The sequence below is a fragment of the Microbacterium sp. MYb72 genome (assembly GCF_002979415.1).
Taxonomy (GTDB): domain Bacteria; phylum Actinomycetota; class Actinomycetes; order Actinomycetales; family Microbacteriaceae; genus Microbacterium; species Microbacterium natoriense.
Map to the genome: position 1 here is coordinate 1 of NZ_PCOT01000006.1, position 57,671 is coordinate 57,671.

Below are 57,671 nucleotides of genomic sequence, written 5' to 3' on the forward strand. Positions count from 1 at the left end.
CGACCCACATACCCCCGAGAAGGACCGCGCATGAAGATCCTCCGCACGATCCCCGAGGTCCGCGAGGCGGTCGGCGAAGCCAGGGCCAAACAAAGAACCGTCGGCCTCGTCCCCACGATGGGCGCGTTCCACGAGGGACACCTCTCCCTCATGCGCCGCGCTCGCCAAGAGAACGACCTCGTCGTCGTCTCCCTCTTCGTCAACCCGACGCAGTTCGCCCCGAACGAAGACCTCAGCACCTACCCGCGCGACGAAGCGCGTGATGCCGCGCAGGCTGAGGCGGAGGGCGTCGACATCCTCTTCGCCCCCGCGCCCGACGAGGTCTATCCGCACGGCTTCGCCACCAGCATCCACGTCGCCGGCATCACCGACGTCCTCGACGGTGCGAGCCGTGGCGCGCACCACTTCGACGGCGTCGCCACCGTCGTCACCAAGCTGTTCGGCATCGTCCGCCCCGACGTCGCCTACTTCGGACAGAAGGATGCTCAGCAGGTCCTGGTCGTGCGGCGCGTGGTGCGCGACCTCGACCTCGACGTCCGCATCGAGGCGTGCCCCATCGTCCGCGAAGTCGACGGGCTCGCCATGAGCTCGCGCAACGTCTACCTCGACCCCGCCGCCCGGCAGCAGGCCACAGCGCTCAATCGCGCCCTCGACGCCGCCCAGGCTCTGCACGATGGAGGAGAGCGGGATGCCGGCAGCATCCGCATCGCCGCGCTGAAAGTGTTCAAGGATGCCGGCATCCACCCCGAGTACCTCGAGCTCCGCGACGCCGAGACCCTCGAGCCCGTCGCTGACACCACGAGAGACACCCTGATCGCCGTCGCCGCCCGTGTCGGCGCCGCTCGACTGATCGACAATCACCTCCTGAAGGGCGACGCCTGATGCTCCGCACCATGCTGAAGTCGAAGATCCACCGCGCCACCGTCACCGGCAGCGACCTCCACTACGTCGGCTCCATCACGATCGACCCCATCCTGCTCGAGGCCTCCGACATCCGCCCGCACGAGCAGGTGCACGTCGTCGACGTCGACAACGGCGCGCGCTTCGTGACCTACGCCCTCGAAGGAGAGCGTGGAACCGGCGTCGTCCAGGTCAACGGCGCCGCCGCGCGCCTTGTGCACACGGGCGACACGATCATCGTCATCTCCTACGCCGACTACTCCCGAGATGACCTTGAAGACTACGAGCCGACCGTCGTGCACGTCGACCGGAGCAACACGATCATCAGGGTCGACGACGCCGTCGGAGAGCTGGTGACAGCGTGAGCGCCCACGCCGCCCCCACGAAGCGCCTCACCCTCGGCGACCTCGCCGCCAAGAAGGCCGCGGGTGAGCGCCTCGTCATGGTCACGGCCTACGACTTCCCGAGCGCGCAGATCGTCGAGGATGCCGGGGTCGACCTCGTTCTCGTCGGCGACTCCGCCGCGATGACAGTGCTCGGCTACGACAGCACCGTGCCCGTCACGGTCGACGAGATGCTCATGCTCACGAAGGCGGTCCGCCGCGGACTCGACCGCCCGCTCCTCGTCGGTGACCTGCCGTTCGGCTCATACGAGGCCTCAGACGCCGAGGCGATCGAGACGGCCCGGCGCTTCGTCAAGGAGGCGGGCGTCGACCTCGTCAAGATCGAGCGCGGCGGCACGACCGTCGACCGCGCCCGCGCGCTCGTGAGCGCCGGCATCCCCGTCGTCGGCCACGTCGGACTCACCCCGCAGACCGCGACCGCCCTCGGCGGCTACCGCGCCCAGGGCCGCACTGCCGAGGCCGCCCTCGCCGTGATCGACGACGCGCTCGCCCTGCAGGCGGCCGGCGTCTCGCTGCTCGTCGTCGAAGCCGTGCCGTCGGAGGTCACCGCGGCGCTCATGCCGCTGCTCGACATCCCCGTGATCGGCATCGGCGCCGGAGCGGATGCCGACGGGCAGGTCCTCGTCTTCCACGACCTCCTCGGCCTCTATCCGGGCAGCGCCGCCAAGTTCGTCAAGCGCTACGCCGACCTCCGCTCTGCCGCCGTAGCGGGCGTCGAAGCCTACGCCGACGAGGTGCGCGAGGGCGTGTACCCGGCGCCGGAGCACGGATACGGGATGCCGGAGGCCGAGGCCCGGCGGCTCGGGGAGCTGCTCGCTGAGCGGTGGGACATCGACAGTCGGAAGTAGGGGTTTTCCCGGTATCTGTTCTTTTCGGCCCCGTTTCGTCCGCGCCCCTTTCTAGGGTGACGGTCATGCAGCTCGGATCCTTCGCAGACATCGTGACCGCTCTGACCGCCGTCGGCGCCCTCATCGCCGCGATACTCGGAGCGAGGCATGCTGCGCGGCTCCTCGACATGGAGGGCAAACGTGATGCGGCGGCAGCCGCGAGGGAGATGCAGAGTCAGGCGAGCACGGTGTTCGCGTGGGTCGCCTCGCGGATCGGTGACGACGCCACGACCTTCGGAGCAGTGGTGGCGAACTCGTCCGAACAGGCGATCTACGACGTCGAAGTGCGGGTGACGGACGCGTATGGCAAGGAGCGCCGGCCGATCGTGCTCACGGTCCTGCCCCCTGGTGCTTACTACCTCGGAGAGAGCAACGAGGCGTACGGGTGGGAGTTCGCGTCTCGGCTGCGCTCGTTCGACGATGAGATCCGTCCTGTCACGAAGTCGAAGAAGCGACGCATCGTCGGTATGACGTTCCGCGACAGCTCCAACCTCCTCTGGGCTCGCGAAGCCGATGGCCTCCTTACGCAGCGCAGTTGACGCATGCCGGTGTTCTGGAATCCATTAGAACATAACTACGAAACTCGCCCTCATCTCTCCTAAAATGGAGGCATGTCGAAGCTGGTCGGTCTGCAGGAGGCGATGTCCCGCCTCGATGAGGCGTGGGCGGATGCCGGCGACTCGACCGACCTGAGTCGAGAGCAGCTTCTCGCCGTGAACGAGGCCCTCGGCGTGGTGCGCAGGCGACTGGATGCCGTGCACGTCGACGTGGCGGCCTCCATCTCGCGGGAGTCGCGCCCTGAACTGGGGGCCGAGGGGCTGGCGAAGCAACAGGGCTTCCGGTCGCCGGCGAAGCTGATCGCCGCAACGGTCGGCGTCTCGACCGGCGACGCGTCGCGGCTGGTCTCGGTGGGTGAGGCGACCGCGCCCCGCACTGACCTGCTGGGGGCTCGTCTCCCCGCGCGCTATCCGCTCGTCCGTGCCGCGCTCGCCGCGGGGGAGATCGGGGCGCAGGCGGCGTCGCTGATCATCGGCCTGCTCGAACGCTGCCGCGTCGCGGCCGGTGCGGAGCGAGTGGCGGAGGGTGAGCGCGTGCTGACCGCGGCGGCCGCAGGGCTCGCGCTCGACGAGGTCCGCACACTCGTCGTGCGCGCCGAAGCGTGGCTCGATCCCGACGGTGTCGAGCCGCGGTCGGACGAGCAGCGCTCACGCCGGTCGCTCACCATGTTCGAGCGCGACGGAATGCTGCATCTCTCCGCGCAACTGGATGCTGAGACCGCGGCGCCGCTCGTCACCGCCATCCGCGGGTACGTCACCGCGGCGTTCGCGGCGCGCAAGGATGCGCCCGACGTCGATGCGCCCGATGTTGACCGGCGGACGATCCCTATGCTTCAGGCTGACGCGCTGTCGGCCGTGTGCGCGCACGTCCTCGGGTGTGAGAACCGACGGCTCCCGCTGGCCGGTGCGACCGTCATCGTGCGGATGACCCTCGACGACCTCGAGTCCGGGACCGGTTCGGCGACGATCGACGGCATCGATCAGCCGATCAGCGTCGGAGCGGCCCGCAGGATGGCCGCTGGTGGCGGAGTCATCCCCTGTGTTCTCGGCGGCGACAGCGAGATCCTCGACTGGGGGCGGGAGAAGCGGCTCTTCACGCGGGCGCAGCGCCTCGCCCTCGTCGAACGCGATGGCGGATGCGCGATGTGCGGCCTCCCGCCGGGAATGACGAAGGCTCATCACATCCGCTGGTGGCGGAGGGACCGAGGTCCGACAGACCTGTCGAACGGTGTGCTGCTCTGCGAGAGCTGTCATCACCGCATCCACGACAACGGGTGGGAGATCCGCATCGACGGTGCGGGGGTCTCGGCGCGGGTGTGGTTCATTCCGCCCGCATACGTCGACGCGTCCCGCACGCCGAGACTGGGCGGGCGCGCGCGGTTCGACATCGCGGCGTGAGGCGGCGCGGGCTCCCCTCGCGCGAACGATCATCACGTGAGCTCTACTTACGCGAACAAACCGCCCGCAGGCTTGCACGGGTGACCGTCACGCGACCGGCACCCGAGCCCCCCAGGGCATCCGTCACACTGGCCGCGCCGGCATCCCACTACTCCCCGCGCCGCACCCGCAGCACGAGCGCCACCACCGCCAGGGCGATCACGACGAGTCCGTAGCCGACGCACACCGGACCGAGCCCGACCACGCCGACCAGGGCGCCGGCGACCACCGCCGGAACGCCGAACGCGAGATAGGCGAGCAGGAAGATCACGGCGAACGTGTCCGCCCGCTCCGTCGCCGGGATGCGCGGAGCCAGCGAAGCGACGACCCCCGAGAACGCGGTGCCGAAGCCCATGCCCGTGATCGCCGTGGCCACGAGATAGAACGGCAGCGACCCCGCCCCGAGCGCCAGGAGAGACAGCGCCGTGCCGGACGCGAGAGCGGCCGTGCCGAAGATCACCGTCGTACGGGGGCGACGCCGCCGCATCGCGAACGCGGTGAGCGCTCCGACCCCGGCGAGCATCGCCACCGAGAGCCCCTGCCAGGTGTGCGCCTCCCCGCCCAGCTCAGTGCGCACGATCGTCGCGCCGAGCGACAGGAACAGTCCGCCGGTCGCCCAGCCGGCGATCACCGCGGGCGCCGCACGCCAGAAATCCGCGCGGATGCCGGCGGGGATCGAGAGCCGGAAGCTCAGAGACGCCCATGCCCCCGGTCGCCGCGGCGCGGTCTCCGGCGCCAGCAGGAACAGCGCCGCCAGCACGACGTACACGACGGTGAGCGGGGCGAACACGTCGAGCAGCGGCTGACCGGTGAGGTCCAGGGCGACTCCAGAGACGAGCGCCCCCAGCGCGAGGCCGATGCCGGGGCTGAGCGCGTTCCACAGTGCGGCGGTGGCCGTCCGTCCACGCGGCGCGAGGTCGAGCACGGCGGCCGACAGTGCGGAGATCAGAATGCCGCTCGCGACGCCCTGCAGCACGCGGGCGAGCACGAGCGCCGTGACGGAGTCGGCATGCCAGAACAGCGCCATACTCGCGGCGAGCAGCAGGAACCCGGCGATCGCTACCGGCCGACGCCCGACATGATCGGAGAGGGACCCCGCGGTGAGCAGCGCGAGCAGCAGGGCGATCGCGTACACGGCGAACACCGCACTGATCACGATCGCGTCGAACCCGATGTCCTGCGCGAGCACCGGGTAGAAGGGCGACGGAGCGCTCGCGCCGATCATCATCGCGATCTGCGCCGCGATCGCGAGCCCGAAACCGAACCGTGCGCGCCGCGGCCCGGCGGGCGAGCGGGTCGCCCCCGGAGTGACGATCGGCTGGGTGATGGTCATGACCTCTCCTGTCGGTTCGAGAATCATCGAACTATCGGAGCGTACTCGCCATCCGTCGATTGTTCAACTATTCTCGAACCATGCCTGGCGACCTCCCGCACCCGGATCGATCCGACATCCGGCTCACCGACGTGCTCTTCGCGCTCAGCGACCCCGAGCGCCTGGCGATCACGCGACAGCTCGCCGACGGCCCTCTCGACATGGCCGCCTGCCACTCCACCGACCCGAACCTGCCGAAGTCGACCAAGTCGCACTTCATGAAGGTGCTCCGTGAAGCGGGTGTCATCCGCAACGAGCCCAACGGGCGCCGGCGCACGCTGACGCTGCGCCGCGACGACCTCGACGAGCTGTTCCCCGGCCTGCTCGACTCCGTGCTGCGCGACTGAGACCTCGGAAGCTAACTGAGCCCTCCGAAAGCCGACGGGCCCCCGGAAGCCCGCGTCCGCGACGGCGCGCCCTAGAGTGACCACATGCCCGTCGAACCCCCGGAATGGACCGAGGTCGAGCTGACCAGCCTCCGCGGCGCGGTCGGTCAGCGCATCATCGCGGCCATGCTCGTCGTGGTCGGTCTCGTCGGCGTGGTCCTGAGCATCCTCGCCGTGCCCGACTGGTGGGTCGTCGTGTCGGTGTTCCTCGTCAGCGTGTTCCTCGGGGTCGTCGGCCTGAGCCTCTGGTTCCACGTGGGTATGAGCGCGGCAGCCACGGTCGAGCTGGTCAGGGTCGGCGCCCCGACCGCCCTCCGCGTGCTGCGATCGGAGGAGATCGCCGACGAGAGCATCGTCTTCCGGCTCTTCCTCCGCCTGCCAGAGGAGGAGCTCGTGGTCGTGCAGCATCAGTGCAGCGAGGGGCAGTGCGTGGAGGCGGGTCGAGCGGCTCCGCACTCCGAGGTTCCCGCGATCCTCGACCCGGTCACGAAGTCGTGGGGCGTCGTGCATGGCCGTCTCGACGTCTGAGATTCCCACCCCACTCCCAGCCTCAACGACATATCGTTGAGTATCGCTACCGATATCGGGAGGTCACCATGAACAACTCATTCCCCTCGAACCCGTTCGCGGGTGCGGGCGCCGGACCGGCATCCGCCCTCTTCGAGGCCATGGAGCAGCTGCGCATCTCGTTCGCGCCCCGACCCAGCGGCGGCTCGCGCATGGCGCGAGGCGACGTCCGCACGGCCGTGCTCTCGCTTCTCGCCGAGAAACCCATGCACGGCTACCAGATCATCAACGAGATCGCCGAGCGCAGCGGCGGCAGCTGGAAGCCCAGCGCCGGCTCGGTCTACCCGACCCTGCAGCTGCTCGCCGACGAGGGCCTCATCACCGCCGAGGAGCAGAACGGCCGCAAGACCTACTCGCTCACGGATGCCGGAGCAGAGGTCGCCGCCGAGGCCACCGAGACCCCCGCGCCGTGGGAGGCCTCAGGACCCCGCGACCACACCCGCTTCAGCGCGCTGCCCAAGGCCGGCGTCGACCTCGCCGCGGCTGCCGCCCAGGTGGGGCGCACGGGGTCGCCCGAGCAGGTCCAGCAGGCCATCGAGGTGCTCGACGAGGCCCGTCGTAGGCTGTACTCGATCCTCGCCCAGGACTGACCGCGTGGCAGTGCGGCCTCCGCTGAGGAGCAGCGAGAGGACGGCGCGATGACGGATGCTGCGGCGCAGGGCGCCCACCGCGCCCGCTACCGCCGCATCCTGTCGTTCGCGGCGCGCGAGTTCCTCGCCATCTGGTGGTTCGAGCTCGTCCTGCCCCGCATCGGGCTGAGCCGGGTGTCCGAGCGCACGCGCGCCGGTCGGATGCAGCGCTTCGCCCGGCGCTTCCACGCCCTCGCGATCGCTCTGGGCGGGCTCATGATCAAGGTCGGGCAGTTCATGTCGTCCCGCCTCGACGTGCTCCCGCCGGAGATCACGAAGGAGCTGGAAGGGCTGCAGGACGAGGTGCCCGCCGTGCCGTTCGCCGACATCCGCGTCGTCGCCGAGGACGAGCTGGGGGTTCCGCTGGAGCGCGCCTACGCGTGGTTCGACGAGAACCCCGTGGCCGCGGCATCCCTCGGCCAGGCGCACCGCGCCCGACTCTCCGACCTCGACGCCGCCGACACCGGCCTCGAGAACGTCGTCGTCAAGGTGCAGCGACCGGGCATCGACGCGATCGTCGCGACCGACCTCGCCGCCCTCCGCCGGGTCGCGCGCTGGCTCACCCGCGTGCGGATCGTCGCCGACCGCGTCGACGCCCCCGGTCTCGTCGAGGAGTTCGCGCAGACGAGCCTCGAGGAGATCGACTACCTGCACGAGGCCGCGAGCGCCGAGAGGTTCCGCGAGAACTTCGCCGAGGACCCCCGCGTCGACACCCCCGAGATCGTCTGGGAGCGCTCCACGCGCCGCGTCCTGACCCTGTCGGACGTCACCGCGATCAAGATCAACGACACCGACGCCCTGCGGACGGCGGGCATCGACCCCTCCGAGGTCGCCGACGTGTTCGCCGAGGTCATGTTCGACCAGGTCTTCACCCACAGCTTCGTGCACGCCGACCCGCACCCCGGCAACATCTTCGTGACCCCGGTGCCGGCATCCGCCGCCGGGGAACGCGGCTTCCGGCTCACCTTCATCGACTTCGGGATGATGGCCGAGGTGCCCGACAGCCTCCGCGACGGGCTGCGCACCCTCCTCATCGCGATCGCCGGGCGCGACAGCCGTGGCCTCGTGAAGGCCGCGCAGGAGATCGGCGTGCTGCTGCCCTCGGCCGACACGGCCGAGCTCGAACGCGCGCTGACCGCCCTGTTCGCGCGTTTCGGCGGCATGGGCTTCGCCGAACTCAGCACGGTCGACCCGCGGGAGTTCCGCGACTTCGCCGACGAGTTCGGCGACATGGTGCGGTCGCTGCCCCTCCAGCTCCCCGAGAACATGCTGCTCCTGATCCGTGCCGTCTCGTTGACGTCGGGCATGTGCAGCAGCCTCGACCCGTCGTTCAACGTGTGGGATGCCGCGGAGCCCTACGCCGGGCGCCTGCTGCGCGACGAGTCCGGGAACCTGATTCAGGACCTCGCGAAGCAGGCCATGCAGAACGCCGCCGTGACCTGGCGGCTGCCGAAGCGGATCGACGACATCATCACGCGCGTCGACGAGGGCAGCGTGACCTTCGACACGTCGCGCCTCGAACGACGGCTCGATCGTCTGGAGGGCATCGCGAGGCGCATCGCCTCCGGCGTGCTGTTCGCGGCGCTGCTCATCGGCGGCGCCCTGCTCGTCCCGTCCGCTCCGCCGCTGGGGATCACTCTCGTCTGCGTGTCGGTGCTCCCGCTGCTGCACTCGCTGTTCGCGGGCGTGGGTCGGCGCGGGCCGCGCTAGTCCGTCCTGGGCGTCGCGCGACGGTCAGGTGTGCGAGGGGGCGGCGTCGTCCGCGATGTCCGCGACCGGAGTCATCGGCTCTCTGGGCATCTCGGCCGCCGCGGTGATCCGCGCCGCCATGCCCGCGAAGATGAAGCCGTGGAACGGCAGCACGGCCAGCCAGTACAGCCGCCCGCCCAGTCCGCGGGGGAAGAAAACGGCCCGCTGCTCGTACCTCGCCCGATCCCCCTCCGGCACCGCCCGCAGCTCCAGCCAGGCGTCGCCGGGCACCTTCATCTCGGCGCGCAGGCGCAGGAGGCTCCCGGCATCCGCATGCTCGACGGCCTCGACGCGCCAGAAGTCGATCGCGTCGCCGACCCTCGCGGCGCTGCGGCTGCGGCGTCCTCGTTGAAGCCCGACTCCGCCCACGAGCCGGTCCATCCACCCGCGCACGGCCCAGAGCAGCGGCGACGAGTACCACCCGTTCTCCCCGCCGATGCCGACGATGACGCGCCACAGGTCGGCGGCCGAGGCGTCGGTCTCGACGGTGCGCGCGTCGGTGAACACCGTGCGGCCGGCCCAGTCGGGGTCGCTCGGCAGCGGGTCGCTCGGGGCGCCGGACACCTCCGCATCCTGCCAGCTGGTCTCCACGCTGTCGGCGTCGAGCCGGCCCAGCGCGAGCGAGACGGCCTGGCGGTAGGGCGTGAGCCCGCCCGACGGGAGCGGGATGATCTCGTCCACCGCCCTGTCCTTCACGACGCACTCGTTCTGCAGCGATGCGACGAGCGGCCGCGCGATCGCGCGGGGCACCGGGGTGACGAGGTTCACCCAGTGCGAGGCGAGCCCCGGCGTGAGCACGGGCAGCGCGGCGATCGCCCGCTGCGAGAGTCCGGCCTCGACGGCATAGCCGTTCATCATCTGTCCGTAACGCAGCACGTCGGGTCCGCCGATGTCGACGGCGCGATTGACGTCGGCATCCACGCGGGCCGCCCCGAGGAGGTAGTGCAGCACGTCGCGCACCGCGATCGGCTGGATGCGGTTGCGCACCCACTTCGGCGCCGGCATGTACGGCAGCACCTCGGTCAGGTGCCGGATCATCTCGAAGGATGCCGAGCCGGAGCCGATCACCACGCCCGCCTGCAGCACGAGCGTCGGCACGCCGGACGCCAGGAGGATCTCTCCGACGCGCACGCGGGAGCGCAGGTGCGGGGAGAGCGCGACGTCGGCGGGATGCAGCCCGCCCAGGTACACGATGCGGTGCACGCCTGCGGCCGCCGCGGCCTCGGCGACGGTCTCCGCCGCCCTCTCGTCCGCCTCCTCGAAGCCCTTGCCCGCGCTCATCGAGTGGATCAGGTAGTAGACGACGTCGACATCGCGCACGGCGTCGGCGACGGCATCCGCGTCGTCGGCTGAGCCCTCGACGATCTCGCAGTCGGCTCCCCAGGGGAAGGATGCCGCCCGCGCTGCGTCGCGCGCGAGGATGCGCACGCGGTATCCGGCGTTCAGGAGTCGCGGGGTGAGGCGTCCGCCGATGTAGCCGGTCGCGCCGAGCACCAGCGCGCGCGGCGGGGTGCCGTCGTCGCGCGGGAGGGCGCGCAGTGCGTCTTCGTGTCCGGTGGGCTGGGTGAGCTCGGCCATGCTCCGAGCGTAGGCGCGTGGTGCTCGAGGTCACAGCGGGTTGCGCGAACGCTCCGGACGTGAGACGGGGCCGTCGAACAAGTGCAACTCCAGGGTTGCGTTAGTGGGGAGTATGTGCAACTCTTGAGTTGCAGGTGAACGGCGATCCGGCCGCACCCCCGGGAAAGGAACCATGATGGTCAACATGACTGAGAACCCCGCATCCGTCGTCGACGAGGAGACGTTCTCGGTGCGGCGCACGATCCGCATCGCGGCATCCGTCGACAAGGTCTGGCGCGCCGTGACCGAACCGGAGCACATCTCGCGCTGGTTCGGCCGCACGGTGCTCGACGGCGCCGGCGTCGGAGCGACCGGCACGATGACGTTCCCCGACTACGGGGCGATCCCGCTGCGCGTCGAGGCCTGCGACGAGCCGAACCTCATCGCCTACCGCTGGGGCAACGACGACGCGCAGGATGCACGACCTGAGGTGCTCGACCCCGAGACCTCGACGGTCTTCACGTTCACGCTGGAGCCGATCGACGGCGGCACGCAGCTCACCGTCGTCGAGAGCGGCTTCGAGCGCACGTCGGCCCCGCTCGAGAACCTCGAGAGCCACCGCACCGGCTGGGACTCCGAGCTGGACAAGCTCGTCGCCCTGGTCGAAGGTGAAGTGTGACCGCGGACACTCTGATCCCCATGTTCGCCGCTCTCGCAGACGAGACGCGGTGGAGCATCCTGACGGCTCTCGGCGAGGGGGATGCCTCGGCATCCGCCCTCGCCGGGCGCCTGCCGGTGAGCCGTCAGGCCATCGCGAAGCACCTGGTGGTCCTGCAGGAGGTCGGCCTCGTCGAGCCGATCCCGGTCGGGCGCGAGGTGCGCTTCCGGGTGATCGGCGCCGAGCTCGCCGTGACCGCCGCGAAGCTCGACGCCATCGGCCGGGACTGGGACCGCCGCCTCGCCGCGATCAAGGAGATCGCCGAAGGGCTGTGAGCCGTCTGGTTCGGGTCGGCGCGTTCCGGCCTGCGTCGAGAATCGGTGGGGCTGCGCGCCGGATAGCCGTCGCGCCCGCATTCGCTTTCGCAGAACTTCTTGACACGGCATCCGTCGTCGCATAACGTACAACCAAATGGTTGTACAAAGAGAACTCAGCGAAGCGGAGGTCGACCGTGTGTTCCACGCACTGGCGACGGCGACCCGGCGCGACATCCTGCGCCGGACGATCGAGCGGGAGCAGTCCGTCTCGACCCTCGCCTCCGAATACGAGATGTCCTTCGCCGCGGTGCAGAAGCACGTGTCCGTGCTCGAAGCGGCGAACCTCATCGTCAAGCGCGCCGATGGGCGCGAGCGGCTCGTCCGCGCGAACCCCGAGATGATCGCCCGCGCCAGGGCGCTCCTCGCCCGATACGAAGAGCTGTGGCGGTCGCGCATCGCCCGGCTCGACGACCTGCTGGCCGAAGCGCCTGCGGGTCGAGCAGACAACGCCACCGACAACGAACGAAGAGAAGAAGGAGAGTGACATGCCTGTCACCGACGTCATCACCGATGCCGAGAACCTGACGATGACCGTCGTCGCCGATTTCGCGGCGCCGATCGAGCGGGTCTGGGCCGCGTACAGCGAGCCGCGCCAGCTCGAGCGCTTCTGGGGTCCTCCCGGATGGCCGGCGACCTTCACCGCCTGGGACCACACGGTCGGAGGCAAGGCCAACTACACGATGAACGGCCCCCGCGGCGAGAAGGCCTCTGGTACGTGGGAGTTCCTGCGCATCGACGCCCCGCACGGCTTCGAGGTGCTCGATGCCTTCGCCGACGAGGAGGGCACGCCCGACTCCGACCTGCCCTCGATGCGGATGGTCTTCACGTTCGAGCCCTCCGAGGTGGGGACGCGCATGGTCACCACCAGCCACTTCGCGTCTGCCGATGCGCTGGAGCAGGTCGTGTCGATGGGCGCGGTCGAGGGCACGAAGATGGCGATGGCCCAGCTCGACGCCGTGCTGCAGGACCTCCGCGACTACGCGCAGGGCAAGGGCACCCGCACCGAGCTCATCGACGACACGCACGTGCGCATCACCCGGCTCGTCGAGGGTCCGCGCGAGCTGGTCTGGCGCGCACACCACGAGGCCGAACTCATGAAGCAGTGGCTGCTCGGACCCGACGGGTGGGAGATGACCGAGTGCGTGGTCGCGACCGCGCCCGGGGACACGTACCGCACCTCGTGGGCGCCGGTGGGTGACACCGAAGGCCAGCCCTTCGGATTCGAGGGGGAGGCGCTGCTCGTCGACGCCCCTCGCCGCGCGGTCACCACGGAACGCATGACCGGGATGCCGACGGAGACGCTCAACGACCTCAACCTCTACGAAGAGGACGGCGCGACGCTCATCACCCTCCTCATCGAGTACCCCGACAAGGAGACGCGCGACATGATCCTCGCCACCGGCATGACCGACGGCATGGAAGCCTCGTACGCCCGCCTGGAGCGGGAGCTGCTCGCCGTCTGAGCGTTCACAACTCCTCAAGAAGAGGCCGGATCCCGCGGGAGCCGGCCTTTTCTGCGCCGTCGGCCGTGATTCGTGAGGAGTTGTGAACGCCGTGTCGACGCACGGCTCAGATCAGGCGGCGCAGCGCCTCTTCGAGGGTGACGCCCTGCGCGTCGGCGAGGTCGGCGAGACGCGCGTGCTCATCGCCGCTGAGCGTGAGGCGCAGCTCGATCGGGTCGTCTGCGGGAGCATCGTCGAGACCGTCGAAGAGGTCGGAGGCTTCGGCCCACAGCGGCTCGGCGGGAAGGTCGGCGGGAGGCGCGACGGGGGCGACGAATGCAGCAGTAGGTGCAGCGGCGGGGGAGGGAGAGTCCGCCCTCGCGTCGTCGGCCGGAGCGAGCCAGTCCCGGTCGGGCTGCGTCGCCATGGGGGCATCGACATCCGCCGCGCCCCGCGTGAAACCGGGGCCGCGGTTCGGCTCCTGCTTCGCCTGGTACGCCTTGGCCGCGCCGTTCGCACGCTCGTCCGCCGCTTCGTTCAGGGGGTGCCCCGCGTGGCCCTTGACCCACTCGAACGTCACGTCGCGGCCTCGCATGGCCTCGTCGAGCGCCTCCATCAGGTCGCGGTTCAGCACGGGTCCGCCGTCGGACTTGCGCCATCCCTTGCGCTTCCAGCCCGGCATCCACTTGGTGATCGAGTCGATCACGTACTTGCTGTCGCACTCGATCACCAGCTTCTCGGAGGTGCCGGCCGTGGCGCGCAGCAGCTCCAGCACGGCCTGCAGCTCTCCCTGGTTGTTCGTGCCGTGCGGTGAGCCGCCGGCGGCCCAGTTCGCGTCGTCGATGTACCAGGCCCAGCCGTTCGGGCCGGGGTTGCCCAGGGCGGAGCCGTCTGCGGCGGCGGTGATCGTCATCCCTCCACCGTAGCCGCGGTCGGCGACACCGCCCGGCGGCGGGCGGTGTCAGAACCCCGTCAGTCCTTCGGTTCGCCCGTCTCGTCGGCTCCGGCCTCCGGCAGCACCGGCGCGACGGGGAAGACGATCGAGGTCACCTGCCCCTCGAACCCCAGCGACAGCGGGTCGGCCGAGGGCACGGCGTCGAGCACATCGGCCGCATCGCGATCGAGCGGTTCGGAGGGGAGGACCCACTGGTTCTCCTCTTCCTCTGGACGGTGCTGGAAAAGTCCCATATCCCTATTGTGCGCCGCTCAGGATGCCGTGGGGGCGGCGCGCCGGAACGTGAAGTACCCCGACACCGCGCCGTGGTTGACCACGCCGGTTCCCGTGCTCAGGACGCGGTTCGAGGTCGTCGCCCCGGACTCGATGAAGGTGTACCCCGTGTGCTCGAGCCTCCACCCGATCCGCTCGACCTGCCCGAGGAAGTACCCGATGCTCTCGTTCACGGCCAGGCCGTTGTCTGCCGAACCCCATGACGACGTCTGCCCGGTCAGACGCCCGATCTCCACGTGCAGATGCAGGAGCACGTCGCCCCTGGTCTGCGCATCCTGGGCGAGTGACAGCAGCCGCGTGGCTTCATCCGGTGTGAGCATGGTTCCCCCTGGGTCGACGTGGGTTCAGCGTAGTCACTCCGCCGACGCTGCCCGCACGGCGTCGACCAGCGCGCGCCACGGACCGTCGAGCGCCGCGTCGGGCAGCTCCTGCTCCCGCCGCTCGGACGGGGTGCGGGCGCGAATGCTCCACACGAAGCGGTCGGCGCCCTCCGTGTCAGAGGGCGTTGCGTCCCAGGGGCAGCGATCGATGAGGGCGATCCAGTCCCCTGCGTCCTCGGGGGCGGCGGTCACCCGCCAGCGGCGACGGATGCCGGCGATGCCGCCGGTGCGCACGACCGCGATGACGACGATGTCGTCGTCAGTCTGCGTGCGCTCCTCGGCCGGAGGAGGGGTCTCGCTCATCCTCCAAGACTCCCACGGTCGTCCAGGCGCGTCGAGCGGCTGCCGCCGTCGCGTCGTCGATCGCGGACGCCGCGGTGATCGTCGCCTCCGCGAACTGCGCGAACGTGGCGGTGCTCGACAGTCCTCCGGTCAGAGCGCGGTACCAGGTCAGGCCCGCGCCCTCCCAGGCGTTGCCGCCGAGCTCGCGGGCGAACAGGGCGAAGGCGCGGTTCGGGATGCCGGAGTTGATGTGCACCCCGCCGTTGTCTTCCGTCGTGCGCACGAATCCGCTCATGTGGTCGGGCTGCGGATCCTTGCCGAGCTCGTCGTCGTCGTAGGCCGTGCCGGGGTGCAGCATGGAGCGCAGAGCCTCGCCCTCGACCGCATCCGTGAAGATCTCCGCGCCGATCAGCCACGTGGCCTGGGCCGCCGTCTGCCCGAGCAGGTACTGCTCGGTGAGCGCGCCGAAGACGTCGGCGATCGACTCGTTCAGCGCGCCGGGCTGGCCCTGGTACTCGAGGTTCGCGGTGTGCTGCACGACGCCGTGCGCGAGCTCGTGCCCGATCACGGTGGTCGACGCCGTGAAGCCCGTGAAGACCTCTCCGTCACCGTCGCCGAAGACCATGCGCTCGCCGTCCCAGAAGGCGTTGTCGTAGTCGACGCCGTAGTGCACGCTCGCGTCGAGCGGCGCCCCGGCGTCGTCGAGGGAGTTGCGCGAGAACGCGGCGAGCAGCAGCTCGAAGGTGGCGCCGAGCCCGTCGAACGCCTGGTTCACGGCGGCGTCATCGACCGGCGGATCGTCTTCGCTGCGCACCAGGATGCCGGGGAGCTTCTGCGTGTTGCCGGCGTCGCTGATGGTGCGGTTCGGCGCATCGGACAGCTGCGCCACGAGGTCGCCGTTCTCGTCGATCGACAGGTCGATGCGCGCGCGGAACGGCGGGCGCCCCGCGGTCAGCGTCTGTCGCGCGGCGGCCGCTGCGTGCGGGAACCGCCCCGACTCGGCCAGGCGCGCGAGCAGGTAGGAGGGAACGACTCCGGGGGATGCTGTGCGGCTGCTCATGCCCCGACCCTACGCCGGAGGTGCGACGTTCGCCCGGGGCATCCGCAGGGTGTGGCGTGTCGTCTCGCTCCGCTCTCTCAACGACCGGGAGCGGGGTTGTGCATGACGTCACGAGATGATCTCGATGCCCCGGGGAAGAGGGGTGTCTCTTGACACATCTGCGTTCTGTATACAGAATACGAGTATGCCCCGAGGGGTTCCCGACACGATCTTCCGATGACGAAAGAGGTAGCGAGATGGCACGAGCGAAGGTGACGCGGTATCTGGCAGTGGGGGCCGCCGGAGCCCTGGTCCTGGGGCTCGCCGCGTGCAGCGGCGGAGGCGGAGGCGGGGGCGTCTCGGCAGACGGCACCGCGACCGTCGTGTGGTCCACGTGGGGCACGGCCGACGAACTCACCCGCTACGAGGAGTTCAACAAGGACTTCATGAAGCGGCATCCCGACATCAAGGTCAAGCTGCAGCCGGTCGCCAGCTACGGCGACTACCACTCCAAGCTGCTCGCGCAGCTCACCAGCAACACCGCCCCCGACGTCTTCTACGTCGGCGACGACAAGATCGGCCAGTTCGTCGACTCGAAGCGCCTGATGCCGCTGAACGACCTCATGGACTCGAAGGACAGCAAGACCAAGAAGGACGACTTCTTCCCCGGCCTCTTCGGCGCCGCCGAGAAGGACGGCGAGACCTACGCCGCCCCGAACGACTCCAACCCCGACGTGTTCTGGTACGACAAGCAGGCTCTCGCCACCGCCGGCATCACCGAGGACCCCGCGACGCTCGCCGAGAACGGGGAGTGGACGACCGACAAGTTCCTCGAGATGAACGCCAAGCTCCACGACGCCGGCCTCACCGGCACGATGTACTGGAACTACTGGGCGACCCACTGGAGCTGGCTCTCCTCGCAGGGCGTCGACGCGCCCTACAGCGACTCCGGGGAGTTCACGGCGAACAAGGACTCCGCCGCGGTCGACGCGATGCAGCAGTTCGGCGACCTGTTCCAGGACGGCACCTTCGTGGTCGCCGACAGCCTGCCGGACGGCGCCGGAGCGGACAGCGTGTTCGTGACCCACAAGGCCGGCTTCTTCGTGCAGGGCCGGTACACGATCGGCACCGTGAAGGCGACCGGAGAGGAGGCGAGCTACGACATCGCGCCGTGGCCGACCCCCGACGGCACGGCCGCCCCGACCGGCGTCGCCACGTCGTTCCTCGCGATCAACGGCAAGACCAAGGTGAAGGACGCGGCGTTCACGTTCTGGACCGAGTTCCTCTCGGCCGAGGGGCAGACCTTCCGCCTGCAGGGCGGCGGCAACGCGGTCCCGTCGATCAAGGGCGCCGACGACGTCGTGCTCGAAGACGGCTACCCGGCGCACGCCCAGACCTTCCTCGACATGCGCGACATCGGCTTCGAGGACTACCCCGCCGAGGCGGCCGTCCCCGGCCTGCCGGTCGACATCGCCGACGAGCTCCTCAAGCTCTACGAGGGCAAGGAAGACGCGAAGGCCGCGCTCGACAACGTCGCGAGCCTCGTCAAGGATCGGTCGGAGAAGTAGGAGTGTCCACGCTCACCGACAACGGACGGATGCCGCAGGCCACCCCTGCGGCATCCGCCCTGCCCCTGCGCAAGGAGGCGGCCTGGCGCCGGCGCGACCGCCGCTGGGGCTACGTCTTCGTCGGCCCTCAGCTGATCGGCATGGGGCTGTTCGTCGTGCTGCCGTTCCTGGGGAGCATGGTGCTCGCCTTCGCCTCGTGGGACGGGCTGAGCGACCTCGAATGGGTGGGCTTCGCCAACTTCGCCGACCAGCTGTCCGACCCGCTGCTCGGACGCGCCATCCTCAACACTCTCCTCATCGCGATCATCACGGTGCCCATCGGGCTCGCGCTCGCGGTGATCGTCGCGATCGCTCTGGAGAAGCTCAAGACCCGCACGCTGTACCTCGTGCTGTTCTTCGCGCCGGTGGTCACGTCGACCGTCGCGGTCGCGATGATCTGGCAGCAGATGTTCCGCGCAGACGGCGTGCTCTCCACCGCGATCTCGAAGATCTTCGGCATCGCACCCCCCGACTGGCTGCAGGATCCGAAGCTCGCCCTCCTCGCCGTCTGCATCGTCACCATCTGGTCGTCGATGGGCCTCAACGTGGTGATCTTCCTCGCCGGTCTGCAGAACATCTCACCCTCTGTCATCGAGGCCGCCCGCATCGACGGGGCGGGCCCGTGGCGGCTGTTCACCAGCATCCGCCTCCCGCTGCTCTCGCCCATCGTGTTCTTCTCGTCGATCGTCGCCTTCATCTCGTCGCTGCAGACCTTCGACACCGTCTACGTGCTCGTGCAGAACGCGGGACCCGACAACGCGACCCGCACGATCGTGTTCCACATCTTCGATCTCGGCTTCACGAAGTTCGAGTTCGGCCTGTCGAGCGCGGCTAGCGTGATCCTGCTGCTCATCACCCTCGTGATCACGGGCATCCAGTTCGCCGCGCAGAAGAAGTTCGTCCACTACGAGGATGACCCGGCATGACCTCCCAGACCCCCTCCCTCACCCGGCAGGCCCCTCCGACGGGGTCGACGGTCGCGCTCACCGCTCCGGGCTACCGCTCGCGCGGACGCGGCGGACCCGGCGCCGACCGCGCCCGCCGTCGGATCGGCGCGACCCTGCTGCACGTGGTGCTCGCCGTCGCGGGCATCGCGATGGTCTTCCCGTTCATCTGGATGCTGCTGACGTCGTTCAAGTCGCTGTCGCAGCTCCTGAAGAACCCGCTGCAGTTCCTCCCCGACCCGTGGACGTTCGACAACTACACGACGGCGTGGAACGCGGTGCCGTTCGGGCAGGCGTACCTCAACAGCGCGTACATCGCCGTCCTCGTGGTCGTCGGCACGCTGCTGACCTCCGCGATGGCGGGGTACGCGTTCGCCCGCATCCGGTTCCGCGGCAGCAGGATCCTCTTCGTCGTGTTCCTCGCGACGCAGATGATCCCCAAGCAGGTGACGCTCATCCCGTTCTACCTGCTGATGTCGCAGCTCGGCTGGGTCGACTCGCACCTCGCGCTGATCGTCCCCGGCATGATGGCGAACCCCTTCGCGGTGTTCCTCATGAGGCAGTTCGTCCTCGCGCTTCCGCGGGAGCTCGAGGAGGCGGCCCTCGTCGACGGCGCCGGACGCTGGCGCACCTTCTGGAGCGTCGTGCTGCCCAACCTCAAGCCGGGCCTCGCCGCGCTCAGCATCATCGTCGCCCTCGACGTGTGGAACTCGTTCCTGTTCCCGCTGGTGCTACTGAACACGCCCGATCTCTTCACCGTGCCGCTGCTGCTGCAGGCGTTCCAGAGCCAGCAGGGCTCGGTCAACTACGGGCTCGTGATGGCGGCGTCCGCGATCGCCACCGTGCCGATGCTGATCGTGTTCGTGATCGGTCAGCGCAAGATCCTGAACAGCATGGCCGCCTCGGGCCTCGGGGGACGATGACATGACGGATGCCGCCGACCTGGCCGCCCTCGCCGGCCGCCATCTCGACCTCGTCTCCGCGCCCTTCACCCTGCCGCGTTCGCGCGTGCTCGTGTTCCGCGCGGAGCACGGGGACGGCGTGCGCGTGCACACATCGGAGTACGAGAAGCGGCTGTCGGAGTGCCGGGTGCTGGACGCGGTCGTCGTGACGGATGCCGAGGGCGCGGTGCTTCCGGTGGCCGACGTGCTGCCTGGGCGCGTGCGGTTCGAGGGCGACGCCACGCTCACCTTCGACGGCCCATCGGCGTTGAGCCTCGGCGGAGCGCCGGGCGTGCGCGTGCGTCTGGTGCGGCCGGACGGCTCCGTCGAGGAGCATCCGCTGGGCGACGGCATCCGGCTGCGCATCGCGGCCGACCGCACCGTCTCCGTGGAGAGCGGGGGCCACGCTGCCGCGCTCGCGGCCACGGCATCCGTCTGGGACAAGTGGTTCGCGAAGTGCCCTGTGGCGCGCGACGACCTGCAGGAGATGACCGCGTTCTGCTGGTGGGTGCTCGGAGCGAACATCGTCGAGCTGCCGTCTCTGGGCGATGCCCGCGCGATCGTCCCGTCGAAGATCGGCTACGTGGGTCTGTGGCAGTGGGACGCCTACTTCATCGCGGTCGGCCTGCGTCACGGCGACCCGGAGCTGGCGCGCGAGCAGCTCGACCTCGCGTTCCGGTTCCCGCAGCCCGATGGGCAGCTGCCCGACGTCGTGCACGAGCTCGGGGTGCTCGCGACGAGCGATGACCTGCCCGAGAGCGATCGCGCGAACCTGCGCCGCGCGGGGTCGCAGATCGCCGACCCGAGCGCGCCGGTGCCGCTGACCAAGCCTCCGCTCGCGGCCTGGGCGCTGCGCACGGTGCTCGCGGTGCAGGACGACCCCGACTACGCGCGCACCCAGCTCGCCCGTGTCATCCGCTCGCAGGACTGGTGGTTCGCGGGCAGCGACCTCGATCACGACGGGATGCCGGAGTACGGGCATCCCTACTCCTCCGGCCTCGACGACAGCCCCATCTTCGACGGACCGCTGCCGACGGCGGCTCCCGACCTCGGCGCCTATCTCGTGCGGCAGGACCTCGAGATCGCGGCGCTCCTGGAGCGGTACGAGCCCGGCGTCGATGTCACGCGCTTCCGCGAGCGCGCGGCCCGCACGCAGGAGCTCCTGCTGACGATGTGGTCGTCGGAGGAGAGCCGGTTCCTCGCGTACGGCGGTGGGGCGATCCCCGGAGCGCTCGGCGCCCCTGGCGGCGAGGTGCTGCACAGCGACACGGTCGTCGGACTCCTTCCGCTGCTCACCGGCACGCTCCCGGCCCCCGTCTCCGAGGCGCTGCGCGCGGCCGTCGACGATCCGTCCCGGTTCGCCCTGGAGTGGGGCCTGCCCACCGTGGCGGCATCCGACCCCGACTTCTCGCCGGAGCGGATGTGGCGGGGACCGATCTGGGTGAACACGAGCGTGCTCGTGGCCGAGGGGCTCGAGGCCTCCGGGTACCCGGAGCGCGCGCGGGAGCTGCGCGAGCAGACCGTCGCCCTCGTGATCCACGGCGGCGGCCCGCACGAGTACTTCAACCCGCACACAGGGCTCAAGGCCGAGCGGGCGACCACGGCGTTCGGCTGGTCGGCTGCGCTGTTCGTCGACCTCGCCGTCCGCCTGTCGGGCTAGACTCAGCGCTCCCGTCGCAGAAGATCCCGCCATGACGTCGCCATTCCGGGATCTTTCGCGACGGGAGCGCGGATGCCGGGCTACGCCGTGAAGTACGAGCTCGACGCGTTGTCGAGGATGCGCTGCATGCCGTGCGTCCAGTTCAGCTTGAGGGCGCTGACGGCGGCGGGGACGTCACCGGCGGCGAGCTGCGTCGCGATCTCGGCGTGCTCCGCGGCGACGCGTTCGACCTTGACGTCTTCCGGCACGAGCAGCGACTCGTACCGGTGGAAGGAGCTGCGCACGCTCTCGATCACGTCGAGGAGCCGCTGGTTCGGGCATGCCGACAGCATGAGGCTGTGCCACTCATCGTCCTTGGTGATGACGAGCTGGTGCTCGACGAGCTCGTCGGCGAACGCGTCGGCCATCTCCTTGAGCCGCGCGCCGATGGCCTGCAGCTCGTCGAGCGGACTGAGCTCGAGGGCCAGGCTCTCGAGAGCCGCCATGACGGGGGCGAGGTCGCGGAACTCCGAGGCGCTGAGCGGCACGAATCGGAAGCCTTTGCCGTTCTCGCTCTCGATCTGCCCCTCGGACTCCAGTGCGATCAGTGCTTCGCGCAGGGGCGTGCGGCTGACGCCGAGCTCGGCGGCGAGCTGCACCTCGTTGATGCCCTCGCCGGGCTGGACGAGACCGGCCCGCATCCGCGTCAGGAGCTCCTCGCGGACCTGCGAGCGCAGGTTCTTGCGTTCGATGGCCATGGATGGCATCCCCCTTCTGCGTCGCCCCTGCCCGTCAGCCTATGGGTTGACGGCTCCGGTACGACGATCTACTGTGGTGTATACAGAATACAGCGGACAGGGGAATTGCACCAGAGTCCGCCGCAGATGACTCAGAGAGGAGCCCTCGTGCCCGCATCCGACCAGCCGATCCGACGCGTCCGCATCGACGCTCTCGCCTACGGCGGCGACTACAACCCCGACCAGTGGTCGGAGGAGACGTGGCATGAGGACATCCGCCTGATGCGCGAGGCCGGCGTGAACATGGTCAGCCTGCCGATCTTCAGCTGGCCGCAGCTGGAGCCGGAGCCCGGCGTCTACGACTGGGGATGGCTCGACCGCATCATCGACCTGCTCCACGAGGCCGGCATCCGCATCGACCTGGCCACCGCCACAGCGACGCCGCCCTCCTGGCTGCTGCGCGCCCACCCCGAGATGGCGCCCTGGGATGCCGACGGGCACCGGCTGGAGTTCGGCTCCCGCCAGACGTACTGCCCCTCGTCTCCCGTCTGGCGCGAGAACGTCGCACGGATGACGCGGGCCATGGCCGAGCGCTACGGCGAGCACCCCGGGCTCGCCCTGTGGCACATCTCGAACGAGTACGGCGACCACACCTCGCGCTGCTGGTGCCCCGAGTCGGCAGCGCACTTCCGCCGCTGGCTGGAGGACCGCTACGGCGACCTCGACGGACTCAACGAGGCGTGGGGCGTGAACGTGTGGGGTCAGCGCTACACCTCCTGGGACCACATCGAGACCCCGAAGAAGGCGCCGGGGCCGATCAACCCCACCAAGCTCCTCGACTTCGAGCGGTTCTCCTCCGACGCCCTCCTGGAGCTGTTCCAGATCGAGATCGACGTGCTGCGCGAGGTCACCCCCGACATCGCCGTGACGACGAACTTCATGAGCATGTTCCGCGACCTCGACTACTGGGACTTCGCCGCGGCGGAGGACGTCGTGACCGACGACGCCTACCCCGAACCCGCCGACCCGACCTCGCACGTCGGCGCCGCCCTGAACTACGGGCTCATGCGCTCGCTCAAGGGCGGACAGCCGTGGCTGCTGCTGGAGTCGTCGGCATCCGCCACCAGCTGGCGTGACGTCAACGTGCCCAAGGCGCCAGGCAAGATCCGCGTCGAGAGCCTGCAGGCCGTTGCGCACGGGTCGGATGCGGTGATGTTCTTCCAGTGGCGCCAGGCCAAGTACGGCCAGGAGAAGTTCCACTCGTCGATGCTCGGCCACCGCGGCGAGAAGTCACGCAGCTTCCAGGAGACCAGGGCGCTCGGACTCGAGCTGAAGAAGCTGGAGCCCGTGCGCGGCACCCGCGTGCGCTCCCGGGTCGCGCTCGTCGTCGACTGGGATTCCTGGTGGGGCTCCAGCGCCCTCGAATCCCTCCCCTCACAGCGCCTCCAGTGGGCGCAGCAGGCCCGGGCCTGGCACCGCGCGCTCCACACGCTCGGCCAGCCGACGGATGCCGTTCGCGCCACGGGACCGTTCGACGACTACGACGTGGTCGTGGTGCCGAACCTCTACATCATCGAGCAGCCGCAGGCCGATGCGCTCCGCGCCTTCGTCGAGCGCGGAGGGCACCTCGTGGTCGGCCCCTTCTCGGGTGTCGTCGACGCGACGGAGAAGGTGCACGACGGCGGCGCGCCAGGCCTGCTGCGCGACCTCCTCGGCGTCGAGGTCGACGAGCAGTGGCCGATCGCCGACGGACTGACCGAGACGGTCGACTACGCCGGCGAGACGCTCACGGCGCCCAGCTGGAGCGAATGGATCGAGGCGGATGCCGACGTCGAGGTGCGCGGTGCGTACTCCTCCGGCGAGCTCGCCGGGCTCCCCGCCGTGACCCGGCGCCCGGTCGGAGCCGGCGCGGCCTGGTACCTCAGCGCCATGCTCGAGCACGACAGCATGCTGCCGGTGTTCCGCGACGTGCTGATCGGCGCCGGCCTCCCCGCCCGCGACGACACCGATGTGGACGTCGAGGTCGTCACCCGCGCCGACGAGACCACCGACTACACGTTCTACCTGAACCACGGGCAGAGTCCGGTGGCGTTTGCGCTCCCCGGAGACGCGACCGACCTGCTCACCGGCATCCGCCACTCCGGCCGCCTCGACCTCGGCCGCTACGGCGTCGCCGTGCTCGCGGCGCCCCGTGCAGAGACCATCCCCTTCTCCACCCTCATCCCGACCGCGAAGGAGGACGCATGACCGAGCCGTTCGTGCATCCGTACATCCCCAACACGGCGCCGGAGTCGCGGGCCGCGATGCTCGCCGCCGTCGGCGCCGCCGACGTCTCCGAGTTCTACGCCGACGTGCCGGAGTCCCTGCGCCTCGGCCGCCCGCTCGACCTGCCGGCGCCGCTCGTGGCGGAGCAGGATCTCGCGCGTCACGTGCGCGGGCTGCTCGCCAGGAACCGCTCCACGCAGGAGCGCCTGAGCTTCCTCGGCGCCGGCGTCTACAACCACTACGTGCCGGCCGTCGTCGACGAGGTCATCGGCCGCAGCGAGTTCCTCACCGCATACGCCGGTGAGCCCTACGAGGACCACGGCCGCTTCCAGGCGCTGTTCCAGTACCAGTCGCTGATGGCCGAGCTGCTGGAGATGGACGTCGTGAACGTCCCCACCTACGACGGCTACCAGGCCACCGCGACCGGCCTCACGATGTCGGGACGCATCACCGGGCGGCCCCGCGTGCTCGTCGTCAGCGACGTGCTGCCGGCGAAGCTGTCGAAGGTGCACGACTACGTCCGCGCGCACCTCACCCTCGACCACGTGCCCACCGTGAACGGCACGGCCGACGTCACCGCGATCCGCGCCGCGCTCGGCGACGACGTCGCGGCGGTCTGGGTCGAGACGCCCAGCGTCACGGGCGCCGTCGAGGCCTCGCTGCAGGAGATCGCGGATGCCGCGCACGCCGCCGGCGCCGTGGTCGTCGTCGGCACCGACCCGATCGGCTACGGCATCCTCACCCCGCCGTCGCTGCACGGCGCCGACATCGTCACCGGCGACATCCAGTCGCTCGGCCTGCACCAGTGGTTCGGCGGCGCCCACGGCGGATTCATCGCCGTGCACGACGACCCGACGTTCGTGATGGAGATGCCCTCGCGGCTCTTCGGACTGGAGTCCACCGACGTCCCAGGCGAGTACGGATTCGGCGACGTCGCCTACGACCGCACCTCCTTCGCCCACCGCGAAGACGGCAAGGAGTGGGTCGGCACGGCCGCCGCCCTCTGGGGCATCGCCGCCGGCGTCTACCTCGCCCTCATGGGCCCCGCCGGCATGGCCGAGCTCGGCGAGACCCTCCTCGCCCGCACCCGCTACGCGCAGCAGACGCTCGCCGCGATCCCCGGCGTCGAGCTCGACGACGACGCCGTGCACCTGCGCGAGTTCACCGTGACCCTGCCGGTCCCGGCATCCGATGTCGTCTCCGCACTGCGTGCGAAGGGCATCGAGCCCGGCGTCGTCGTGGGCGAGCGCCGCCTGCTGGTGTGCGTCACCGAGCTCACCACCCAGGCCGACATCGACACCCTGGCCGCGGCGCTCGCCGAGGTCACCGCATCCGCCACCGCATCCGCCACCGTCATCGAGGAGTCGAAGTGACCCTTCCCGTCGCCCCGAAGCCCGCGCTGCGGCGCTTCCAGCAGGCCCGCTGGGACGAGCCGATCATCTTCGAGCTGTCCACCCCGGGCGAGCGCGGAGTGCTCGTCTCGCAGGTCGAGCCCGGCATCCGCGAGGCCGTCGGAGACGTGGTCGCGGAGCTCCCGGCATCCCTGCGTCGCCCGTCGGCCGCGAAGCTCCCCGAGATGGGCCAGATGCGCGTGCTCAAGCACTACCTGCGGCTGTCGCAGGAGAACCTCGGCGCCGACTTCAACGTCGACATCGGCCAGGGCACGTGCACCATGAAGTACGCGCCCAAGATCAACGACCAGCTCGCCGGCGCCCCGCAGATCACCGCGATGCACCCGCATCAGGACCCGGCCGACGCCCAGGGCGTGCTGGAGATCCTCTGGCAGCTGGAGCGGATGCTCGCCGAGATCTCCGGCATGGACGAGGTCTCCCTGCACACCCAGGGCGGATCCGCCGCGATCTGGTCGAACATCGCCATGATCCGCAGATTCCACGAGGCCAACGGCGAGGGCGAGCAGCGCCGCGAGGTCATCACCACGATCTTCAGCCACCCGTCGAACGCGGCGGCCGCGAAGGCCGCGGGCTACGAGGTCATCACGGTCTACCCGGATGCCGACGGCTACCCCTCGCTCGACGCGCTGAAGGCCGCGCTGTCCCCCCGCACGGCGGCGATCATGGTCACCAACCCTGAGGACACCGGCATCTACAACCCGGCCATCCGCGAGTGGGTGGATGCCGCGCACGCCGTGGGCGCCCTCGCCTCCTACGACCAGGCCAACGCCAACGGCATCCTCGGGATCACCCGCGCCCGCGACGCCGGCTTCGACGTGTGCCACTTCAACCTGCACAAGACCTTCGGCACGCCGCACGGCTGCGGCGGACCTGGTTCCGGCGCCAACGCGGTCTCGGCGGCGCTCGCGCCCTTCCTCCCCGGACCTCGTGTGGTGCGGGAGGACGACGGGACGTTCGCCGTCGCCGAGGCGGGCGAGCAGTCCATCGGCGCGGTGGCCCCGTTCTACGGCGTCATCCCCGCGCTCGTGAAGGCGTACTCGTGGATCATGGCGCTCGGCGCCCCCGGTCTGCTCGCCGCCGCCGAGACCGCGGTGCTGAACAACAACTACCTGATGTCGCTCGTGCTGGCGATCCCCGGGGCCTCCGCCCCCTATGCCACCGGCCGCCGCCGCATCGAGCAGGTGCGCTACTCGTGGGAAGAGCTGTTCGAGGAGACCGGCGTCTCGTCGGAGGAGATCGGCGTCCGCATGACCGACTTCGGGATGCACTACTGGACGAGCCACCACCCCTACGTGGTGCCGCAGCCGTTCACGCTCGAACCCACGGAGTCGTACTCGAAGGCGGAGCTGGAGGAGTACGCGGCCACGCTCGCCGAGGTGGCGCGCGAGGCCAGGGAGACCCCGGAGGTCGTGCGCACGGCCCCGCACAACCAGACCGTGCACCACACGCATCACGACGACCTCGACGACCCCGAGCGCTGGGCCATCACCTGGCGGGCGTACCAGCGCAAGTATGCGGCGGAGCTGGCCGCGCAGGCCTGACGCGACGTGATCGGACTGGTCGTCAACCCTGTCGCCGGAGTCGGCGGGCCCGCGGGCCTCGCCGGCTCCGACGGCGCGGACGTGCAGCGCCTCGCCCTCGCGCGCGGCGCCCGTTCGCGCGTGCAGGAGCGCACGGCCGCCGCTCTCGCGGTGCTGGCCGCCCGGCATCCGTCCCTCGAGGTGCTGACCGCCGCCGGCCCGATGGGCGCCGACGCCGTGCGCGCCGCCGCCCTGGTGCCGCGTGTCGTGTACTCGCTCGACGGCGACACCGAGGACACGGATGCCGCGGACACGGCGCGTGCCGTGGAGACGGTGGCGAGGGCGGGCGCGGAACTGATCCTCGTCGTGGGTGGAGACGGGACGCTGCGGGACGCCGTCGCGGGGCTCGGTGTCTCGGACGCGCGACGGATGCCGGCGGTGCTCGGCATCCCGGCCGGAGTGAAGATGTACTCGCCGGTGTTCGCCGTGAGCCCGGCCGCCGCGGGGGCGATCGCCGCCGACTGGGTGGCGCAGGGCGTGCTGCCGACCGAGGAGCGCGAGGTGCTCGACATCGACGAGGCCGCGCTGCGGCGCGCACGCGTCGACCCGGTGCTGCACGGATTCCTGCGGGTTCCGGTGCGCCGCGGCCGCACCCAGGCCCGCAAGGCGCCGACCCCGGCGAGCGAGGCCGCCGCCGTCGAGGCCGCGGCGAGAGGCGCCGTCGCGCGCATGCGGCCAGGTGTCCGCTACCTGCTCGGCCCCGGCGGCACCACTGCCGAGATCGCCCGTCAGCTCGGGGTCGTCGGCACCCCGCTCGGCGTCGACGTCGTGCTCGACGGGGCCGTCACGGTGGCGGGCGCGAGCGAGCAGCAGCTTCTCGCCGAGACCGTCGCGGGGCCCGCCCAGGCCGTCGTCACCGTGATCGGCGGCCAGGGGTTCCTGCTCGGCCGGGGCAATCAGCAGCTCTCGGCATCCGTCATCCGCTCCCTCGGCGACGAGCCTCTGATGGTCGTGGCCCCCGAGCAGAAGATCATCGACCTGCGCGGACGGCCGCTGCTGGTCGACACCGGAGACGCCGCGCTCGACGCGCGCCTCTCCGGCCACGTGCGCATCACCACCGGCGTCGGCACCAGCAGCCTGTACGCCGTCGCCTCTTCCCACACCCTCTGAAAGGAACATCATGCGTCTCGAGAACAAGAAGGCCATCGTCACCGGCGGCGCGGGCGGCATCGGCCGCGCCACGTCGCTCGCGCTCGCCGCGGAGGGGGCGGCGGTCGCCGTCGTCGATCTGAACGCCGAGGCCGCGGAGGCCGTCGCCGCCGAGATCCGCGCGGCCGGAGGAGCCGCGGTCGCGATCGCCGCCGACGTCGCCAGCGAGGCCGACATCGAGCGCGTCATCGCCACGACCGTCGCAGAGCTCGGGGGCGTGAACGTCGTCTTCAACAACGCCGGCATCATCCGCCGCACGACCGCCGTGGAGACGACCGTCGAGGAGTGGGATCGCGTGTTCGGCGTGAACGTGCGCTCGATCTTCCTCATGTGCAAGCACGTCGTGCCGATCATGGAGGCCGCTGGCGGCGGCTCGATCATCAACACGGGCTCCGGCTGGGGGCTCAAGGGCGGTGGCCAGGCGATCTCCTACTGCGCCTCGAAGGGTGCGGTCGTGAACATGACCCGCGCGCTCGCGATCGACCACGGCCCCGCCGGCATCCGGGTCAACTCGGTCAACCCCGGCGATGTGAACACCGGGATGCTGAGCGACGAGGCCCGTCAGCTCGGGCAGGACCCGGCGTCGTTCCTCGCGGAGGCCGCCGATCGCCCGCTGCGCCGCATGGGGCAGCCGAGCGAGGTCGCCCAGGCCGTCGTCTGGCTCGCGAGCGACGACTCCTCCTACGTCACGGGTTCGGCCCTGGTGGTCGACGGCGGCGGCATCGCCTGAACACGTGTGTCACCCCGTGTCGTACGGGGTGACACTGTGCGGTCCTGGGAGTATCTTTGTTTGACCACCGAAACAAGATGATTCGAGGACACCGTGGCGCCGGCGACCCAGACCGCATTCTCCGAGGGTGAGATCTTCCGGCTCGTGCGCACGGGAGCGGCGCAGTCGCGCGCCGACCTCGCCCGGCTGACCGGGCTCTCCCCGTCGACCGTCGCGCTCCGGATCGAGGCGCTGATCGCCCACGACTACATCGAGGAGAACGGCGAGGGCGTGTCGCGCGGCGGTCGGAGGCCCCGCGTGCTCACGGTGAAGGCCGGGGGCAGCGTCGTCGTCGGCGTCGATCTGGGCGAGCAGCACGCGACCGTCGCGCTCTTCGATCGTCGGGCGGAGGTCGTCGCCTCGACCGTCGCCCGGGTGTCGCTCCTCGACGGTGTCGAGAGCGTCGTGAACCAGGTGTGGGAGCACGCTCGCGGACTGGCGGAGGACCACGGCGGCCTCACGATCGAGGGCATCGCGATGAGCCTCCCCGGTCCCGTGGATTCGCGCACCTCGCGCCTGCTCGCGCCGATGCGGATGCCGGGCTGGAACGGCGTCGACGTCGGCGAGGTCCTCGGAAAGACCACGGGGCTCCCCTTCCTCATCGACAACGACGCGAACGCGATGGCCGTCGGCGAGTTCATCGAGCGCGGCGGCGAGCAGGAGCAGCTGGTGTTCGTGAAGGCGGGCAGCGGCATCGGCTGCGGGATCATCCTCGACGGTGCGGTCTACCGCGGCTTCCGCGGGGTGGCGGGCGACATCAGCCACGTCGCCCTGCACAACGCGCCGCCCATCATCTGCTCGTGCGGTCGGGTCGGCTGCCTCGACGTGGTCGCGAGTGGGGCGGCGATCGTCGATGCGCTGCGAGAAGCGGGTGCGGCGGTGGAGACGCTCGACGACGTGCTGGCGCTGGCGCAGGACGCGCACCCGAAGGCGACCTCCGCTCTGCGGGAGGCGGGTGCCCGCACGGGCGAGGTGCTCGCGACGATCATCAACTTCTTCAACCCCCAGGCTCTCGCTCTGGGCGGGCGTCTCGCCACGGCCGATGCCTTCGTGGCGGGGGTGCGACAGGCGCTGTTCACCCTCTGCCTCCCGATGTCGACGGACGCTCTGGAGATCGGAGTGAGCCGCGCCGGCGCGTTGGCGGGTGCCCGCGGCGTCGCCTGGGAGCTGCTGGAGCGGCTGCTCGACCCCGCCGGAATCGACGAGGAGCTGCGTCTCGTCGCCCAGTAGTTCGATCATCGGCGTAAGTCGGATGCCGGTAGCAGCAAGTGGCTCATCTTGATTCGAGAGCGACTCTAGACTCGGAGTATGACCGAGACCTCGCCGCTCCCGCGCATCGCCATCGCCGGCATGGCCATCGAGTCCAGCACCTTCTCGCCGCACCGAGCAGGCGAGCGGGACTTCCTCCGCATCGAGGGCGACGACCTCGTCATGCGCTACGACGCGCTGCGCGACGGAGAGCTCACGGACAGGGCCGAGTGGCTGCCGGTGCACTACGCCCGGTCGATCCCCGGCGGCGCGGTGCTGCGCGAGGTGTACGACGCCATCAAGGCGCGCATCTGCGACGGGCTGCGCGAACTCGTGGCCGACGGCGGGCGGCTCGACGGTCTCTTCTTCGACATCCACGGGGCGATGAGCGTGGTGGGCATGGACGATGCCGAGGGCGACCTGATCACCGCGATCCGTGAAGTGATCGGCGCGGACGTCGTCGTCTCGGCATCGATGGATCTGCACGGCAACGTGTCGCGTGCCCTGATCGAGAACGTCGACATCATCACGTGCTACCGACTGGCCCCGCACGAGGACACGTGGGAGACCCGCGACCGCGCCATCCGCAACCTGGTCGAGGCGCTCGAGAGCGGCGTCACCCCGCGTCGCGCCTGGGTGCGCGTGCCCATCCTGCTGCCCGGGGAGAAGACCAGCACCCGGGTGGAGCCCGCCAGGAGCCTCTATGCCCGCATCCCCGAGATCGAGTCGCGCCCCGGCGTCACCGACGCGGCGATCTGGATCGGCTACGCCTGGGCCGACGAGCCCCGCTGCCACGCCACGGTCGTCGTGACCGGCACCGATGACGAGGCGACGTCCGCCGCCGCGTCGGAGCTCGGTCGCGCGTTCTGGGACGTGCGCGACGACTTCGAGTTCGTGGGCCCTCCCGGCACGCTCGACGAGGGGGTCGCTGCCGGGCTGGCCGCGACCGACACCCCGTACTTCATCAGCGATTCGGGTGACAATCCCGGCGCGGGCGGCACGGGCGACGTGACCTGGACGCTCGCCCAGCTGCTGCAGAAGCCCGAGCTCACCGCGGACGATGCGCCGGTGACGCTGTGCGCGTCGGTGTTCGACAAGGGCGCGCTGGACATCCTTCGCGGCTGCACGGTGGGTGAGCGGGTGTCCGTCGAGGTGGGCGCGCGCGTCGACAGCGGTCCGCACGGGCCGGTCCTGGTCGACGGCGTGCTGCACAACCTGCACGAGGGCGATGAGGATGCGGGCGGCATCGCCGTGATCCGGGTCGGCGGGCTCCACGTGATCGTCACCGAGTACCGCAAGGCGTACCACGACGTCTCCGACTTCACCTCGATCGGACTCGACCCGGTCGCGGCGCAGATCGTCGTCACGAAGATCGGCTACCTGGAGCCCGAGCTCTACGCCATCATGCGCGGATGGACGCTGGCGCTCACCCCCGGCGGCGTCGACCAGGACCTCGAGCGCCTCGGGCACCACCGCATCCAGCGGCCGATGCATCCGTTCGACGCGTTCGACGCCGCACCCGACCTGACCGCCGAGATGGTGGGATGACGAGGGCCGTTCCTCTTTGTTTCGACAGCGAAGCAAGTTAGTTACTCAAACGTAACAAGATCGACTTTTGTGACTAACTTAGTTCGTGCATGATTCAAAGTGCGTCTTAAATTGGACGAACGCTTCGGTGACGAGGCGGTGAACGAGGAGGTTTACATGCGATCTCAGTCGCTGCGTCGCAGGCTGCTCGCCCCCCTGGGTGCGCTCGCCGTCGCGACGCTCGCCCTGACCGCCTGCCAGGCCGGAGCCACGAGCGACGGCACGGCGAGCGAGAAGGACACGGTCAGCTTCGCGCTCCAGGTGGGAACGGGTCCCAACTGGATCCTGCCGATCTCGTCTCCCGACAAGATGGCCACGCACAACAGCGCCATCAAGGCGACGATGTGGCCGCGTCTGTTCGAGTACAACGGCGTCGACGGTGAGATGGGCTGGGACAAGAAGGCGTCCGCAGCGAAGTCCTACGAGTTCTCGGAGGACCGCAAGACCATCACCATCACCCTGAACGACCTCGACTGGTCGGACGGCACGCCCGTCACCTCGCGCGACGTCGAGTTCTGGTACAACCTCGTGCGCTTCAACGGCGAGAAGACCGGCGGCTACTCGGCCGGCCTGATGCCCGACAACATCGTCGAGTTCACGACCGTCGACGACAAGACGTTCTCGCTGACGATGGACAAGGTGTACAACGAGGAGTTCCTCCTCGGCAACCAGCTCAGCCTCATGTACCCGATGCCCCAGCACGTGTGGGACAAGACGAGTGCGGACGGCGAGATCGGCGATCACGACCGCGACGCCGCGGGCGCGGCCGACGTGCTGGACTACCTCTTCTCCGAGGCGGAGGACATGAAGACCTACGCCTCCAACGACCTGTGGAAGACCGTCGCCGGTCCCTACACGGTGAAGAGCTGGTCGGACTCGGGCCTCGTGGAGCTCACCGCCAACAAGAAGTACACCGGCGAGGACAAGCCGAGCATCGACAACGTCAAGTTCCTGCCGTTCACCTCGGCGGACGCCGAGATGAACGTCGTGCGCTCCGGTGACGTCGACTACGGCTACGTGACCAGCTCGCAGCTCACCAACGAGAAGCAGTTCACCGACCTCGGCTACAGCATCGAGCCGTGGGCCGGCTGGTCGATCACGTACATGCCCTACAACTTCGCCAACCCCGAGAAGGGCTCCTTCTACAAGCAGCTCTACGTGCGCCAGGCGCTGCAGCACGCCGTCGACCAGGAGAGCATCTCCGACGTCGTCTGGCACGGCGCCGCGACGCCGGACTACGGCCCCATCCCGCAGACGGCGGACTCCAACGGACTCTCCGACGTGCAGAAGGACAACCCGTACCCGTTCGACCTGAAGAAGGCCGAGAAGCTGTTCACCGACCACGGCTGGGTCAAGGGGGCCGACGGCACCCTCGAGTGCGCCGAGGCGGGCGCGGGCGAGGACCAGTGCGGTGAGGGGATCGCCGCCGGTGCGAAGGCGGAGATCGTCGTCACCACGCAGAACGGCTCGCAGGAGACCGACAACATGATGGCGGAGATCCAGTCCTCGCTCGGCAAGATCGGCGTCAAGATGACGATCGACTCCAAGCCGCTGGACACCGTCCTCACCCAGGCGCAGGAGTGCAAGACCGGCAGCGCGTGCACGTGGGAGCTCGTCTTCTTCGGCACGGCCGGCAGCTGGTACTTCCCGCCCTACGCCACCGGTGAGCGCGTCTTCGCGAAGGACACCAAGTGGAACGCGGGCCAGTACGACAACCCCGAGGCGGAGGAGCTCGTGCAGGCGATGGCCTTCTCGACCGACCCCGAGATCGCGAAGAAGTACTCCGCGTTCCTCGCCACCGACCTCCCGGTCATGTGGATGCCGAACCCGGTCTACCAGGTCTCCGTCGTCCGCGACGGACTCGACATCGCCCACCAGGACCCGGGCGCGTCGTTCCTGCCGCAGCGCTGGTCCTGGGCCAAGTAACGAGTAGGTGACATGAGCGTGGTGGAAGCGGCGCAGAACGCGCAGCAGAAGAAGGAGAGGGCCGGCGGCCCGCGGTTCTGGTGGTACCTGTTGCGACGGGTCGGCCAGGGCGTGATCGTCATCCTCATCGTGACGCTGATCGTGTTCGCGCTGCTCCACCTCGCCATGCCGCAGGGGCCGGCAGCCGGCATCCTCGGCATGCAGGCCTCGCAGGAGCAGATCGATGCGTTCAACAAGGAGAACGGCTTCGATCTGCCCCTGTGGCAGCAGTACCTCAACTTCCTCGGGCAGCTGATCCAGGGCGACCTCGGCGACTCGTTCAAGCTCAACCGCCCCGTGGCCGACGCCATCGGCCAGCGCCTGCCGAAGACGCTGATCCTCGCGCTGATCTCGATGATCTTCGCTCTGATCATCGCGATCCCGATGGGCATCTTCCAGGCCGTGCGCCGCGGCAAGGCGGCCGACTACGCGCTGACCACCTGGAACTTCATCATCTACTCGACCCCGTCGTTCTTCCTCGGGCTCATCCTGGTGATCGTGTTCGCCCAGTGGCTGCGGCTCGTGCCGGCACAGGCGCCGCAGGGCGAGACCGTCGGCGAGGTGCTGGCGAATCCGGCGGGTCTCGTGCTGCCGGTGCTGACCGCGGCGCTCGGCATCATCGCGACGTTCTCCCGCTACATGCGCTCCGCGACCATCGACAACCTCTCCGAGGACTACGTCCGCACCGCCAGGGCGAAGGGCACGCCGATCCCCGTGGTGATCACCCGTCACGTGGTGCGCAACTCCCTGACCCCCGTGATCGCCATGCTCGGCTACTACCTGCCGGTCATGTTCGGCGGCATGATCGTCGTCGAATCGCTCTTCAACTACCCCGGCATGGGCCTGCTGTTCTGGACCTCGGCGCAGACCTCCGACTACCCCGTGCTGATCGGCTGCATCCTGGTGATCGCGCTCGCGACGGTCATCGGATCGCTGCTCGCCGACATCATCCAGGCGCTGCTCGATCCGCGCACCCGAGAGGAGCTCTCGTGAGCACGACGACCATCGTGATGCGCACGCTGACCCCGCGCCAGCGCGGCATGCGCCGCTTCCTGCAGAACAAGCTCGCGGTCTTCGGGATCGTGACCATCGCCCTGTTCCTGCTCTTCTGCTTCGTGGGGCCGCTGATCCATCCGACGGATCAGATCCACACCGATCTGCGCAGCACGATGCTGCCTCCCGGCTCGGCCGGGCACCCCCTCGGCACGGACGACGTCGGCTACGACGTGCTCGGCCGCCTCATGGTCGGCGGGCAGATCTCGATCCTCATCGGGCTCGCGGCCGGGGTCCTCGCGACCGTGATCGGCACCCTCTGGGGAGCGATCGCCGGGTACGTGGGCGGCGCGGTGGACACCGTGATGATGCGCGTCGTCGACGCGGGCATCGCGATCCCCGCGACCTTCCTGCTGCTCATCCTCTCCGCGATCCTGCGTCCGAGCGTCCCGCTGATGATCTGCGTCATCGGGCTGGTGTCCTGGCTCGTCCCTGCGCGTCTGGTGCGCGCCGAATCGATCTCGCTGAAGTCGCGAGAGTACGTGCTGGCGCTGCGGGCCATGGGCGGCACCCACTCCCGCGCGGTGCTCAAGCACATCGTGCCCAACACGGTCGGCACGATCGTCGTGAACGCGACGTTCCAGGTCGCCGACGCCATCCTGCTCGTCGCCTACATCTCGTTCCTCGGCATGGGGCTGCAGAAGCCGGCCACCGACTGGGGCGCCATGCTCACGAGCGGCATCACGTACACGTACGCGGGCGCCTGGTGGCTGATCTTCCCCGCAGGCTTCTGCATCGTGCTCACGGTCTGCGCGTTCAACAGCATCGGCGACGGGCTCCGTGACTTCTTCGACGTGAAGGGGCGTGCCGCATGAGCGACGCACTGCTGGAGATCTCCGATCTGAAGGTCACGTTCCGCACCGAGGACGGCGCCGTGGATGCCGTCAAGGGCATCGACCTCGAGGTCCGACCCGGCGAGGTTCTCGCGCTGGTCGGCGAGTCCGGCTCGGGCAAGTCCGTCACGGCGATGGCCATCCTCAAGCTGCTGCCGCGCACGGCCGCCGTCACCGGCTCGATCCGGCTCGCCGGACGAGAGCTCCTTCCGCTCAGGGAAGCCGAGATGAACGGCATCCGCGGCGCCGAGATCTCGATGGTGTTCCAGGAGCCGATGACCGCGCTCAACCCGAGCATGCGCATCGGCGATCAGATCACCGAGGCGATCCTCAACCACGGCGGCGTGTCGAAGGCCGACGCGTGGGAGCGCGCGGTCGAGATGCTCGGACGCGTCGGCATCCCCGATCCGTCTCGGCGGGCGAAGAGCTATCCGCACGAGCTGTCCGGCGGTCAGCGTCAGCGCGTCGTCATCGCCATCGCCCTCTCGTGCGAGCCGCAGCTGATCATCGCCGACGAGCCGACGACAGCGCTCGACGTGACGGTGCAGGCGGAGATCCTCGATCTCATCCGCCGCCTCGCAGCCGAATCGGGTACCGCGTTCCTCCTCGTCACGCACAACATGGGCGTCGTGGCGGACATCGCCGACCGGGTCGCCGTGATGTTCCGCGGCACGATGGTCGAGGTCGGCGACACCCGCACCGTGCTCACCGCGCCCCGAGAGGACTACACGAAGAAGCTCCTCAGCGCCGTGCCCTCGCTGCCCGACGCCGCGAGCGTCGTGGAGCGCGAGCCCGAGCGCGAGCTCGCCGACGCCGTGCTCGAACTGGATGCCGCCAGCGTGACCTACCGTCGCGGCGGACGGCCCTTCCTCGCGCTCGACGGCGTGAGCCTGAGCATCGCCCCCGGTGAGATCGTCGGTCTCGTCGGCGAATCGGGCTCGGGCAAGTCGACGCTCGGCCGCGCTGCCCTGGGGCTGCTGCCGCTGTCGAGCGGTGGGATGACGCTGTTCGGCGAGAAGGTCGGCCGCGGCGGCGTCTCCGGGCGGCGTGAGCGCGAGCTGCGCGGCAGGGTCGGAGCGATCTTCCAGGACCCGGGGTCGAGCCTCGACCCGCGCATGACGGTGGGAGAGGCGATCTCCGAGCCCATGCTCGTGCAGCGGCGGAAGATGCCGACGACCGCCGCGCAGCGCCGCACCCGCGTGGCCGAGCTGCTCGACGCCGTCGAACTCCCCGCGAACTACGCGACCAGGTACCCGCACGAGCTCTCGGGCGGACAGCGTCAGCGCATCGGCCTCGCCCGCGCCATCGCCCTGGAGCCGGAGCTCATCATCGCCGACGAGCCGACCTCGGCCCTCGACGTCTCGGTGCAGGCCGCGGTGCTCGAGGTGCTGCGCGACCTGCAGGAGAAGATGCACTTCGCCTGCCTCTTCATCAGCCACGACCTCGCGGTCGTGCACGAGATCTCCGACCGGGTGGCCGTGATGCTGAAGGGCGAGATCGTCGAGACCGGTTCGGCCGACGACGTGCTCCTGGCTCCACAGCATCCCTACAGCCGTCGCCTCCTGGCCTCGGTCCCCGTGCCCGATCCGGACAAGCAGGCGCTGCGACGGGAGGCCCGAGCGGCCGCCCGGGTGACCGCCCCGTGACGGCGCTCGCCTCCGACGCGCACAGGAGCAGGGGCAGGACGGGCGACCGCGGCGCCGCGGTCGTGCTGGGGCTCGACGTCGGCGGGTCCAGCGTCAAGCACCTCCTCGCCAGCGCCGACGCGTCGATGTCGCAGCCGCCGACGCCGCTCGCGCGCGGCAGGAACGCGACGCCCACCGCCTCGCCGGCCGAGGCGCTGGCGGCCATCGCGGAGACGGTGACGGGCGAGCACTCCCTGGCCCGCCTCGTGCTCTCGATCCCCGGCATCGTGGACGAGGAGAACGGCGTCGTCATCCGGTCGACCAACATCCCCGCGCTCGACGGGGCCCCCCTCGGACGCCAGCTCGAGTCCGCGCTCGGCGTGCCGGTCGACGTGATCAACGACGGGCACGCGGCGGCGGTCGCCGAGGCCTCGTGGGGCGCGGGCGCCGGCATCGATGACATCTTCGTGCTGGCCCTCGGCACCGGGATCGCCGGCGCGCACGTGGTCGACGGGCGGGTCGTCACGGGTGCCCACGGGTCGGCGGGGGAGCTCGGACACGTCACGATCGACCCGATGGGCGGCGAGTGCTCGTGCGGTCGCCGCGGGTGCCTGGAGACCATCATCGGAGCCCCCGCGCTCGATGCGGCGTGGGCGGATGCCGGTGGCCGCGGTGGACCGGAGGCGCTGCTCGACGCGTTCGCGGCGGGCGACGGCGCGGCGACCGCGATCGTGCGCCGTGCCTCGTCGGCTCTGGCCGAAGCCATCCTCACGCTCTGCGCCGTCGTGGACCCCGGGGGCATCGTGATCGGCGGCGGGCTCGCCCAGGCGCCGCATCATCTGGTGACGCTCGCCGAGCGCTACGTGCGGGAGCGAGCGACGTTCCATCGTGTTCCGCCCATCGTCCCGGCGACGCTCGGCGGATGGGCGGGCGCCAACGGCACCGTGCTCACCGCGCTCCGCCGCCAGCACGCCTGACGCGTCGCGTCGCTCCCGTCGCAAGAACTCCCGGTATTCGGAGCGGATACCGGGATCATTCGCGACGGGAGCGGATGCCGCCCCCAGGACACTCGCGTAAAATCAGCACAATGACCGATGCCCCCGACCCCGCTGACCTCCTCGGACCGGGCGTCGACCCCGACGATCTCGCGACCACGCTGCGAGTGCTGGCCGAGCTGCACGAGATCGACAACGAGCATCCGGACTTCGTGGCCGTGCGCCACGCGACCGCCGCGATGTTCAAGGCCGTCAAGCGCGTGCGTCGCAAGGAGATCCGCGACGCGATCGCCGAGGCCGACAAGGCCGTCGTCGCTCGCACCGCGACGGGCGCCCCCGACCGCATCGACGACGAGACCCGCGGCAACGACCTCGCGACGAGCGTGGTCGACGCCCCGATCGCCGGCGAGCTCATCAAGCCGCGCAACTGCTACATCTGCAAGCAGCCGTACACGCTCGTCGACGCGTTCTACCACCAGCTCTGCCCCGACTGCGCGCGCTTCAGCCACGGCAAGCGCAACGCCCGCACCGACCTCACCGGCAAGCGCGCGCTGCTCACCGGAGGCCGCGCGAAGATCGGCATGCACATCGCGCTGAGGCTGCTCCGCGACGGCGCGCACACCACTATCACGACGCGCTTCCCGAGGGATGCCGTCCGCCGATTCTCGGCCCTGCCGGACTCGGCCGACTGGCTGCACCGTCTGCGCGTCGTCGGCATCGACCTGCGCGACCCCGCGCAGGTGATCGGCCTCGCCGACTCGGTCGCGGCGCAGGGACCCCTCGACATCCTCATCAACAACGCCGCGCAGACCGTGCGGCGCTCGCCCGGCGCGTACTCGCTGCTGGCGGATGCCGAGCTGCAGCCGCTGCCCGACGGACCGCTGCCGGAGATGGAGACGTTCGGTCACACGAACGACCAGCACCCGCAGGCCCTGCAGGCCTCGGTGGACGCGCATCCGCTGCTGTCGGTCGCAGCCCTCGGCGGCACCGTCGCCGCGCAGGGCGGTCAGGCGCTCACGGCCGAGGACCTCGCCCGGCTCGCGATGGCTCCAGGCTCATCGTCGTTGGAGAAGCACGCCGACGGCACCGCGATCGACGCGGGCGGACTCGTGCCCGACGTCAACCGTGTGAACAGCTGGGTGCAGTCGGTCGACCAGGTCGACCCGCTGGAGATGCTCGAGGTGCAGCTGTGCAACACCACGGCGCCGTTCCTGCTGATCAGCCGCCTGCGTCCGTCGATGGCGGCGTCGAGCGCGCACCGGAAGTACGTGGTCAACGTCTCGGCGATGGAGGGGCAGTTCTCCCGCCGCTACAAGGGCCCCGGTCACCCGCACACGAACATGGCGAAGGCCGCGCTGAACATGCTCACCCGCACCAGCGCCGGAGAGATGCTGGAGACCGACGGCATCCTGATGACCGCCGTCGACACCGGCTGGATCACCGACGAGCGCCCGCACTTCACGAAGGTGCGCCTGGCGGAGGAGGGCTTCCATGCCCCGCTCGACCTCGTCGACGGCGCCGCCCGAGTGTACGACCCGATCGTGCGCGGCGAGGCCGGCGAAGACGTGCACGGCGTGTTCCTGAAGGACTACGAGCCCAGCCCCTGGTGAGGCCGCGCGTACCCGATCGGGCGCCGCAGGCTTACGCGACCGGGTGCCCCTGCAGCGGGTAGGGGAGCGGATGCGGCAGCCACACCGTCACGTTCAGGCCGCCGCCGGGGCGTGCGGTCAGCACGAGGGAGCCGTCGTGGGCCTGCGCGATGCGCTGCACGATCGCGAGCCCCAGGCCGACGCCCACGTGGTCGGCGTCGCGGGCGCGCTCGGCTCCGCGCTGGAACGGCTCGGCGAGAGCCGCGACGACGTGCGGGGGCAGGTGGGGGCCGGTGTTCTCCACCACCAGGGCCAGGGCCCGCTCCTGCGCGTGCGTGCGCACCGTGACGGCGCCGTCGGCGGGGAGGTTGTGCACGATCGCGTTGTGCACGAGGTTCATGATCAGCTGCTGCAGCAGCGCGGGGTTGCCGAGCACGATCGCCGCATCGCCCGCGACGTCGACGGCGACCCCGCGCTTCTCGGCCAGCGGCAGCAGCGACTCGGCGGCCTCCTCGGCGAGCAGCGACAGGTCGACGATCTCGCGGGTGAACGCCCGACGATCGGCGCGGCTGAGCAGCAGCAGAGCCTCGGTGACCTCGATGGCCCTGACGTTGACCTCCTGCAGGCGGTCGATCAGCTCGTCCACGTCGCGGTCGGGATCGGCGCGGGCCACGTCGAGCATGGTCTGCGAGATCGCCAGGGGGGTGCGCAGCTCGTGCGAGGCGTTCGCGGCGAAGCGCTGCTGCTCGGCCATGTTCTGCTCGAGCCGGTCGAGCATCGAGTCGAACACGTCGGCGAGGTCGCGGAACTCGTCGCGCGGTCCTTCCAGCGCCACGCGGTGCGACAGGGATCCCTGCGCGGCGAGCTGCGCCGCGTAGCCGATGCGGTTCAGCGGAGCCAGCATCCGCCCTGCCAGCCACCAGCCGCCCGCCCAGCCGATGGCGAGCAGCACGATCATGACCAGGATCGCGACCGGGACGAACGCCCGCATCAGGTCGGAGCGGTTGGGGATGAACATGCCCTCCAGCCCCTGGGGGATCTGCACGTCGGGCACGTAGCGGAGCAGGAACAGCCCCACGGCGGCGAGCAGCAGGAGTCCCGACACCACGACGATCCCCGCGTAGCTCAGCGTGAGCTTCATGCGGGCCGTCATGCCGCGGCGCCTAGGCATCGGCATCCGTCCCGATGCGGTACCCGACCCCGGGCACGGTGAGGATCAGCCAGGGCTCGCCCAGGCGCTTGCGCAGCGACGAGACGGTGATCCGCACGGCGTTCGTGAACGGATCGGCGTTCTCGTCCCACGCCCGCTCCAGCAGCTCCTCGGCGCTGACGACACCGCCGTTCGCACCGACCAGCACCTCCAGCACGGCGAACTGCTTGCGGGTGAGGGCGACGTAGCGTCCGTCGCGGAACACCTCGCGGCGGAACGGGTCGAGCCGCAGCCCCGCGACCTCGAGCACGGGCGGGCGGTTGTGCTGGCGGCGCCGGTCGAGGGCGCGCAGCCTCAGCACGAGCTCCCGCAGCTCGAACGGCTTGGTGAGGTAGTCGTCGGCGCCGATCTCGAAGCCGGAGGCCTTGTCGTCGAGTCGGTCGGCGGCGGTCAGCATCAGGATCGGGATGCCGCTGCCCGAGGCCACGATCCAGCGGGCGACGTCGTCGCCGGAGGGGCCGGGGATGTCGCGGTCGAGCACGGCGAGGTCGTAGGAGTTGACGGCGAGGAGCTCGAGCGCGGTGTCGCCGTCTCCGGCGATGTCGGAGGCGATGGCCTCCAGGCGCAGTCCATCGCGAACCGCCTCGGCGAGGTAGGGCTCGTCCTCGACGATCAGCACGCGCATGGCTGAGAGCTTACGCAACCGGGCATATCGGGAGCATATGGAAAACCGCATACGCCGTGGCAACAGGCTCCCTTCTTCACTGGAATCATGAACGACAGCCGCTCCCTCAGACAGCGACGCCTCACCACAGTGCTCGGCCTCGCGCTCCTCGCCGCCCTGGTCGCCGGACTCATCGCCGTGATCGCCCAGCAGGCGTCCGCCCCCGCATCCGCCACCATCGATGCGCCAGGAGGCGCGGCGGCCACCGACAGAACCGTCGACGAACAGGACGGCAAGATCGAGGAGGCCGACCGGATCTCGGTGTTCGCCGACACCCCCGCGGTGTCGAACCTCGACGCCGACCTGCTCGCCGCCGTGCGGTCGGCCGCCACCGCCGCCGAGGAGGACGGCATCCGCCTGCACGTCAACAGCGGCTGGCGCTCCCCGGCCTACCAGGACGAGCTGCTCGCCGACGCCGTCGCGAAGTACGGCTCGGCAGAGGAGGCTGCGCGCTGGGTGGCGACGCCCGAGCGGTCGGAGCACGTCTCCGGCAAGGCGATCGACCTCGGCCCCGTCGCCGGTCAGGACTGGCTCTCGCGTCACGGTGCGGAGTTCGGCCTGTGCCAGATCTACGGCAACGAGCCGTGGCACTTCGAGCTGCGTCCGTCGGCTCCGGCCAACGGCTGCCCGCTCATGTACGACGACCCCACCGCCGATCCGAGGACCCAGCGATGACCATGACGCTCACCGCCCCCCTGTCGCGTCTGCACGCGCCGACGCTCACCACCCTTCCCGCCGCGGTCGCGGCCAACGTCGACCGCGTGCGGGCGGCGACCGACGCCAGGATCATGGCCGTCGTGAAGGCCGACGGCTACGGGCACGGCGCGGTCGCCGTCGCCAGGGCGGCCGTCGACGCCGGCGCCGACTGGCTGGGGGTGACGGATGCCGCAGACGCGACCGCGCTCCGCGACGCGGGACTCGACGTGCCGATCCTGGCGTGGCTGAACCCGTCCGGCGTCGATGCCGCCCAGGCCGCCGCCGACCGGGTCGACATCGCCGTGGGCTCCGTCGAGGAGCTGCGGCAGCTGGCCGGGGATGCCGAGGAGCCCGTGCGCGTGCACCTCCACCTCGACACCGGCATGTCGCGAGGCGGGTGCCCGGTCGAGGACTGGGCGGAGCTGCTGCGCGTCGCGCGGGCCGCCGCCGGCCGCATCGAGATCGTCGGGGTGATGGGGCATCTGCCCCTGGCCGACGACGCGGATCCGCGGGCGAACGCCGCCGCGGTGCTGCGGATGCGGCACGGACGCGACACCGTGCTGCGTGCGGGCTTCGGGCCGCTGGTCACGCACCTCGCCGCGACCTCGGGCGCGCTCACCGACCCCGCCACGCACTTCGACCTGGTGCGGGTGGGCGCCGGTCTCGTCGGCATCGACCCGTCGGGCACCGTGGAGCTGCACGGGGCGTCGCGGCTGACGGCATCCGTCGTGCACTCGGCGCTCGTGCGCGCCGGTACGGCGATCGGCTACGGAGGGACGTACGTCACCCCGGCGGAGACGCACCTCAGCGTGATCGGCGTCGGGTACGCCGACGGGATCCCGCGCGAGCTGACGGAGGGGGCGGGTGTCGAGATCGGGGGGTCTCGGCATCCGATCGTGGGGAGGGTGTCGATGGACCAGATCGTCGTCGACACGGGGAGCCGGGAGTTCCCCAGGGGGGAGACGGCGACCGTGTTCGGACCGGAGGGCGGGGCCGTGCCCAGCGTGCAGGAGTGGGCGCGCTGGGCGGGGACCATCCCGCACACGATCGTGACGGGCATCGGCCCGCGAGTGGAGAGGAGCAGGGCATGAGGGTACTGGTCATCGGCGGAGGACAGAACTCCGAGCACGAGGTGTCGCTCGCCTCGGCGGCCGCTGTCGCCACGGCGCTGCGGTCGATCGGCCACGAGGTGCGCACGGTCACGATCTCGCGCGATGGGGTGTGGGATGCCGCGCCCGTCGCCACCCCCGCCGAGTCGCTCGCCGCGGCCATGCCCGCGCTCGCCTGGGCCGATGTCGTGTTCCCCGCCGTGCACGGTGCGCTCGGCGAGGACGGAGCGCTCGCGGCCCTGTGCGCGCTCGCCGGAGTCGCCGTCGTCGGCTCCGACCTGCGCGCGGGGGCGATCGGCATGGACAAGTGGGCGACCAAGCTCGTGGCGGAGGCCGCGGGCATCGCGACCGCGCCGGGGTACGTGATCTCGGACTCCGACCTCGGCGACGTGGAGTACGAGGGACCGGTCGTCGTGAAGCCGGTCTCCGCCGGATCCAGCTACGGCGTGGGGCTCGTGCGCGAGCCCGGCGACCTGCTCGATGCGCTGCGCACCGCGGCGCGGTTCGACAGCCGGATCCTCATCGAGGAGGTCATGCGCGGTCGTGAGATCGACGTGGCCGTGATCCGCGAAGCCGGGGGAGTGCGCTGGGCGGCCCCGCCGCTGGAGATCCACGCCGCCGGGCTCTTCGACACGGCGATGAAGTACGACGGCACCGCGAGGTTCACCGTCCCCGCCGTGCTGACGCCGGCGGAGGCGGGAGCGCTGACGCGCACGGCCGTGGCGATGTTCGACGCGCTCGGCTGCGCCGGGGTGGCCCGCATGGACTTCTTCCTCACGGAGGGCGGCCCCGTGCTCAACGAGGTCAACACGATGCCGGGGCTCACCGCGGCCTCGCAGGTGCCGCGCATGTTCGCGGCGGCGGAGGTGCCGTACCCCGAGCTCATGGACAGACTCGTGCGGGCCGCGGCCGACCGTCGGGCGTCGAGCGAGCGCAGTGCGACGACACGGAGGGACCATGCGACAGCGTGAGGGGTGGCCCGACGTCGCGAAGGGCGTGTGCATCGTCCTCGTGGTGCTCTGGCACGTGGTCACCAAGCACGCGATCGACGTGCAGGGGGCGGGGCCGGTCACCGACAGCTGGGCCACGCTGAACGCCCAGCTGCTGCCGCTGCGGATGCCGCTGTTCTTCCTCATCTCGGGGATGTTCGCCGGACGCGCCGTCACCGCGCCGAGCGGCGGGAGCTGGCGCATGCGCGCGGGCCGCCTCGCCCTCGTCTACGTCGTGTGGGTCCTCATCCAGACCGCGATGCTCGCGCTCACCCCCGACTTCGACACGGCCCGGGCGGAGGACGCCGGGGAGCTCCTCGCGCAGCTGACCTTCAGCCCGACCAACCTCTGGTACCTGCTCGCGCTCGCCGTGTATCTGGCCGTGGCGCGGTTCACCAGGCACGTGCCGACGGCGGTGCTGCTGCCGGCGGCCTTCGTGGTGTCGGCGGTGGCGGCATCCGGAGTGCTCCCCGACCTCGGCAACCTGTGGCAGGTCCTGCAGAACCTGTTCTTCTTCCTCGCGGGACTGCGTCTCCGCGAGCTCGTCGAGCGCTTCGCGGCGACGACGGGCCTGCTCCGAGCCTTCATGCTCGGAGCGGCATACATCGCGGCGGCCGCGGCCGTCGGGGTGCTCGGCATGCGTCAGTGGCCGGGCGTCTGGCCCCTGCTGTCGGTGCTCGCCGTGGCGTTCGGCGTCGCGGCGTGCGTGCTCCTCGACCAGCGGGTGGAGGCCGTCGCACGACCGCTGCGCTGGATCGGGCGGCGGACCCTGCCGATCTACGTGATCCACATGATCCCGCTCGCCCTGCTCGACGGAGCGCTCCGGTCGACCGGCATCCGCACCGTCCCGCTGATCGAGGCCGTCGAGCCGCTCGTGCTCACCGCGGTCGTCATCGCGATCTGCCTCGGCGTGCACGCGCTGCTGATGCGCCTCGGGCTGAGCATCCTCTTCGACCCGCTGCTCCCGCTGACGCGAGCACGGGAGCGGGCGAGAGCGCTGACCTCCGGATCTCGGGAGGTGCAGCACTGACCGCACAGCGGTCGGGGTGACGGCTAGAGCCGGTCGACCCCGGTCACGGTCACCACGGCGGCGCCCTCCTCGTCGGATGCCGCGAGGTCGACGGTCGCCGAGATGCCCCAGTCGTGGTCGCCCGCGGGATCGTCGAGGATCTGCCGCACCGTCCACTCGGACGCGCCCTCGGTGACGAGGATGAGCGAGGAGCTGCGGGCGTCGGCGCCCGTGAGGATGTCGTCGTGGTCGGCGAAGTAGGCGTCCAGGGCGTCGGACCAGGCGTCGGCGCCGAAGTGCGGGTCGAGCTCGGCGAGGGACTCGACGTCCTCCCTGGCGGCGAGCTGCACGCGGCGGAAAAGCTCGTTGCGCACGAGGATGCGGAAGGCCCTGACGTTGCTCGTGAGGCGCTTGGGCGCTGGGGGGACCACCGGACCGTCCTCGTGGTCGACGGGGTGCCCGTGCACCAGCTCCTCCCACTCGTCGAGGAGGCTCGAGTCGACCTGCCGCACGAGTTCGCCGAGCCACTCGATGAGATCGCGCAGGTCGTCGTTCTTCAGCTCCTCGGGGATCGTCTGCGACGCCGCGCGGTACGCGTCGGAGAGGTAGCGGAGCACCACGCCCTCCGAGCGGGCGATCCTGTAGTAGGCGACGTATTCCCCGAACGACATGGCACGCTCGTACATGTCGCGCACGACGGACTTCGGATGCACCTCGAAGTCGCGGATCCACGGCTGCGCCGCGCTGAACGTCTCGAATGCCGCGCTCAGCAGCTCGTCGAGCGGCTTCGGATAGGTGATCTGCTCGAGCAGCTCCATGCGCTCGTCGTACTCGATGCCCTCTCGCTTCATCTCGGCCACCGCCTCGCCGCGGGCGAGGAACTCCTGCTGCCCGAGGATGGCCCTGGGGTCGTCGAGCGTGGACTCCACGATCGAGATCATGTCGAGCGCGAAGCCGGCGGAGTCGGGGTCGAGCAGATCGAAGGCGGCGAGGGCGAACGGCGACAGCGGCTGGTTGAGCGCGAAGTTGGGCTGCAGGTCGACGGTGAGACGGATCTCACCGGCATCCGTCTGCTCGACCACGCCGGATTCGAGCAGTGTCCGGTAGATGCCGAGGGCCCGCAGCGCGAGCTCGCGCTGGCGCCGCCGGGGCTCGTGGTTGTCGTATACCAGTGAGCGCATATTCCCGAAGACGTCGCCGCCGCGGGCGATCACGTTCAGCATCATCGCGCTCGTGATCTGCATGTGCGAGGTGAGCGTCTCGGGCACGGCGTCGATGAGCTTGCGGAACGACGGCTCGCCCCACGACACGAAGCCGTCCGGCGCCTTCTTGCGCACGATCTTGCGCTTCTTCTTCGGGTCGTCGCCCGCCTTCTTGATGGCGGCGGCGTTCTCGCTCTCGTGCTCCGGCGCCTGCGAGACCACGGTGCCCGCGGTGTCGTAGCCCGCGCGACCGGCGCGGCCGGCGATCTGGTGGAACTCGCGCGCGTTGAGCTGCCGCATCCGGGTGCCGTCGAACTTCGTGAGCGCCGTGAGCAGCACGGTGCGGATCGGCACGTTGATGCCGACGCCGAGAGTGTCGGTGCCGCAGATCACGCGCAGCAGCCCGCGCTGGGCGAGCTGCTCGACGAGCCGGCGGTACTTCGGCAGCATGCCGGCGTGATGCACGCCGATGCCCGCACGGAGGAACCGGGAGAGCGTCTTGCCGAACGCGGTCGTGAAGCGGAACTCCCCGATCAGCGCCGCGATCTCGTCGCGCTGCTCGCGCGTGGCGACCTTCGTGCTCGACAGCGCCTGCGCGCGCTCCATGGCCGCGGCCTGCGAGAAGTGCACGATGTAGATCGGCGCCTGGCCGGTGCTCAGCAGGTCGTCGATCGTCTCGTGGATCGGCGTCGTCTCGTAGAAGAAGTGCAGGGGCACCGGCCGCTCGACGCCGGTGACGGATGCCGTGTCGCGACCTGTCCGTCGGGAGAGATCGGCGGCGAGCTCGGTGACGTCGCCCAGCGTCGCCGACATCAGGATGAACTGCGCCTGCGGCAGCTCCAGCAGTGGCACCTGCCAGGCCCAGCCGCGATCGGGGTCGGCGTAGAAGTGGAACTCGTCCATGACGACCTGTCCCACCTCGGCATCCGTGCCCTGACGCAGGGCCAGGTTCGCGAGGATCTCGGCCGTGCAGCAGATGATCGGGGCATCGGCGTTCACGGAGGAGTCGCCCGTGATCATGCCGACGTTCGCGGCGCCGAAGATGTCGACCAGCGCGAAGAACTTCTCGCTGACCAGGGCCTTGATCGGGGCGGTGTAGTACGTCCTCCGGCCGGACACGAGGGCGGCGAAGTGCGCCCCGACCGCGACGAGCGACTTCCCCGTGCCGGTCGGTGTCGAGAGGATCAGGTTGTTCCCGGAGACGATCTCGATGACCGCCTCGTCCTGCGCGGGGTACAGGCTGATGCCGGTGGACTCTGCCCACTCGACGAACGCCAGGTACACGGCATCCGCATCGGATCCGTCGGGTACGGCGGTGTGATCGAGGAGCATCCTTCGATCATCCCCTACCGGGCGGATGCCGGCCTACCGCCGTCGTGTGCCGCCGGGGTCGGGGGAAGTGACGCCTCGCGGTGGAATTGACCCCCGGCAGGGGTCACCTGCACGTCCGATATGACGCGTCGATGCGGCATCCTGCTTGACTCCCCACCGAGCGCGCCCCCCAGTGCGCGCCATGCGTCCGCTTCGACATCCCCGCAGGCTCCTGAGTCCCCCCATGGACTCTTTTCGCTGCGCGATCGGAGACGGGCGACACATCACCGAGGGAGAGGGCAAGGTATGGAGCACGTATCGCGTCGGACGGCGAGCAGCCGTGGCACGAGGGGTCGGGGATTCACCCGATCGATGACATGGGCGGTCGGAGCCGTCACGGTTCTGGGCGGGGTCCTGCTGCCCGCCACCGCTGCGAGCGCGGCGGAGGACGTCATCACGGTCACCAGTCTCGGGCTCAGCGGCCCCGGCACGCTGCGCGGAGCGCTCGAGGCCGCGAACGCCTCCACGAACCCCGACGGTGTGCGCATCGTCTTCGATGCGGCTCTCGCGGGCACGGGCGAGCTGTCGCTCACCGGCGGCTCGGCGAACAGCATGCTCACGACCGACATGACTCCTCCCGGATCCACCTGGGACACCCTGGGTGCGCGCTTCCTCATCGATTCCGAGGTTCCCGTCTCGATCGACTTCACCAACCTCGACGGCATCACCGACATCGACGGCTCGTTCGCCGCCGGCATCTACGTCGCATCCGACGACGTCTCGCTGAGCAACCTCGCCAACCTGCGCGCGGCCGAGTCCGGCATCGTGATCAGCGGCACCGGCACGACCGTCACGAACGTGGAGCTCAAGGACAACGAGACGAACTGGCAGGAGGTGGGCGTGCTGCTGCTCGACGGGGCGGCCGACACCACGCTGACCGATCTCGTGATCCAGAGCCCTCTCTACGGCGGCATCATCGTCGAGCACGACGCGACCGTGACCAACACCGTGATCGACGGCCTCGCCAGCCGCGGCGTCGAGACCTACGCTCACGTGTTCATCGACAACGACTCGACCGTCACGGGCTTCACGGTGCGCAACAGCGTTCTCGGAAACCCCGCGGAGACATCGCCGACGCACGGCGTGTGGCTCGACCAGAACGCCACGGTCACCGGCCTCACTGTCGCCGATTCGACGATCCAGTCACCCGGGAAGAACGGTCTGTTCTTCGACGGCGCCGGTCAGACGCTGACCGACACGAGCATCACGGGCACGACGTTCGGCGGCAACGAGGGCAAGAACATCTCGCGCACGATCGGCAACAACACCGCCGACTGGAACGGACTGGTCTTCTCCGGCAACGACGTCTCCTACGCGGGCTCCGTCGTCTTCGGCGGAACGCTCACCGACGCGACCTTCGCCGACAACTCGTTCACGAACATCAGCGACGGCGTGTTCGCCGCGCTGCAATTGGGGGACACGACCACGAACGTCGACGTGACCGGGAACACCTTCGATGTGATCTGGGCCGTCGACACCATCCGCGTGCAGGGGGCCGGCGCCACCGACGTCGTCATCGCGGACAACACGATCGAGAACCTGACCGCGGACATCTCGCGCTCGGCGATCCGCATCGACGCCCCCGGTACCGGCAACATCGTGCAGAACAACACCCTGATCCAGGATCTGACCGACGAGACGCTCCCGGCCACGGTCGACAACCACTGGGCGATCTACAACTCCGCGAACGCTGCGAGCGCCGACGCCCCGGTGGGCTGGAGCATCATCGGAAACTCGATCGACGGCTTCGGCGGTCGTGACCGTTCCCAGGCTCCGATCGTGCACAACGCGATCGGCACGCTGCCGGTGATCGGCAACACCTTCGGCGCGAACACCCGCGGCGGCACCGACCCGGTGATCGAGGAGAGCGGCTTCTGGTTCCTCTGGAACGTCGGCGACTCGGTGAGCAACAACACGGTGCAGACGTTCCGTCCGGAGACGGTGCGCTACGACGGCGCCACCGCCACATTCACGGCCGTCCAGCCGGCGAACCTCATCGGCAACAACACCGCGGCAGCTCCCGTGACGCTCCACGTCTACTGGACGGCGGCGGACAACGCCGAGGAGTACCTGGGCGAGATCACGGGTGTCGCTCCCGGCGCGTCCGTGTCGATCCCCACCACGCACACGACGGGCTTCCTGCGCGTGCAGACCGTCGATGCGAACGGGTTCACCTCGCAGTACTCGAGCATCGACGAGGACACCGCTGTCGTCCCTGCCGCTCCGGCCGTGACCGGGACGACGCCGACCGGCGCGACCGGAACCGGCACCTCGGGCGCGACGATCACCGTCCGCAACACGAAGGGCGACGTCGTCGCCACCGCGGTGGTCGGCGAGAACGGCGCCTGGTCGCTCACCTCCGGTCTGACGTGCAACACGCAGTACTTCGTCGACCAGACGGTCGACGGGGTCGAGAGCGCGACGATCCCGTTCACGACGGCAGCCTGCCCGACCACGCCGGGAACCGGTGGGGGCACCACGGGTGGCGCGGGCGGCAAGGGCAGCACCGGCGGATCGCTCGCGAACACCGGTGGGGCAGACCTGACCGGCGTCGCGCTCGGCGCGATGGCCGTGCTCCTGCTCGGCGGCTCGATGCTGGTGCGTGCGCGCCGGCGTCGCGCCTGATCGGGCGGATCGAAACGGCGTGAGGCTCCCTCTGACCCCTCACGGGGGTCAGAGGGAGCCTCACCTTGGCACAGCAGGCCATGTGCTCGCCAGTATGTCGGTGGGCACAAGTCTTCTGGGGAACTCGAAACGAGAGTCGCGGCCGATTGGGGAATCGGCCGCGGGGGAGAGAAACACGTGAAGAAGACACTCGCTGGAGTGGCTGCGCTGACGACCGCGGCCGCACTGTCCATCGTCGTCGCGCCGCCGGCGGTCGCCGCGGCCGGAGACGGGACGATCACGCTCACCGTGGTGAACGACGTCAACGCGAACAGCACGCGAGACGCCGCCGACGCCGCGCTCAACGGGGTGACGGTGCGGTTCACCGATCCGCAGAACCACACGTTCACGCGCTCCACGAACGCGGCCGGTCAGGTCGTGCTCGGCGGAGCGGACGCGGGCAACACGCTCGTGGGCGGCAAGTACCGCATCGAGGTGACCAACCCGAACACCGGCACCTACACCGAGGCGCGCATCCTCGACGGGCACGCCGAGCCGCAGTTCGCCCCGGCGACGTCGTTCGTCGACGTGTCGGGCGGTGCGGATGCCGCGCTCAGCGTCGGCTACGTCGACGTGAGCACGCTGGGCCCCTCCAACGCCACGATCTTCTCCGCCATCCAGCCCGACAGCATCTGGCCGGGCGCGGGTGAGGGCCGCGAGATCTACCAGGTCCCCTACCGCCTGAACAGCGCCCCGACCGGCGTCACCTCGCGGGTCACGACGGGGTCGGTGTACGGCATCGGCCTCGACCAGAAGGCGCAGAAGCTCTACGCCGGCGCCTACGCCAAGCGCGGCTCGGTCTACGGTGCGGGCGGCCCCGGTGCGATCTACCGGGTGGACCCGTGGTCGGGAGCCACCGAGGTCTACGCCACGGTCGCAGACGCCGGCACCACGTCGCACGACATGACCAGCGTCAACGGCGCCGGTCACCAGACCCAGGACTTCGACTTCCGCACCGCGGTGGGCCGTGAGAGCCTCGGCGACGTGGAGGTCACGGAGGACAGCAAGTACCTCCTCGCGGTGAACATGCACACCGATTCGGTCGTCGTGTACCCGGTGCAGACGGCCCCGAACCCTGCTCCGGTGCAGACGCTCCCGATCCCGGCCGTCGCCTGTGCGGCGGATCAGGACTGGGCGCCGATGGCGATCGGCGAGAACGCCGGCAAGATCTACGTCGGCGCCGTGTGCGGCGTGACCATGCAGGCGAGCGTGATCGAGTACGACATCTCGGCCTCCGGCATCCTCAGCCCCACCGGCGTGGTCTACTCCGGCGACCCGACGACGGCCCCCGGCCACAGCGGCGTCGTCTCGGGCAACCTCGCCGTCGACGCCTCGTGCCGCTTCGTGGACTGGCTGCCGTGGAGCGACGGCGTCGCGCAGGCGTGCATCAACGCCGGCGCCGCCTCGACGCCCATCAACCCGGCGGCCAACGGACTCGCGGGGCAGTTCTCGGTGCCGCAGCCGATGCTCTCCGACATCGAGTTCACCGCCGCCGGTGACATGATCCTCGCCTTCCGCGACCGCGGTGGTGACCAGTACAGCTCGCTGCTCTACTACGGCACCCGCACCAACGGTCTCGGCGCCTACTCGAACTACGTCACCGCCGGCGACATCGTCGGGGTGTGCGCCTCCGGTTCCACGCTCGACTTCGATTGCCGGGGCAGCCAGCCCCGGGGCGGCGACTTCGACGACTTCGGCGGTTTCCACAACGAGGCCGCGTTCGGCGGCATGGTCCACGTGCCGGGCACCGACCGACTCGTCATCAACCAGATGGATGCCACCGGGCTGTTCTCGAACGGCCTGCGTGCCTTCAACCCCGCCACGGGCAACCAGGCGGCAGGCAGCACCGGCTCCGCGAACGTGCTCGTCACCGACGACTTCCAGAAGGCGCAGGGACTGGCCGACATGGAGGCGCTCGTGCTCGCGGCGACCCAGCAGATCGGCAACCGCATCTGGCTGGACACCGACGAGGACGGCATCCAGGATGCCGACGAGCCGTCGGTCGCCGGTGTGCAGGTGTCGCTCTACGACACGGCCGGCACGCTGATCGCGACCACCGTGACCGACGCGAACGGCGAGTACTGGTTCGACACCGACGACGGTCTGCTGCCGGCGACGAACTACCAGATCCGTCTCGACCGCCCGGCGGACTTCGCCGCGGGCGGCCCGCTCGCCGGCACCACGCCGACGGGCGCAGCCGCGGGGTCGAACCGCGGCATCGACAGCAACGGCGTGACCGTCGACGTCGGCGGCGCTCCGACCGTCGTCGCGAACGTCACCTCGCCCGCGGCCGGACGCAACGACCACTCCTTCGACTTCGGCTTCGTCCCGACGCCGGTGTCGATCGGTGACTACGTCTGGATCGACCGAGACAACGACGGGCAGCAGGACGCAGGAGAGCCTCCGGTGGCCGGCATCACCGTGCAGCTGAAGGACTCGACGGGAGCGGTGATCGCGACCACGACGACGGATGCCGACGGCTACTACTCCTTCACGGATCTGCGTGCATCGAGCGACTACACGGTCGTCTTCCCGACGACGGTGACGGTCGACGGCGACGTGTACCGTCTCACGGCGCCGAGCAGGGGCGCCTCGGCATCCGACTCGAACCCGGCCGTCGACACGGGCGCCGCGCCGGTGCGCACCCCCGCGTCGGGCGACAACCTGGGCACTCCTGGTGACGCCGACGACCCGACGATCGACGCGGGCTACGTGCCGATCGTCTCGGTGGGCGACTACGTGTGGATCGACGCCGACAAGGACGGTGTGCAGGATGCCGGTGAGACGCCCGTCGCAGGGGTCGAGGTGAAGCTGCTGTCGGCCGACGGCCAGACGGTCATCGCGACCACCACGACCGACGCGAACGGCTACTACGTCTTCACCGACCTGCCGGGTTCGACCGACTACATCATCGAGTTCCCGACGACGGTGACCGTGGGCGGCATCACCTACCCGCTCACCGAGCGCGACGCGGGCGATGACGACGCCGCGGATTCGGATGCCGACCCGGAGACGGGCCGCGTCTCGATCACGACGCCGGCGTCCGGAGCGAACTCGGCGGAGCCCGGCGAGGCCGACGACCCGACGATCGACGCGGGCTTCATCGCCCCTCCGGTCTCGATCGGCGACTACGTGTGGCTCGACGCCGACCGCGACGGCCAGCAGGACGAGGGCGAGAAGCCGGTTCCCGGCGCGACCGTGCGGCTGCTGTCGCCCGACGGCGCCACGGTCATCGCGACCACGACGACCGACGCGAACGGCTACTACGCCTTCACCGACCTGGCGCCGGGCGTCGACTACGTCGTGGAGTTCCCGACGACCGTGACGGTCGACGGCGTGCGCTACGTGCTCACCGCGCCGGCGCAGGGCGGGTCGGCGACCGACTCCAACCCGGCCGTCGACACGGGCCGCGCCCCGGTGACGACGCCCCTCGGCGGCGGCAACTCGGGTGAGCCCGGCGAGGCCGACGACCCGACGATCGACGCGGGCTACGTGCCGGTGCTGGTCTCGATCGGCGACTACGTGTGGCTCGACGCCGACGGAGACGGCATCCAGGACGAGGGCGAGTCCCCCGTCGCCGGTGTCGAGGTGAAGCTGCTCTCGCCCGACGGTGAGACGGTCATCGCGACCACCACGACCGACGCGAACGGCTACTACGTCTTCACCGACCTGCCGAACTCGACGGACTTCATCGTGGAGTTCCCGCTCTCGGTCACCGTCGACGGCGTCGAGCACCGACTCACCACGCCCGGCGCGGGCGAGAGCGACGGCGGGGACTCGAACCCGGCCGTGACGACGGGTCGCGCACCCGTGACCACGCCGGCCGACGGGCAGAACTCGGCGGAGCCCGGCGAGGCCGACGACCCGACGATCGATGCGGGCTACGCGCCCGTGAAGGTCTCGGTCGGCGACTACGTCTGGATCGACGCTGACCGCGACGGCGTGCAGGACCCGACCGAGAAGCCCGTCGCGGGCGTCGAGGTGAAGCTCTACGACAAGGACGGCGTCCTCGTGGCGACGACCACGACCGACGAGTCCGGGTTCTATGTGTTCACCGACCTGAAGCCGTCGACGCAGTACTCGATCGAGTTCCCGACCTCCGTGGTCATCGGCGGGGTCACCTATCCTCTGACGTCCGCGAACGTCGGCGGTGACGACAAGGACTCGGATGCCGACCCCAAGACCGGTCGGGTGACCTTCACCACTCCGGCGACGGGGTCGAACTCGGCGCTGCCGGGTGAGGTCGACCTTCCGACGCTCGACGCGGGCTTCGCGCCTCCTGCTCCGATCGTGGCCCCTGGCCTCGCGGTCACGGGTGGTGCGGTGCCGTGGGTGCTCGGCGGAGCGGCCGGTCTGCTGCTCCTCCTGGGTGCGGCGCTCGTGCTGATGCGTCGCCGCCGCGCGACCGCTGAGGCCGTCGAGATCGACTGACCGAGGATGAGGAGGGCCGTCGCGATCCGTCGCGGCGGCCCTCCTCGCGTCCGGGGTCTTGCCGTCGCGTGCGCCGCTCGCGCGTCAGGGGCCCCCGGGGCGTATGCCGCTCGCGCGTTCGGGTCACGTCGTCGCGTGTGTCGCTCGCGCGTTCGGGAGGAGAAAGCACCCTCGGGCTGAGGAATGCGGGCGGATCCTCAGCCGATGCGTGAGTTCTCCTCCCGAACGTGAGGGCAGGGAGGGGGGTGCGAGAGGGGAGCCGCGCGAGGAGGTCCGCGACCCTCAGGCGGTCGCGGCCCGCAGTGCGATGCGGATCATGTCTCCGAAGGTCTGCTCGCGCTCCAGCGCGGTGGTCTCCTCGCCCGTGACGATGTGGTCGGAGACGGTGCAGATGCTCAGCGCTCGCCGACCGTAGTACGCCGCGAGCGTGTAGAGACCGCTCGTCTCCATCTCGACTCCGAGCACGCCGTGCTGCACGAACGGCTCGGTGAGCTCGGGGCGGGTGCTGTAGAACTGGTCGCTCGAGAGCAGCAGCCCGACGTGCACGTTCGACTCCGGCGGCTCGGCCTCGCTCGCCTCGACGGCGGCGCGCAGCAGCGAGAAGTCGGCGACGGGGGCGTAGTCGAGACCGTGGAAGCGCACCCGGTTGATGCCGGAGTCGGTGCACGCCCCGTTCGCGATGATGATGTCGCGCACCTTCAGCTTCTCGGTCAGCGCGCCGCACGACCCAACCCTGACGACCGTCTGCACCCCGTAGGAGTCGAACAGCTCGTTCGCGTAGATCGCCATCGAGGGCTGGCCCATGCCCGACCCCTGCACTGAGACGCGATGCCCCTCCCAGGTGCCGGTGAAGCCCAGCATCCCGCGCGTCTCGGAGTACAGCTGCGCGTCGTCGAGAAAGGTCTCGGCGATCCACTTCGCCCGCAGCGGATCTCCGGGGAACAGGACGATGGGGGCGATCTGGCCGGGCTCTGCGGCGATGTGCGTGCTCATGGGGTCAGCGTAGTGAGGGGTCGCCGGGCGGGGTGCCTGGAACTGATATTCCGGTTCCTATAGCGTGAAGGGGATCGCGATTCTCGCGGCGAGAGGGAGGCGACATGGCGGAGCACGCGGCGGCATCGGGGTGGCGCGGATTCTGGGAGCGCGGCGGCTGGTGGAGGGCGCTCGTGCTCGCGGCCGTCTACTTCGTGCTGTACGAGGGGCTGTCGCTCCTCTTCGGACCGCTGGCCGAGGGGATCACGGACCCGCAGAGCGCCGCGGCCGTGGTCGTCTTCTACGTCCTGCCCGTGACGGTCGGCGCGCTGCTGCTGATCGCGTTCATCTGGTCGGTCGGCTGGTTCGGCGAGATCTTCGGACCGCAGCCGATCCGCGGCAGCGGCTGGATGTGGATCGCCGTCGCGGCCGTGCTGCTGTTCAACATCCTGCGCTTCGCGACGATCGACTACGCAGACACCGAGGCGGGCGTCGTGCCGGCCTGGCTGCTGGCGGGGCTCCTCGTGGGTTTCGCCGAGGAGGTGCTCACCCGCGGACTCGTCGTGAATCTGCTCCGCAAGGCCGGCTACCGGGAGATCGTCGTCGCCGTCGTCTCCGCGGCGGTCTTCGCCGGTCTGCACGCCGGCAACCTGCTGTCCGGTCAGGCGCTGCTCCCCACGTTGGTCCAGCTCGGCTACACCTTCGCGTTCGGGATCTGCATGTACCTCGCGATGCGGGTGACCGGAACGATCATCGTGCCGATCCTGTTGCACGCCACGACCGATCCGAGCATCTTCCTGCAGTCCGCCCACCCCGCCGAGGGTGCGCTCGCCGGCATCGCCGGTCTCGGCAACATCGTCGTGATCATCGTCGGACTGGTGCTGCTGATCTTCATCCGCGGACGCGTGGAGAGCACGCGGGAGCAGGCGGCGATCGCCTAGGGTCAGCCCTGCCGGCGGACCATCTCGGCGATCCAGATCGGGGCGAACGGAGACGTGCACCCCGGCGCCGTCGGATAGTCGGCGAGCACCTGCAGATCGTTCCCGATCGCGAGGGCGCGGTCGCGCAGGTGCGGATGGTGGATGCCGATCTGCGCCAGCGTCTCGTTCATCGCCCACTGCGTCCGGGGTGCGGCATCCCTCATGTCCCGCTCGATCTCGTCGAGCAGGGCGCCGAGGTCGAGGCCGTCGGGCTGCTTCACGACCCGCACGGACGTCAGCGACCACCCCGCGGCCGACACGGTGTCGGCGGGGTCGTGCCGCCACCCCTCTCGCAGGTCGTCGGAGAGCGGCGTCTTCTTGAGCACGTAGTTCACGAACCAGTCGTTGACCTTGGGCGGCTGCGGCTCGCGCAGCATCCCGTCGAGGTCCTCCGCGGAGTACTGCCGTGGGGCGCAGACCAGCAGCGCGAGCAGCCGGGCCGGGGTCTCTCCGGTCTCCCACAGCTCACGGGCCAGCGGCTGATCGGTCTTGGCCTTCTTCGCGACCGCGCGGAGACGGCTGAGGTTCATGCCGTGATCGTCGCCGCGCTTCTCGTTCGCCGCGCGCACCTTCGGATCCTCCAGC

Annotated in this window: 50 protein-coding genes (1 of these 50 running past the window's edge); 37 read left to right on the forward strand and 13 right to left on the reverse strand. The window is 70.2% G+C overall.

The genetic code is table 11. The features are described 5' to 3' along the window. Positions 1–30: 30 nt before the first annotated feature. From panC to CQ047_RS04580, 5 genes are all read left to right on the forward strand, one after another. Positions 31–882, forward strand: a complete 852-nt coding sequence (gene panC / locus CQ047_RS04560; RefSeq protein WP_105673105.1) for a pantoate--beta-alanine ligase — start codon at positions 31–33, stop codon at positions 880–882. Positions 883–893: 11 nt separating this feature from the next. Beyond that, positions 894–1,265, forward strand: coding sequence for an aspartate 1-decarboxylase (panD, locus tag CQ047_RS04565; RefSeq protein ID WP_308737039.1), 372 nt, complete (start codon positions 894–896; stop codon positions 1,263–1,265). Further along, the gene (gene panB / locus CQ047_RS04570) at positions 1,262–2,152 is read left to right on the forward strand and encodes a 3-methyl-2-oxobutanoate hydroxymethyltransferase (protein WP_105673107.1); all 891 of its coding nucleotides are present in this window, start codon (positions 1,262–1,264) and stop codon (positions 2,150–2,152) included. The genes panD and panB overlap by 4 nt, the downstream gene beginning before the upstream one ends. Positions 2,153–2,217: 65 nt before the next feature. Beyond that, complete coding sequence (locus tag CQ047_RS04575) at positions 2,218–2,730, forward strand: hypothetical protein (protein WP_105673108.1); 513 nt, start codon at positions 2,218–2,220, stop codon at positions 2,728–2,730. Between the two features lie 72 nt (positions 2,731–2,802). Next, positions 2,803–4,146 (forward strand): HNH endonuclease signature motif containing protein, encoded by a 1,344-nt coding sequence (locus CQ047_RS04580; protein ID WP_258132479.1) that lies wholly within the window; start codon positions 2,803–2,805, stop codon positions 4,144–4,146. Positions 4,147–4,294: 148 nt separating this feature from the next. On the opposite strand, the gene CQ047_RS04585 is transcribed toward CQ047_RS04580, so the two are convergent. Further along, the gene (locus CQ047_RS04585; protein WP_105673109.1) at positions 4,295–5,518 is read right to left on the reverse strand and encodes an MFS transporter; all 1,224 of its coding nucleotides are present in this window, start codon (positions 5,516–5,518) and stop codon (positions 4,295–4,297) included. 80 nt (positions 5,519–5,598) lie between these two features. Here CQ047_RS04585 and CQ047_RS04590 point away from each other — a divergent pair, with 80 nt between their 5' ends. The 4 genes from CQ047_RS04590 to CQ047_RS04605 all read left to right on the forward strand — a co-directional run bounded on the left by CQ047_RS04590 (position 5,599) and on the right by CQ047_RS04605 (position 8,849). Beyond that, on the forward strand, positions 5,599–5,904 hold the full coding sequence (locus CQ047_RS04590) for a helix-turn-helix transcriptional regulator (protein ID WP_105673110.1): 306 nt from the start codon (positions 5,599–5,601) through the stop codon (positions 5,902–5,904). Positions 5,905–5,988: 84 nt separating this feature from the next. After that, positions 5,989–6,471 (forward strand): hypothetical protein, encoded by a 483-nt coding sequence (locus CQ047_RS04595; RefSeq protein ID WP_105673111.1) that lies wholly within the window; start codon positions 5,989–5,991, stop codon positions 6,469–6,471. Between the two features lie 68 nt (positions 6,472–6,539). Continuing rightward, positions 6,540–7,100, forward strand: a complete 561-nt coding sequence (locus tag CQ047_RS04600) for a PadR family transcriptional regulator (RefSeq protein ID WP_105673112.1) — start codon at positions 6,540–6,542, stop codon at positions 7,098–7,100. A 48-nt stretch (positions 7,101–7,148) separates the two neighbouring features. Further along, positions 7,149–8,849: an AarF/ABC1/UbiB kinase family protein gene (locus tag CQ047_RS04605; RefSeq protein WP_105673113.1), complete on the forward strand. Its 1,701-nt coding sequence runs from the start codon at positions 7,149–7,151 to the stop codon at positions 8,847–8,849. A 24-nt stretch (positions 8,850–8,873) separates the two neighbouring features. On the opposite strand, the gene CQ047_RS04610 is transcribed toward CQ047_RS04605, so the two are convergent. Then, on the reverse strand, positions 8,874–10,466 hold the full coding sequence (locus CQ047_RS04610; protein ID WP_105673114.1) for an SDR family oxidoreductase: 1,593 nt from the start codon (positions 10,464–10,466) through the stop codon (positions 8,874–8,876). A 184-nt stretch (positions 10,467–10,650) separates the two neighbouring features. Here CQ047_RS04610 and CQ047_RS04615 point away from each other — a divergent pair, with 184 nt between their 5' ends. The 4 genes from CQ047_RS04615 (at position 10,651) to CQ047_RS04630 (ending at position 12,943) form a co-directional block, all read left to right on the forward strand. Continuing rightward, entirely contained in the window at positions 10,651–11,124 is a 474-nt protein-coding gene (locus CQ047_RS04615; RefSeq protein ID WP_223587328.1) for an SRPBCC family protein, read from the forward strand. Continuing rightward, entirely contained in the window at positions 11,121–11,438 is a 318-nt protein-coding gene (locus tag CQ047_RS04620) for a helix-turn-helix domain-containing protein (protein WP_258132480.1), read from the forward strand. Before CQ047_RS04615 ends, CQ047_RS04620 begins: the two co-directional genes overlap by 4 nt. A gap of 136 nt (positions 11,439–11,574) precedes the next feature. After that, entirely contained in the window at positions 11,575–11,964 is a 390-nt protein-coding gene (locus CQ047_RS04625) for a helix-turn-helix transcriptional regulator (protein WP_105673116.1), read from the forward strand. A 1-nt stretch (position 11,965) separates the two neighbouring features. After that, complete coding sequence (locus tag CQ047_RS04630) at positions 11,966–12,943, forward strand: SRPBCC family protein (RefSeq protein ID WP_105673117.1); 978 nt, start codon at positions 11,966–11,968, stop codon at positions 12,941–12,943. A 106-nt stretch (positions 12,944–13,049) separates the two neighbouring features. Here CQ047_RS04630 and CQ047_RS04635 read toward each other — a convergent pair whose 3' ends face one another. Genes CQ047_RS04635 through CQ047_RS04655 form a run of 5 tightly spaced genes read right to left on the reverse strand, consistent with a single transcriptional unit; the run spans position 13,050 to position 15,872 of the window. Next, positions 13,050–13,835, reverse strand: a complete 786-nt coding sequence (locus CQ047_RS04635) for a ribonuclease H (RefSeq protein ID WP_105673118.1) — start codon at positions 13,833–13,835, stop codon at positions 13,050–13,052. Positions 13,836–13,894: 59 nt separating this feature from the next. Continuing rightward, complete coding sequence (locus CQ047_RS04640; RefSeq protein WP_105673119.1) at positions 13,895–14,110, reverse strand: hypothetical protein; 216 nt, start codon at positions 14,108–14,110, stop codon at positions 13,895–13,897. Positions 14,111–14,128: 18 nt separating this feature from the next. Continuing rightward, positions 14,129–14,470, reverse strand: coding sequence for a hypothetical protein (locus tag CQ047_RS04645; protein ID WP_105673120.1), 342 nt, complete (start codon positions 14,468–14,470; stop codon positions 14,129–14,131). Between the two features lie 33 nt (positions 14,471–14,503). Next, the gene (locus tag CQ047_RS04650; protein WP_105673121.1) at positions 14,504–14,833 is read right to left on the reverse strand and encodes a protealysin inhibitor emfourin; all 330 of its coding nucleotides are present in this window, start codon (positions 14,831–14,833) and stop codon (positions 14,504–14,506) included. Continuing rightward, positions 14,790–15,872: a M4 family metallopeptidase gene (locus CQ047_RS04655; protein WP_105673122.1), complete on the reverse strand. Its 1,083-nt coding sequence runs from the start codon at positions 15,870–15,872 to the stop codon at positions 14,790–14,792. The genes CQ047_RS04650 and CQ047_RS04655 overlap by 44 nt, the downstream gene beginning before the upstream one ends. Positions 15,873–16,108: 236 nt before the next feature. On the opposite strand from CQ047_RS04655, the gene CQ047_RS04660 reads away from it, so the two are divergent. The 4 genes from CQ047_RS04660 to CQ047_RS04675 are packed head-to-tail and all read left to right on the forward strand — an operon-like array spanning position 16,109 to position 21,003. Next, complete coding sequence (locus CQ047_RS04660) at positions 16,109–17,419, forward strand: ABC transporter substrate-binding protein (protein ID WP_105673123.1); 1,311 nt, start codon at positions 16,109–16,111, stop codon at positions 17,417–17,419. Between the two features lie 2 nt (positions 17,420–17,421). Then, a complete protein-coding gene (locus CQ047_RS04665) occupies positions 17,422–18,384 on the forward strand; it encodes a carbohydrate ABC transporter permease (RefSeq protein ID WP_105673124.1) in 963 nt (320 codons plus the stop codon). Then, positions 18,381–19,325 carry a carbohydrate ABC transporter permease gene (locus CQ047_RS04670; protein ID WP_105673125.1) on the forward strand — a complete coding sequence of 315 codons (945 nt, stop codon included), beginning with the start codon at positions 18,381–18,383 and terminating at the stop codon, positions 19,323–19,325. The genes CQ047_RS04665 and CQ047_RS04670 overlap by 4 nt, the downstream gene beginning before the upstream one ends. Before the next feature lies 1 nt (position 19,326). Beyond that, positions 19,327–21,003, forward strand: coding sequence for an amylo-alpha-1,6-glucosidase (locus CQ047_RS04675; protein ID WP_105673126.1), 1,677 nt, complete (start codon positions 19,327–19,329; stop codon positions 21,001–21,003). 80 nt (positions 21,004–21,083) lie between these two features. On the opposite strand, the gene CQ047_RS04680 is transcribed toward CQ047_RS04675, so the two are convergent. Beyond that, positions 21,084–21,740, reverse strand: coding sequence for a GntR family transcriptional regulator (locus CQ047_RS04680; RefSeq protein WP_105673127.1), 657 nt, complete (start codon positions 21,738–21,740; stop codon positions 21,084–21,086). A gap of 147 nt (positions 21,741–21,887) precedes the next feature. On the opposite strand from CQ047_RS04680, the gene CQ047_RS04685 reads away from it, so the two are divergent. The 13 genes from CQ047_RS04685 (at position 21,888) to CQ047_RS04745 (ending at position 39,810) form a co-directional block, all read left to right on the forward strand. After that, positions 21,888–23,966: a beta-galactosidase gene (locus CQ047_RS04685; protein WP_223587306.1), complete on the forward strand. Its 2,079-nt coding sequence runs from the start codon at positions 21,888–21,890 to the stop codon at positions 23,964–23,966. After that, positions 23,963–25,357 carry an aminomethyl-transferring glycine dehydrogenase subunit GcvPA gene (gene gcvPA, locus CQ047_RS04690; RefSeq protein ID WP_105673129.1) on the forward strand — a complete coding sequence of 465 codons (1,395 nt, stop codon included), beginning with the start codon at positions 23,963–23,965 and terminating at the stop codon, positions 25,355–25,357. Before CQ047_RS04685 ends, gcvPA begins: the two co-directional genes overlap by 4 nt. Then, a complete protein-coding gene (gene gcvPB / locus CQ047_RS04695) occupies positions 25,354–26,937 on the forward strand; it encodes an aminomethyl-transferring glycine dehydrogenase subunit GcvPB (RefSeq protein WP_105673130.1) in 1,584 nt (527 codons plus the stop codon). Before gcvPA ends, gcvPB begins: the two co-directional genes overlap by 4 nt. A 6-nt stretch (positions 26,938–26,943) precedes the next feature. Next, positions 26,944–28,086 (forward strand): ATP-NAD kinase family protein, encoded by a 1,143-nt coding sequence (locus CQ047_RS04700; RefSeq protein WP_105673131.1) that lies wholly within the window; start codon positions 26,944–26,946, stop codon positions 28,084–28,086. A 10-nt stretch (positions 28,087–28,096) separates the two neighbouring features. Continuing rightward, positions 28,097–28,855 (forward strand): SDR family NAD(P)-dependent oxidoreductase, encoded by a 759-nt coding sequence (locus CQ047_RS04705; protein ID WP_105673132.1) that lies wholly within the window; start codon positions 28,097–28,099, stop codon positions 28,853–28,855. 93 nt (positions 28,856–28,948) lie between these two features. Next, on the forward strand, positions 28,949–30,124 hold the full coding sequence (locus CQ047_RS04710) for an ROK family transcriptional regulator (protein WP_105673133.1): 1,176 nt from the start codon (positions 28,949–28,951) through the stop codon (positions 30,122–30,124). A 78-nt stretch (positions 30,125–30,202) separates the two neighbouring features. Beyond that, positions 30,203–31,690 (forward strand): M81 family metallopeptidase, encoded by a 1,488-nt coding sequence (locus tag CQ047_RS04715; protein ID WP_105673134.1) that lies wholly within the window; start codon positions 30,203–30,205, stop codon positions 31,688–31,690. Positions 31,691–31,846: 156 nt separating this feature from the next. After that, complete coding sequence (locus tag CQ047_RS04720) at positions 31,847–33,655, forward strand: peptide ABC transporter substrate-binding protein (protein WP_105673236.1); 1,809 nt, start codon at positions 31,847–31,849, stop codon at positions 33,653–33,655. A 12-nt stretch (positions 33,656–33,667) separates the two neighbouring features. Continuing rightward, a complete protein-coding gene (locus CQ047_RS04725; RefSeq protein ID WP_105673135.1) occupies positions 33,668–34,687 on the forward strand; it encodes an ABC transporter permease in 1,020 nt (339 codons plus the stop codon). Beyond that, positions 34,684–35,562: an ABC transporter permease gene (locus CQ047_RS04730; RefSeq protein ID WP_223587300.1), complete on the forward strand. Its 879-nt coding sequence runs from the start codon at positions 34,684–34,686 to the stop codon at positions 35,560–35,562. The genes CQ047_RS04725 and CQ047_RS04730 overlap by 4 nt, the downstream gene beginning before the upstream one ends. Further along, on the forward strand, positions 35,559–37,226 hold the full coding sequence (locus CQ047_RS04735) for an ABC transporter ATP-binding protein (protein ID WP_105673136.1): 1,668 nt from the start codon (positions 35,559–35,561) through the stop codon (positions 37,224–37,226). The genes CQ047_RS04730 and CQ047_RS04735 overlap by 4 nt, the downstream gene beginning before the upstream one ends. Then, a complete protein-coding gene (locus tag CQ047_RS04740) occupies positions 37,223–38,182 on the forward strand; it encodes an ROK family protein (RefSeq protein ID WP_105673137.1) in 960 nt (319 codons plus the stop codon). The genes CQ047_RS04735 and CQ047_RS04740 overlap by 4 nt, the downstream gene beginning before the upstream one ends. Positions 38,183–38,292: 110 nt before the next feature. Then, on the forward strand, positions 38,293–39,810 hold the full coding sequence (locus tag CQ047_RS04745; protein ID WP_105673138.1) for an SDR family NAD(P)-dependent oxidoreductase: 1,518 nt from the start codon (positions 38,293–38,295) through the stop codon (positions 39,808–39,810). Positions 39,811–39,841: 31 nt separating this feature from the next. Here CQ047_RS04745 and CQ047_RS04750 read toward each other — a convergent pair whose 3' ends face one another. Then, entirely contained in the window at positions 39,842–40,942 is a 1,101-nt protein-coding gene (locus CQ047_RS04750; RefSeq protein ID WP_105673139.1) for a HAMP domain-containing sensor histidine kinase, read from the reverse strand. Between the two features lie 10 nt (positions 40,943–40,952). Beyond that, complete coding sequence (locus CQ047_RS04755; protein WP_105673140.1) at positions 40,953–41,624, reverse strand: response regulator transcription factor; 672 nt, start codon at positions 41,622–41,624, stop codon at positions 40,953–40,955. Positions 41,625–41,711: 87 nt separating this feature from the next. Between CQ047_RS04755 and CQ047_RS04760 the strand changes: the two genes are divergently transcribed. Genes CQ047_RS04760 through CQ047_RS04775 form a run of 4 tightly spaced genes read left to right on the forward strand, consistent with a single transcriptional unit; the run spans position 41,712 to position 45,487 of the window. Then, a complete protein-coding gene (locus CQ047_RS04760) occupies positions 41,712–42,338 on the forward strand; it encodes a M15 family metallopeptidase (RefSeq protein WP_105673141.1) in 627 nt (208 codons plus the stop codon). After that, complete coding sequence (gene alr / locus CQ047_RS04765) at positions 42,335–43,450, forward strand: alanine racemase (protein WP_258132482.1); 1,116 nt, start codon at positions 42,335–42,337, stop codon at positions 43,448–43,450. The genes CQ047_RS04760 and alr overlap by 4 nt, the downstream gene beginning before the upstream one ends. Further along, entirely contained in the window at positions 43,447–44,439 is a 993-nt protein-coding gene (locus tag CQ047_RS04770) for a D-alanine--D-alanine ligase (protein WP_105673142.1), read from the forward strand. Before alr ends, CQ047_RS04770 begins: the two co-directional genes overlap by 4 nt. Continuing rightward, on the forward strand, positions 44,426–45,487 hold the full coding sequence (locus tag CQ047_RS04775; protein ID WP_105673143.1) for an acyltransferase family protein: 1,062 nt from the start codon (positions 44,426–44,428) through the stop codon (positions 45,485–45,487). Before CQ047_RS04770 ends, CQ047_RS04775 begins: the two co-directional genes overlap by 14 nt. Before the next feature lie 23 nt (positions 45,488–45,510). On the opposite strand, the gene CQ047_RS04780 is transcribed toward CQ047_RS04775, so the two are convergent. After that, positions 45,511–48,000 (reverse strand): RNA helicase, encoded by a 2,490-nt coding sequence (locus tag CQ047_RS04780; protein ID WP_105673144.1) that lies wholly within the window; start codon positions 47,998–48,000, stop codon positions 45,511–45,513. A 351-nt stretch (positions 48,001–48,351) separates the two neighbouring features. On the opposite strand from CQ047_RS04780, the gene CQ047_RS04785 reads away from it, so the two are divergent. After that, entirely contained in the window at positions 48,352–50,664 is a 2,313-nt protein-coding gene (locus CQ047_RS04785; RefSeq protein ID WP_105673145.1) for a hypothetical protein, read from the forward strand. Positions 50,665–50,841: 177 nt separating this feature from the next. Continuing rightward, complete coding sequence (locus tag CQ047_RS04790; RefSeq protein WP_146114268.1) at positions 50,842–55,134, forward strand: SdrD B-like domain-containing protein; 4,293 nt, start codon at positions 50,842–50,844, stop codon at positions 55,132–55,134. Positions 55,135–55,416: 282 nt separating this feature from the next. On the opposite strand, the gene deoD is transcribed toward CQ047_RS04790, so the two are convergent. Next, positions 55,417–56,127, reverse strand: a complete 711-nt coding sequence (gene deoD, locus CQ047_RS04795) for a purine-nucleoside phosphorylase (protein ID WP_105673147.1) — start codon at positions 56,125–56,127, stop codon at positions 55,417–55,419. A gap of 104 nt (positions 56,128–56,231) precedes the next feature. On the opposite strand from deoD, the gene CQ047_RS04800 reads away from it, so the two are divergent. Then, the gene (locus tag CQ047_RS04800) at positions 56,232–57,047 is read left to right on the forward strand and encodes a type II CAAX prenyl endopeptidase Rce1 family protein (RefSeq protein WP_105673148.1); all 816 of its coding nucleotides are present in this window, start codon (positions 56,232–56,234) and stop codon (positions 57,045–57,047) included. Positions 57,048–57,049: 2 nt separating this feature from the next. On the opposite strand, the gene CQ047_RS04805 is transcribed toward CQ047_RS04800, so the two are convergent. Further along, positions 57,050–57,671, reverse strand: the 3' portion of a protein-coding gene (locus CQ047_RS04805) for a DNA alkylation repair protein (RefSeq protein ID WP_105673149.1). 35 nt of this gene lie beyond the right edge of the window; the window shows 622 of its 657 coding nt (coding positions 36–657); its start codon lies beyond the right edge, outside the window; it ends in the stop codon at positions 57,050–57,052.

Bases quoted from the DNA above. Each gene is read 5' to 3' on its own strand.
- panC (WP_105673105.1), top strand. From the start codon at position 31: ATGAAGATCCTCCGCACGATCCCCGAGGTCCGCGAGGCGGTCGGCGAA.
- panD (WP_308737039.1), top strand. From the start codon at position 894: ATGCTGAAGTCGAAGATCCACCGCGCCACCGTCACCGGCAGCGACCTC.
- CQ047_RS04575 (WP_105673108.1), top strand. From the start codon at position 2,218: ATGCAGCTCGGATCCTTCGCAGACATCGTGACCGCTCTGACCGCCGTC.
- CQ047_RS04580 (WP_258132479.1), top strand. From the start codon at position 2,803: ATGTCGAAGCTGGTCGGTCTGCAGGAGGCGATGTCCCGCCTCGATGAG.
- CQ047_RS04585 (WP_105673109.1), bottom strand. From the start codon at position 5,518: ATGACCATCACCCAGCCGATCGTCACTCCGGGGGCGACCCGCTCGCCC.
- CQ047_RS04590 (WP_105673110.1), top strand. From the start codon at position 5,599: ATGCCTGGCGACCTCCCGCACCCGGATCGATCCGACATCCGGCTCACC.
- CQ047_RS04595 (WP_105673111.1), top strand. From the start codon at position 5,989: ATGCCCGTCGAACCCCCGGAATGGACCGAGGTCGAGCTGACCAGCCTC.
- CQ047_RS04600 (WP_105673112.1), top strand. From the start codon at position 6,540: ATGAACAACTCATTCCCCTCGAACCCGTTCGCGGGTGCGGGCGCCGGA.
- CQ047_RS04605 (WP_105673113.1), top strand. From the start codon at position 7,149: ATGACGGATGCTGCGGCGCAGGGCGCCCACCGCGCCCGCTACCGCCGC.
- CQ047_RS04610 (WP_105673114.1), bottom strand. From the start codon at position 10,466: ATGGCCGAGCTCACCCAGCCCACCGGACACGAAGACGCACTGCGCGCC.
- CQ047_RS04615 (WP_223587328.1), top strand. From the start codon at position 10,651: ATGACTGAGAACCCCGCATCCGTCGTCGACGAGGAGACGTTCTCGGTG.
- CQ047_RS04625 (WP_105673116.1), top strand. From the start codon at position 11,575: ATGGTTGTACAAAGAGAACTCAGCGAAGCGGAGGTCGACCGTGTGTTC.
- CQ047_RS04630 (WP_105673117.1), top strand. From the start codon at position 11,966: ATGCCTGTCACCGACGTCATCACCGATGCCGAGAACCTGACGATGACC.
- CQ047_RS04635 (WP_105673118.1), bottom strand. From the start codon at position 13,835: ATGACGATCACCGCCGCCGCAGACGGCTCCGCCCTGGGCAACCCCGGC.
- CQ047_RS04640 (WP_105673119.1), bottom strand. From the start codon at position 14,110: ATGGGACTTTTCCAGCACCGTCCAGAGGAAGAGGAGAACCAGTGGGTC.
- CQ047_RS04645 (WP_105673120.1), bottom strand. From the start codon at position 14,470: ATGCTCACACCGGATGAAGCCACGCGGCTGCTGTCACTCGCCCAGGAT.
- CQ047_RS04650 (WP_105673121.1), bottom strand. From the start codon at position 14,833: ATGAGCGAGACCCCTCCTCCGGCCGAGGAGCGCACGCAGACTGACGAC.
- CQ047_RS04655 (WP_105673122.1), bottom strand. From the start codon at position 15,872: ATGAGCAGCCGCACAGCATCCCCCGGAGTCGTTCCCTCCTACCTGCTC.
- CQ047_RS04660 (WP_105673123.1), top strand. From the start codon at position 16,109: ATGGCACGAGCGAAGGTGACGCGGTATCTGGCAGTGGGGGCCGCCGGA.
- CQ047_RS04670 (WP_105673125.1), top strand. From the start codon at position 18,381: ATGACCTCCCAGACCCCCTCCCTCACCCGGCAGGCCCCTCCGACGGGG.
- CQ047_RS04675 (WP_105673126.1), top strand. From the start codon at position 19,327: ATGACGGATGCCGCCGACCTGGCCGCCCTCGCCGGCCGCCATCTCGAC.
- CQ047_RS04680 (WP_105673127.1), bottom strand. From the start codon at position 21,740: ATGGCCATCGAACGCAAGAACCTGCGCTCGCAGGTCCGCGAGGAGCTC.
- gcvPA (WP_105673129.1), top strand. From the start codon at position 23,963: ATGACCGAGCCGTTCGTGCATCCGTACATCCCCAACACGGCGCCGGAG.
- CQ047_RS04705 (WP_105673132.1), top strand. From the start codon at position 28,097: ATGCGTCTCGAGAACAAGAAGGCCATCGTCACCGGCGGCGCGGGCGGC.
- CQ047_RS04715 (WP_105673134.1), top strand. From the start codon at position 30,203: ATGACCGAGACCTCGCCGCTCCCGCGCATCGCCATCGCCGGCATGGCC.
- CQ047_RS04720 (WP_105673236.1), top strand. From the start codon at position 31,847: ATGCGATCTCAGTCGCTGCGTCGCAGGCTGCTCGCCCCCCTGGGTGCG.
- CQ047_RS04725 (WP_105673135.1), top strand. From the start codon at position 33,668: ATGAGCGTGGTGGAAGCGGCGCAGAACGCGCAGCAGAAGAAGGAGAGG.
- CQ047_RS04735 (WP_105673136.1), top strand. From the start codon at position 35,559: ATGAGCGACGCACTGCTGGAGATCTCCGATCTGAAGGTCACGTTCCGC.
- CQ047_RS04745 (WP_105673138.1), top strand. From the start codon at position 38,293: ATGACCGATGCCCCCGACCCCGCTGACCTCCTCGGACCGGGCGTCGAC.
- CQ047_RS04750 (WP_105673139.1), bottom strand. From the start codon at position 40,942: ATGACGGCCCGCATGAAGCTCACGCTGAGCTACGCGGGGATCGTCGTG.
- CQ047_RS04755 (WP_105673140.1), bottom strand. From the start codon at position 41,624: ATGCGCGTGCTGATCGTCGAGGACGAGCCCTACCTCGCCGAGGCGGTT.
- CQ047_RS04760 (WP_105673141.1), top strand. From the start codon at position 41,712: ATGAACGACAGCCGCTCCCTCAGACAGCGACGCCTCACCACAGTGCTC.
- alr (WP_258132482.1), top strand. From the start codon at position 42,335: ATGACCATGACGCTCACCGCCCCCCTGTCGCGTCTGCACGCGCCGACG.
- CQ047_RS04770 (WP_105673142.1), top strand. From the start codon at position 43,447: ATGAGGGTACTGGTCATCGGCGGAGGACAGAACTCCGAGCACGAGGTG.
- CQ047_RS04775 (WP_105673143.1), top strand. From the start codon at position 44,426: ATGCGACAGCGTGAGGGGTGGCCCGACGTCGCGAAGGGCGTGTGCATC.
- CQ047_RS04780 (WP_105673144.1), bottom strand. From the start codon at position 48,000: ATGCTCCTCGATCACACCGCCGTACCCGACGGATCCGATGCGGATGCC.
- CQ047_RS04785 (WP_105673145.1), top strand. From the start codon at position 48,352: ATGACATGGGCGGTCGGAGCCGTCACGGTTCTGGGCGGGGTCCTGCTG.
- deoD (WP_105673147.1), bottom strand. From the start codon at position 56,127: ATGAGCACGCACATCGCCGCAGAGCCCGGCCAGATCGCCCCCATCGTC.
- CQ047_RS04800 (WP_105673148.1), top strand. From the start codon at position 56,232: ATGGCGGAGCACGCGGCGGCATCGGGGTGGCGCGGATTCTGGGAGCGC.